This is a genomic window from Glutamicibacter sp. FBE19, assembly GCF_015524875.1.
Lineage (GTDB): Bacteria > Actinomycetota > Actinomycetes > Actinomycetales > Micrococcaceae > Glutamicibacter > Glutamicibacter halophytocola.
Genome location: NZ_JACKQN010000002.1, coordinates 1 through 57,096 on the forward strand (window position 1 = coordinate 1; position 57,096 = coordinate 57,096).

The 57,096-nt window shown below is 62.0% G+C and carries 53 protein-coding genes and 1 pseudogene (1 of these 54 only partly in view); 11 read left to right on the forward strand and 43 right to left on the reverse strand.

Translation table 11 applies throughout. The features are described 5' to 3' along the window. Positions 1 to 387 precede the first annotated feature (387 nt). The 5 genes from tyrS to argH form a co-directional block, all read right to left on the reverse strand. Positions 388 to 1,707, reverse strand: coding sequence for a tyrosine--tRNA ligase (tyrS, locus tag H6F58_RS03640; RefSeq protein ID WP_206693478.1), 1,320 nt, complete (start codon positions 1,705 to 1,707; stop codon positions 388 to 390). A gap of 178 nt (positions 1,708 to 1,885) precedes the next feature. Beyond that, complete coding sequence (locus H6F58_RS03645) at positions 1,886 to 4,168, reverse strand: AAA family ATPase (protein ID WP_195181128.1); 2,283 nt, start codon at positions 4,166 to 4,168, stop codon at positions 1,886 to 1,888. 189 nt (positions 4,169 to 4,357) lie between these two features. Beyond that, positions 4,358 to 4,906: an adenine phosphoribosyltransferase gene (locus H6F58_RS03650; RefSeq protein ID WP_060701176.1), complete on the reverse strand. Its 549-nt coding sequence runs from the start codon at positions 4,904 to 4,906 to the stop codon at positions 4,358 to 4,360. An 83-nt stretch (positions 4,907 to 4,989) separates the two neighbouring features. Continuing rightward, positions 4,990 to 5,730, reverse strand: a complete 741-nt coding sequence (locus H6F58_RS03655) for a maleylpyruvate isomerase family mycothiol-dependent enzyme (protein WP_146278095.1) — start codon at positions 5,728 to 5,730, stop codon at positions 4,990 to 4,992. 103 nt (positions 5,731 to 5,833) lie between these two features. Beyond that, entirely contained in the window at positions 5,834 to 7,249 is a 1,416-nt protein-coding gene (gene argH / locus H6F58_RS03660; RefSeq protein ID WP_146278094.1) for an argininosuccinate lyase, read from the reverse strand. A gap of 215 nt (positions 7,250 to 7,464) precedes the next feature. Here argH and H6F58_RS03665 point away from each other — a divergent pair, with 215 nt between their 5' ends. After that, on the forward strand, positions 7,465 to 8,016 hold the full coding sequence (locus tag H6F58_RS03665; RefSeq protein WP_146278093.1) for a macro domain-containing protein: 552 nt from the start codon (positions 7,465 to 7,467) through the stop codon (positions 8,014 to 8,016). A 92-nt stretch (positions 8,017 to 8,108) separates the two neighbouring features. Here the strand turns inward: H6F58_RS03665 and H6F58_RS03670 are convergent, their stop codons facing one another. From H6F58_RS03670 to argC, 7 genes are all read right to left on the reverse strand, one after another. After that, positions 8,109 to 9,977 (reverse strand): HNH endonuclease signature motif containing protein, encoded by a 1,869-nt coding sequence (locus tag H6F58_RS03670; protein ID WP_146278092.1) that lies wholly within the window; start codon positions 9,975 to 9,977, stop codon positions 8,109 to 8,111. A 94-nt stretch (positions 9,978 to 10,071) separates the two neighbouring features. Beyond that, a complete protein-coding gene (locus H6F58_RS03675) occupies positions 10,072 to 10,575 on the reverse strand; it encodes an arginine repressor (protein ID WP_060701171.1) in 504 nt (167 codons plus the stop codon). Position 10,576: 1 nt separating this feature from the next. Beyond that, positions 10,577 to 11,536: an ornithine carbamoyltransferase gene (argF, locus tag H6F58_RS03680; RefSeq protein WP_060701170.1), complete on the reverse strand. Its 960-nt coding sequence runs from the start codon at positions 11,534 to 11,536 to the stop codon at positions 10,577 to 10,579. A 48-nt stretch (positions 11,537 to 11,584) separates the two neighbouring features. Further along, positions 11,585 to 12,787, reverse strand: coding sequence for an acetylornithine transaminase (locus H6F58_RS03685; protein WP_261383034.1), 1,203 nt, complete (start codon positions 12,785 to 12,787; stop codon positions 11,585 to 11,587). A 50-nt stretch (positions 12,788 to 12,837) separates the two neighbouring features. Continuing rightward, positions 12,838 to 13,776 (reverse strand): acetylglutamate kinase, encoded by a 939-nt coding sequence (gene argB / locus H6F58_RS03690; RefSeq protein ID WP_146278091.1) that lies wholly within the window; start codon positions 13,774 to 13,776, stop codon positions 12,838 to 12,840. A gap of 21 nt (positions 13,777 to 13,797) precedes the next feature. Beyond that, a complete protein-coding gene (gene argJ / locus H6F58_RS03695; protein WP_195181129.1) occupies positions 13,798 to 15,012 on the reverse strand; it encodes a bifunctional glutamate N-acetyltransferase/amino-acid acetyltransferase ArgJ in 1,215 nt (404 codons plus the stop codon). Beyond that, entirely contained in the window at positions 15,009 to 16,040 is a 1,032-nt protein-coding gene (gene argC / locus H6F58_RS03700) for an N-acetyl-gamma-glutamyl-phosphate reductase (protein ID WP_146278089.1), read from the reverse strand. Before argC ends, argJ begins: the two co-directional genes overlap by 4 nt. A 176-nt stretch (positions 16,041 to 16,216) precedes the next feature. Between argC and H6F58_RS03705 the strand changes: the two genes are divergently transcribed. The 4 genes and pseudogenes from H6F58_RS03705 (at position 16,217) to ppk2 (ending at position 23,656) form a co-directional block, all read left to right on the forward strand. Further along, positions 16,217 to 17,185 carry a quinone oxidoreductase gene (locus H6F58_RS03705; protein WP_146278088.1) on the forward strand — a complete coding sequence of 323 codons (969 nt, stop codon included), beginning with the start codon at positions 16,217 to 16,219 and terminating at the stop codon, positions 17,183 to 17,185. Positions 17,186 to 17,436: 251 nt separating this feature from the next. Then, on the forward strand, positions 17,437 to 21,372 hold the full coding sequence (locus tag H6F58_RS03710; RefSeq protein ID WP_195181130.1) for a Pls/PosA family non-ribosomal peptide synthetase: 3,936 nt from the start codon (positions 17,437 to 17,439) through the stop codon (positions 21,370 to 21,372). Positions 21,373 to 21,384: 12 nt separating this feature from the next. Then, entirely contained in the window at positions 21,385 to 22,686 is a 1,302-nt protein-coding gene (locus H6F58_RS03715; RefSeq protein WP_195181131.1) for a M1 family metallopeptidase, read from the forward strand. Positions 22,687 to 22,760: 74 nt separating this feature from the next. Then, positions 22,761 to 23,656 (forward strand): annotated as a pseudogene (ppk2, locus tag H6F58_RS03720) (polyphosphate kinase 2). On the opposite strand, the gene H6F58_RS03725 reads toward ppk2, so the two are convergent. Together H6F58_RS03725 and H6F58_RS03730 are read right to left on the reverse strand one after the other, a co-directional pair. Continuing rightward, positions 23,653 to 24,342, reverse strand: a complete 690-nt coding sequence (locus H6F58_RS03725; RefSeq protein WP_195181132.1) for a 4'-phosphopantetheinyl transferase superfamily protein — start codon at positions 24,340 to 24,342, stop codon at positions 23,653 to 23,655. The pseudogene ppk2 and the gene H6F58_RS03725 sit on opposite strands and share 4 nt — an antisense overlap. Positions 24,343 to 24,351: 9 nt before the next feature. Then, entirely contained in the window at positions 24,352 to 25,866 is a 1,515-nt protein-coding gene (locus H6F58_RS03730) for a DUF5129 domain-containing protein (RefSeq protein ID WP_146278083.1), read from the reverse strand. A gap of 322 nt (positions 25,867 to 26,188) precedes the next feature. Here H6F58_RS03730 and H6F58_RS03735 point away from each other — a divergent pair, with 322 nt between their 5' ends. Further along, positions 26,189 to 26,710: a phosphoribosyltransferase gene (locus H6F58_RS03735; RefSeq protein WP_146278082.1), complete on the forward strand. Its 522-nt coding sequence runs from the start codon at positions 26,189 to 26,191 to the stop codon at positions 26,708 to 26,710. Positions 26,711 to 26,834: 124 nt separating this feature from the next. Continuing rightward, the gene (locus H6F58_RS03740) at positions 26,835 to 27,296 is read left to right on the forward strand and encodes a GNAT family N-acetyltransferase (protein WP_171918749.1); all 462 of its coding nucleotides are present in this window, start codon (positions 26,835 to 26,837) and stop codon (positions 27,294 to 27,296) included. Here H6F58_RS03740 and H6F58_RS03745 read toward each other — a convergent pair. From H6F58_RS03745 to infC, 9 genes are all read right to left on the reverse strand, one after another. Then, entirely contained in the window at positions 27,293 to 27,520 is a 228-nt protein-coding gene (locus H6F58_RS03745; protein ID WP_195181133.1) for a hypothetical protein, read from the reverse strand. The genes H6F58_RS03740 and H6F58_RS03745 overlap by 4 nt on opposite strands. A gap of 156 nt (positions 27,521 to 27,676) precedes the next feature. Further along, positions 27,677 to 30,217, reverse strand: coding sequence for a phenylalanine--tRNA ligase subunit beta (gene pheT / locus H6F58_RS03750; protein ID WP_195181134.1), 2,541 nt, complete (start codon positions 30,215 to 30,217; stop codon positions 27,677 to 27,679). 3 nt (positions 30,218 to 30,220) lie between these two features. Continuing rightward, positions 30,221 to 31,300 (reverse strand): phenylalanine--tRNA ligase subunit alpha, encoded by a 1,080-nt coding sequence (pheS, locus tag H6F58_RS03755; RefSeq protein ID WP_060701157.1) that lies wholly within the window; start codon positions 31,298 to 31,300, stop codon positions 30,221 to 30,223. Between the two features lie 142 nt (positions 31,301 to 31,442). Then, positions 31,443 to 32,084 carry a DUF3153 domain-containing protein gene (locus tag H6F58_RS03760; RefSeq protein WP_146278078.1) on the reverse strand — a complete coding sequence of 214 codons (642 nt, stop codon included), beginning with the start codon at positions 32,082 to 32,084 and terminating at the stop codon, positions 31,443 to 31,445. A 79-nt stretch (positions 32,085 to 32,163) separates the two neighbouring features. Further along, entirely contained in the window at positions 32,164 to 32,595 is a 432-nt protein-coding gene (locus H6F58_RS03765; protein WP_146278077.1) for an NUDIX domain-containing protein, read from the reverse strand. An 18-nt stretch (positions 32,596 to 32,613) separates the two neighbouring features. After that, positions 32,614 to 33,516, reverse strand: coding sequence for an RNA methyltransferase (locus H6F58_RS03770; protein ID WP_146278076.1), 903 nt, complete (start codon positions 33,514 to 33,516; stop codon positions 32,614 to 32,616). A 111-nt stretch (positions 33,517 to 33,627) separates the two neighbouring features. Then, positions 33,628 to 34,278, reverse strand: coding sequence for a 50S ribosomal protein L20 (rplT, locus tag H6F58_RS03775; protein WP_060701153.1), 651 nt, complete (start codon positions 34,276 to 34,278; stop codon positions 33,628 to 33,630). 104 nt (positions 34,279 to 34,382) lie between these two features. Beyond that, the gene (gene rpmI / locus H6F58_RS03780) at positions 34,383 to 34,577 is read right to left on the reverse strand and encodes a 50S ribosomal protein L35 (protein WP_060701152.1); all 195 of its coding nucleotides are present in this window, start codon (positions 34,575 to 34,577) and stop codon (positions 34,383 to 34,385) included. Positions 34,578 to 34,743: 166 nt separating this feature from the next. Continuing rightward, complete coding sequence (infC, locus tag H6F58_RS03785; protein WP_098945495.1) at positions 34,744 to 35,430, reverse strand: translation initiation factor IF-3; 687 nt, start codon at positions 35,428 to 35,430, stop codon at positions 34,744 to 34,746. A gap of 295 nt (positions 35,431 to 35,725) precedes the next feature. On the opposite strand from infC, the gene H6F58_RS03790 reads away from it, so the two are divergent. Together H6F58_RS03790 and H6F58_RS03795 are read left to right on the forward strand one after the other, a co-directional pair. Further along, positions 35,726 to 36,091 carry a DUF1844 domain-containing protein gene (locus tag H6F58_RS03790; RefSeq protein WP_060701150.1) on the forward strand — a complete coding sequence of 122 codons (366 nt, stop codon included), beginning with the start codon at positions 35,726 to 35,728 and terminating at the stop codon, positions 36,089 to 36,091. Between the two features lie 130 nt (positions 36,092 to 36,221). Further along, positions 36,222 to 36,773 carry a GNAT family protein gene (locus H6F58_RS03795; protein ID WP_195181135.1) on the forward strand — a complete coding sequence of 184 codons (552 nt, stop codon included), beginning with the start codon at positions 36,222 to 36,224 and terminating at the stop codon, positions 36,771 to 36,773. On the opposite strand, the gene H6F58_RS03800 is transcribed toward H6F58_RS03795, so the two are convergent. The 8 genes from H6F58_RS03800 to H6F58_RS03835 form a co-directional block, all read right to left on the reverse strand. After that, positions 36,770 to 38,107, reverse strand: a complete 1,338-nt coding sequence (locus H6F58_RS03800; protein WP_195181136.1) for an MFS transporter — start codon at positions 38,105 to 38,107, stop codon at positions 36,770 to 36,772. The genes H6F58_RS03795 and H6F58_RS03800 overlap by 4 nt on opposite strands. 37 nt (positions 38,108 to 38,144) lie before the next feature. After that, positions 38,145 to 39,026 carry an SseB family protein gene (locus tag H6F58_RS03805; RefSeq protein ID WP_060701147.1) on the reverse strand — a complete coding sequence of 294 codons (882 nt, stop codon included), beginning with the start codon at positions 39,024 to 39,026 and terminating at the stop codon, positions 38,145 to 38,147. 218 nt (positions 39,027 to 39,244) lie between these two features. Continuing rightward, a complete protein-coding gene (gene priA / locus H6F58_RS03810; protein WP_060701146.1) occupies positions 39,245 to 39,982 on the reverse strand; it encodes a bifunctional 1-(5-phosphoribosyl)-5-((5-phosphoribosylamino)methylideneamino)imidazole-4-carboxamide isomerase/phosphoribosylanthranilate isomerase PriA in 738 nt (245 codons plus the stop codon). A 27-nt stretch (positions 39,983 to 40,009) separates the two neighbouring features. Beyond that, the gene (locus H6F58_RS03815) at positions 40,010 to 40,159 is read right to left on the reverse strand and encodes a hypothetical protein (RefSeq protein ID WP_171918751.1); all 150 of its coding nucleotides are present in this window, start codon (positions 40,157 to 40,159) and stop codon (positions 40,010 to 40,012) included. A 2-nt stretch (positions 40,160 to 40,161) separates the two neighbouring features. After that, complete coding sequence (gene hisH / locus H6F58_RS03820; RefSeq protein WP_060701145.1) at positions 40,162 to 40,797, reverse strand: imidazole glycerol phosphate synthase subunit HisH; 636 nt, start codon at positions 40,795 to 40,797, stop codon at positions 40,162 to 40,164. Next, positions 40,798 to 41,418: an imidazoleglycerol-phosphate dehydratase HisB gene (hisB, locus tag H6F58_RS03825; protein WP_146278073.1), complete on the reverse strand. Its 621-nt coding sequence runs from the start codon at positions 41,416 to 41,418 to the stop codon at positions 40,798 to 40,800. It abuts the gene before it with no gap. Between the two features lie 22 nt (positions 41,419 to 41,440). After that, a complete protein-coding gene (locus H6F58_RS03830) occupies positions 41,441 to 42,547 on the reverse strand; it encodes a histidinol-phosphate transaminase (protein ID WP_146278072.1) in 1,107 nt (368 codons plus the stop codon). An 81-nt stretch (positions 42,548 to 42,628) separates the two neighbouring features. Continuing rightward, positions 42,629 to 42,982 carry a LysM peptidoglycan-binding domain-containing protein gene (locus tag H6F58_RS03835; protein ID WP_060701142.1) on the reverse strand — a complete coding sequence of 118 codons (354 nt, stop codon included), beginning with the start codon at positions 42,980 to 42,982 and terminating at the stop codon, positions 42,629 to 42,631. A gap of 258 nt (positions 42,983 to 43,240) precedes the next feature. Between H6F58_RS03835 and lexA the strand changes: the two genes are divergently transcribed. Next, positions 43,241 to 43,960, forward strand: coding sequence for a transcriptional repressor LexA (lexA, locus tag H6F58_RS03840; protein WP_060701141.1), 720 nt, complete (start codon positions 43,241 to 43,243; stop codon positions 43,958 to 43,960). A gap of 45 nt (positions 43,961 to 44,005) precedes the next feature. Here the strand turns inward: lexA and H6F58_RS03845 are convergent, their stop codons facing one another. The 3 genes from H6F58_RS03845 to hflX all read right to left on the reverse strand — a co-directional run bounded on the left by H6F58_RS03845 (position 44,006) and on the right by hflX (position 48,727). Further along, entirely contained in the window at positions 44,006 to 44,929 is a 924-nt protein-coding gene (locus H6F58_RS03845; RefSeq protein ID WP_195181137.1) for a glycoside hydrolase family 76 protein, read from the reverse strand. A 239-nt stretch (positions 44,930 to 45,168) separates the two neighbouring features. Next, positions 45,169 to 47,166 (reverse strand): ATP-dependent DNA helicase, encoded by a 1,998-nt coding sequence (locus H6F58_RS03850; RefSeq protein ID WP_060701139.1) that lies wholly within the window; start codon positions 47,164 to 47,166, stop codon positions 45,169 to 45,171. Next, the gene (hflX, locus tag H6F58_RS03855; protein ID WP_146278068.1) at positions 47,159 to 48,727 is read right to left on the reverse strand and encodes a GTPase HflX; all 1,569 of its coding nucleotides are present in this window, start codon (positions 48,725 to 48,727) and stop codon (positions 47,159 to 47,161) included. The genes H6F58_RS03850 and hflX overlap by 8 nt, the downstream gene beginning before the upstream one ends. Before the next feature lie 420 nt (positions 48,728 to 49,147). Here hflX and H6F58_RS03860 point away from each other — a divergent pair, with 420 nt between their 5' ends. Next, positions 49,148 to 49,753 (forward strand): methyltransferase, encoded by a 606-nt coding sequence (locus tag H6F58_RS03860; protein WP_060701137.1) that lies wholly within the window; start codon positions 49,148 to 49,150, stop codon positions 49,751 to 49,753. 67 nt (positions 49,754 to 49,820) lie between these two features. On the opposite strand, the gene dapF is transcribed toward H6F58_RS03860, so the two are convergent. From dapF to H6F58_RS03905, 9 genes are all read right to left on the reverse strand, one after another. Beyond that, on the reverse strand, positions 49,821 to 50,756 hold the full coding sequence (dapF, locus tag H6F58_RS03865; RefSeq protein WP_195181138.1) for a diaminopimelate epimerase: 936 nt from the start codon (positions 50,754 to 50,756) through the stop codon (positions 49,821 to 49,823). A gap of 8 nt (positions 50,757 to 50,764) precedes the next feature. Further along, on the reverse strand, positions 50,765 to 51,691 hold the full coding sequence (miaA, locus tag H6F58_RS03870) for a tRNA (adenosine(37)-N6)-dimethylallyltransferase MiaA (protein ID WP_195181139.1): 927 nt from the start codon (positions 51,689 to 51,691) through the stop codon (positions 50,765 to 50,767). Positions 51,692 to 51,695: 4 nt separating this feature from the next. Next, positions 51,696 to 53,225: a tRNA (N6-isopentenyl adenosine(37)-C2)-methylthiotransferase MiaB gene (gene miaB, locus H6F58_RS03875; protein WP_195181140.1), complete on the reverse strand. Its 1,530-nt coding sequence runs from the start codon at positions 53,223 to 53,225 to the stop codon at positions 51,696 to 51,698. An 88-nt stretch (positions 53,226 to 53,313) separates the two neighbouring features. Next, positions 53,314 to 53,499, reverse strand: coding sequence for a hypothetical protein (locus H6F58_RS17925; protein WP_206693453.1), 186 nt, complete (start codon positions 53,497 to 53,499; stop codon positions 53,314 to 53,316). 203 nt (positions 53,500 to 53,702) lie between these two features. After that, complete coding sequence (locus H6F58_RS03885; protein ID WP_195181142.1) at positions 53,703 to 54,467, reverse strand: regulatory protein RecX; 765 nt, start codon at positions 54,465 to 54,467, stop codon at positions 53,703 to 53,705. 98 nt (positions 54,468 to 54,565) lie between these two features. Continuing rightward, positions 54,566 to 55,618 carry a recombinase RecA gene (gene recA, locus H6F58_RS03890; RefSeq protein WP_022875856.1) on the reverse strand — a complete coding sequence of 351 codons (1,053 nt, stop codon included), beginning with the start codon at positions 55,616 to 55,618 and terminating at the stop codon, positions 54,566 to 54,568. A gap of 240 nt (positions 55,619 to 55,858) precedes the next feature. Further along, a complete protein-coding gene (locus H6F58_RS03895) occupies positions 55,859 to 56,083 on the reverse strand; it encodes a DUF3046 domain-containing protein (protein WP_060703328.1) in 225 nt (74 codons plus the stop codon). A 111-nt stretch (positions 56,084 to 56,194) separates the two neighbouring features. Next, positions 56,195 to 56,608 (reverse strand): helix-turn-helix transcriptional regulator, encoded by a 414-nt coding sequence (locus H6F58_RS03900; RefSeq protein ID WP_060701133.1) that lies wholly within the window; start codon positions 56,606 to 56,608, stop codon positions 56,195 to 56,197. A gap of 195 nt (positions 56,609 to 56,803) precedes the next feature. Then, positions 56,804 to 57,096: the 3' portion of a CinA family protein gene (locus tag H6F58_RS03905; RefSeq protein ID WP_309245032.1), read on the reverse strand. The gene runs 193 nt beyond the window's last position; the window shows 293 of its 486 coding nt (coding positions 194-486); its start codon lies off the right edge, out of view; its stop codon occupies positions 56,804 to 56,806.

Consider the following 57,096-nt stretch of genomic DNA (forward strand, 5'->3'; position numbering starts at 1 on the left):
AATATTCGGTATCAACAAACTTGGCACACTATTGAGTTCTCAAACAACAAACACTCTCGACACCACAACCACCACAAACTCGGTGACTGCTTCGCTCCGGAGCAACTTTTCTAGCCTACCATCATGTCAACCAAAGTCAACTCGATGTTTCCAGCTTGTTCACCCCGCTGTTTCCTGCAGGCCTTTTCGGCCCGTCCGGATCAGCGGCGCGAGATAAAACTCTACACGGATTCCCACCAGACGCAAAATCGGAAAGCGTGTCGGATTTTGGTCTAAAATCTCATGCTGACTTGGGTGTATCAGTTCCGGGTACAACAAAACCACCAAAAAAGTGTGCTGCTTCACATCATTTTTGGTGGTTTCGTGTAGTTCGCCGGTATTGCAGCTCTACTGCGCCAGCTCGATCACGGCCATGTTCTTCTTGCCGCGTCGAACGATGGCATAGCGCCCGTGCAGGAAGTCGGCCACGCTGAGTACGGTGTCGATGCCTTCAACCTTTTCGTTGTTCACATAGGCTCCGCCCTCGCTCACTGTGCGACGAGCCTCCGACTGCGACTTGCTCAAGCCCGATGAATGCAGCACATTCAGGATGCCCAGATCGCCGGCCTCAACCTTGGCGGTTGGAAGCTCGGCGATGACCGATTCCAAGGTAGGCAAGTCGATCGCGCCCAGATCGCCATTGCCGAATACCGCGGCCGAAGCCGCGATCACCTGCTCGGTGGCCTGCTCCCCATGGACCAGGGACGTCACTTCCCAGGCCAAGGTGCGCTGGGCAACGCGCTTGAATGGCCGCTCGGCAACTTCGGCCTCAAGCTCGGCGATCTGCTCGCGGGTCAAGAAGGTGAAGACCTTCAAGCGGTCGATCACATCGGCGTCAGCGGTGTTCAACCAGAACTGGTAGAAGGTGTATGGGCTGCACATTTCTGCATCCAGCCAGATGGCGTTGCCTTCGGACTTGCCGAATTTGGTGCCGTCCGAGTTGGTGATCAGCGGGGTGCCGTAGGCGTGCACCGAATTGCCCTGAACCTTGCGGATCAAATCGGTGCCGCTGGTCAGGTTGCCCCACTGGTCCGAGCCGCCGGTCTGCAGAGTGCAGCCGTACTGGCGGTTCAGCTCCAGGAAGTCGTAGCCCTGCAGGACCTGGTAGGAGAATTCGGTGTAGCTGATGCCCTCGTCGGAGTTCAGGCGCGCGGCAACGATCTCCTTCTTGACCATGGTGCCCACACGGAAGTACTTGCCCACGTCGCGCAGGAAGTCCAGCGCGGAAAGCTGCTGGGTCCAGTCCAGGTTGTTCACCAGCTGTACCGCGTTCTCCCCCTCGGCGGAGAGGAAGCGGGAAACCTGGGCCTGGAGCTTGGCGACCCATTCGGTCACGGTCTCCTTGGTGTTCAAGGTGCGCTCCGCGGTTTGGCGCGGATCGCCGATCAGGCCGGTGGAACCGCCGACCAAGGCCAGCGGCTTGTGGCCGGCCAGCTGCAGGCGGCGCATGTTCAGCAGCTGCACCAGGTTGCCCAGGTGCAGGGAAGGCGCAGTGGGGTCGAACCCGCAATAGTAGGTCACAGTCTCTTCGGACAGGGCGCGTTCCAGCTCGGTCTCATCGGTGGATACGTGCACCAGGCCGCGCCACTTCAGTTCCTGCCAGACGTTCTGAAAAGATGCGTCGTTGCTCTGACCCGCAATCACGGGATTCTGCTTGGTATCAGACATGCTCACTGTGACCATTTTCTGTCTTCGTTCTGCCCCTGTTGCGCGTGAAGATCTCACGCGGTTCTGCTTCTGCGCCGCGAGTTGGGGTTGCCGTCTCGGCGCGCAGTTCCCAGATTATCGCTTGGCCATGGACAAGTGCCAGTTGCCGGTCCCCGCCCTTGGTCACATCTGCTCGCGCCTAGTCCAATCCCTCGGGAAGCGGCTGGCTATGCACCAGATGCAGGCGCTGGGTGGTGCGGGTCATCGCCACATACAAATCCCCCACGCCGCCATCGACTTCGGCAACCAGCTGCGCGGGTTCCAGGATCAGCACGCCATCGAATTCCAGGCCCTTGGACTCCCGCGCGGTAATCACCACAATGTCCTGGCTCAATCCGCCCGATCCGGTGCCCACCCGATCGCCATGGACTTCCCTCACCGCAGAACGGATCCTGCCAAGGTCCTGCTGCGGAACGATGACCGCCTGCAGGCCGCCAGCGGAATAGGCCAGCTCCTGGGCGAGCGCCTCGAGAACCGCTGCGTCCAGGTGCTCCTGCGTGGTTTTGGTGATCACCGGTGGCCAGTCGCCCTCGCGCACAGCCTGCGGAGTGGTGATGCGCAAGCCCGCGGCCTGGGCCACGCGCACAGCGGCATCGGCAATCTGTGCCGGGGTGCGGTAGTTGACCGTCAGTTCCTCAAGGTCGAACCGCTCCCCGAAGAATGGCTTGAGCGCCTGGGACCAGCTGTTGGCGCCCGAAGCCGCCGAGGTCTGCGCGATATCGCCCACGATGGTGAAGGACTTCATCGGGCAGCGGCGCACCAGCAGGCGCCACTGCATCGGCGAAAGCTCCTGTGCCTCGTCAACGACGATATGCCCATAGGCCCAGGTGCGATCGGCCACCGCGCGCTCGGCTGCGGAGAGCTTCGCTGCGGTTTCCTGGTTCACCCCGGCCACCTGTTCGGCAGTGATCACGCCATCGATGCCGGCGTTTTCCAGCATGGTGTGCATATTGGTCAACGCGGCCTTGGCGTTTTCGACATCCGCCTCATACTGCGCGGTGTGGGCGGCCGCGTTCGGGTCCGCAAAGTCGCCGAGCAGCTGCGCGGCCTCATCCAGCAGCGGCACATCGGCCTCGGTGAACGGTGAGTTGGCGCGGCGGTACAGGGCGTCGCGCTCGGCCTCCTTCAGGTGAGGCGCGGCGGCGGCGAGCAGGTGCGGGGTGGCAAGAAGCTCGGCCACCAGCTGCTGCGGGGTCATCGGCATCCAGCACAGGTTCAGCGCCACGCGCACATCGTGCGATTCGCGCACTTCCTGGGGCAGGTAGGAGCGGTCGGTGGTCGAGGACTGCCCGGCCGATTCCTCCAGCTTTCGGCGCAGCTGCTCGGCCAGGTCGCCCACCAGCACCTTCACGAAGGTTTCGCGGGCCTCGTTGTAGGGCTTGTGGGTGTGGCGGGCGCGTTCGCGCGCGTTGCGGACCATCTTCGGGGTCAATGTCAGGCGGGTGCCTTCCACTACCACGGTGCGGTCAGCGGGAATCAGGCGCTGGCGGTTGCGCACGGCGTTGGCGATGACCTTGGCCATCGAAATCTGGCCCTTGAGCCGGGCGACGGTGCGGTTGGTTTCGGGCACCGCATGCAGGCCATGGTACAGATCGCCCACCGAGGACATCACCACGCCGGTCTCGCCCAGCGAGGGCAGAACGCGCTCGATGTAGCGCATGAAGGAATTCGACGGGCCGACGATCAGCACGCCGGCGTTCTTGAGCCGTTCGCGGTATTCGTAGAGCAGGAAGGCAGCACGGTGCAGGGCCACCGCGGTCTTGCCGGTGCCCGGACCGCCCTGGACCACCACCGCGCCGGGCAGCTGCGCGCGGATGATCGCGTCCTGCTCGGCCTGGATGGTGCCGACAATATCGCCCATGCGGCCGGTGCGCTTTTCGCGCAGGGCAGCCATCAGCGCGCCCTCGCCGTGATGGGTATGCCCCTCATCCAGCCAGGTCTCGTCGAGCACGTCGTCTTCGATCCCGGCCACGGTCCTGCCCTTGAGCATCAGGTGGCGGCGGCGGCGCACCCCGCGCGGGTTCAGCGCGGTGGCCTGGTAGAAGGGGGCGGCCTCGGAAGCGCGCCAGTCGATCATCAGCCGGTTCAGCTCTTCATCGGACAGGCCGATGCGCCCGATGTAGCGCGGGCCCTGTTCCTGCTCCTGGTCTTTCATGTCCAGCCGCCCGAAAACCAGCCGGTCCTGGACCGCGTCCAGCTGGGCGATCCGGTCCTCGTACAAGGTAGCGAAGGAGTCGCGCTCGGACATGTTCTGGAAGGTTCCAACGGCTCCCTGGGCCCGGGTGCGCTCAAGCTGCTCGACCTTTTCGGCGCGCAGTTCGTCGAGCCGCCCATACAAGCGGCCCACATACTCGGATTCAGCCAACAAGTCGCGTTCGATCGTCTCGGTCAACCTGGTTCCCCTCGCGCTCACAATCTGCATCCTGCGCAAAATCACAGGACAGATAATGATACGCGCCTTTAATCGCTGGCCGGTAATCCTCCGGACGGGCTGATGCGGCCCCTGGGCCATGTGGCGCCAGATGTCCGCCTGCTGCTCGCTGCCTTGGCCGGCCGGCTGTTCGCCAGCGGCGTGAAACACTGCGCAGTATTACCGCGATCGGCCGTGAAATCAGGAGTGGACGACCTGCAGGGAATGCACTGTGTGGCCTTCCAGCTTTCCGCGGCCGTTCAAGCCATCCAGTTCCAGCACCACGCCGACTCCGGCGACCACGGCACCGGTTTTTTCAATCAAGCGCACCGAGGAGCCGACCGTGCCGCCGGTGGCGAGCACATCGTCGAGGATCAGCACGCGGGTGCCCGGCGCGATCTCGTCCTTGTGCACTTCCAGGCAGCTGGTGCCGTATTCCAGCGTGTACTCGTCGCGGTAGACCTCGCGCGGCAGCTTGCCGGCCTTGCGGATCGTGAGCATGCCCTTGCCCGAGGCATAGGCGGCTGCCGCGGCCAGCACAAAACCGCGTGCCTCAAGGCCAGCGACAATGTCGAACTGCCCTTCAAAGGGGGCGATCAGCTCGTCAACCATGCGGCGCAAGCCCACCGGATCGGCGAAAACGGGAGTCAGGTCCTTGAAGGAGATCCCGGGCTGCGGATAGTCGGGGACAATCTTGCTCAGTCGGTCCAGCAGGTCGCTAATGCTCTCAGAAGTAGTCACGCCTAGCAATTTTAGTCCTTCTGCCCGCCCGATGATGCGCCAGGATGCATAATCATGAGCACATTGTGGCCGCTGCCCATGCAATGGCGCGGTTAACGTTCCATCAATCGGTCGCTGGGCCACGGCAGCAATTGCGGATCGGCAGCCCCGTCGGCGGCGGCCGTGACACGGATGGAACCAGGAATTTCGCGGCCGGCAAGCCACGCCGCCAGGTCGAAATCGGTGCCGGACAGCACCCACGACTTCTCGCCTTGCCCCAAGACCATGCGGGCCTTGCCATGCGGCTGGAGGACCAGTCGCGTTCCTTGCGGCACGCGGGCCACCAGCGCCCTGAATAAATGGGCGCAGAATTCTGCCGGCCAGGTGGCCGGGGGCCGGATTGCCCGATCAAGGTCCGTGGCGTGGATCAGCATCTCCCGCCACGTTGCGTACATCATGTCTGCGACCTGCGCCCCGGGACGATATCCGACGCCCGCTTCCCACTTCTGCTCGGCCTGCGGCAAGGACGCACGCAGTTGGGCCAGCGCTTCAAGGGCCAATGCCTGCAAGGATTCGGGGCGCATCAGCGCGGTCATGTTGATGGCCTCGATCCGCCCTTCGGCTCCCCCGTCGTACATTGGCGGCAAATCCTCGGTGCCGGCACGCTCAAACTGGCGCACCGCCGCTTTGGCCAGGGAAGCCAAATGGGCGATCAGCTGCGCGGTGCTCCAGCCCGGCAGCGAACTCGGTTTGGCGTAGTCGGCGGCCGGGACCCCGCGCAATTGATCGGCCAGTTCGTCCAATGCGGAGGTGACTTGTGCGATAAGGTCGGCGGGAGCCAAAAGTTGTGCCATAGCACACACTTTAGCGCGGGTTGCGGGTTAACGCGCAAGCGGCCACCGCGCGGAGCATTCCGCATGGTGGCCGCCGCAAGCGGGCAGGCCGCGTGGCTGGATCCTAGCTAGCCCACGCCTTGATTTCCGCCAGCTGGCGTTCGAATTCCACCAGCTGGGCCGCAACGGCGCTCGGCGCGGTGCCGCCCTGGCCGTTGCGCGCGTTCAGCGAGCCTTCGGTGGAGAGGACTTCGCGGACCTGCGGGGTCAGGTGCTCGGAAATGCCGGCGTATTCCTCGTCGGTCAGATCCCACAATTCCACGCCTCGCGATTCGGCCAGCTGCACCGCGGCGCCGGAGAGCTCGTGCGCATCACGGAAAGGCACGCCCTGGCGGACCAGCCATTCGGCAATATCGGTGGCCAGCGCGAAGCCCTGCGGCGCCAATTCGGCCATGCGCTCGGTGTTGAAGGTCAACGTGCCCATCATGCCGGCGACGGCCGGGAGCAGGATTTCCAAGGTATCCGCGGCGTCGAATACCGGTTCCTTGTCCTCCTGCAGGTCGCGGTTGTAGGCCAGCGGCAGCGCCTTGAGGGTGGCCAGCAGGCCGGTGAGATCGCCGATCAGGCGCCCGGCCTTGCCGCGGGCCAGCTCGGCGATATCCGGGTTCTTCTTCTGCGGCATGATCGAGGAGCCGGTGGAGAAGGAATCGTGCAGCTTCACGAAGCTGAATTCCTTGGTGGCCCAGAGGATCACTTCCTCCGAAACGCGGGAGAGATCGACGCCGATCATCGCGGCGATCCAGGAGAATTCGGCAAAAACGTCACGGGCGGCGGTGCCATCAATCGAGTTGTGCACCGCAGAGTCGAAGCCGAGCTCGGCCGCGACGAAGTTCGGATCCAAGCCCAGGGTCTGGCCGGCCAGCGCACCAGAGCCATAGGGGGAAACCGCAGCGCGCTTGTCCCAATCGGCCAGGCGCTGCACGTCGCGCAGCAGCGGCCAGGAGTAGGCCAGCAGCAGGTGCGAAAGCAGGATCGGCTGCGCGTGCTGCAAGTGGGTGCGCCCCGGCATCGGCGCATACGGGTGGGCCTTGGCCTGTTCGACCATGGCATCGAGGGTGTCGATCACGCCGCGGGCAATGATGCGTGCGTGATCCCGCAGGAACATCCGGCCCAGGGTCGCGATCTGGTCATTGCGCGAGCGCCCGGCGCGCAGCTTGCCGCCGAGCTGGGTGCCCGCGCGCTCGAGCAATCCGCGCTCGAGGGACCCGTGCACGTCTTCGTCGGATTCCGCGGCGACGTAGGCCTCGGATTTAACATCTGCTTCCAGCTGGTCCAGGGCGGCGATCATGTCGATCAGCTCGGCATCGGTGAGCAGGCCGGCGCGATTGAGCACCTTGGCGTGGGCACGCGAACCGGCAATGTCATAGCTGGCCAGGCGCCAGTCGAAATGGGTTGACTTGCTCAGCGCGGCCATTGCGTCCGCAGGGCCGCCGGAGAAGCGGCCGCCCCAGAGCGATCCTTCATTTGTTGACGAGGCCATGGCCCGTTCCTTTCTGCCGGTGAAAATTGCACTGCACACCACTCTAGCAAAGTTTTATGCAATGTTGCTCATAAATATTCATTGCGTCGGGGATTCATGCATTTTTCGCCGTCGCCCGACACGCAGAAAACTCGATGTTTAACCTCTTCCAGTCCACAGCGCCCGGGCGTAAGGTGTTGCCATAACCGAATCGGAACTATCTTCGGAGGTACGAAATGGAAATCCAGTTGTACCGTGGTGACATCACCACCCTGCACGTTGATGCCATTGTGAACGCAGCCAACCCTTCACTTCTAGGTGGTGGCGGAGTTGATGGAGCAATTCATGAAGCTGCCGGCCCCAGCCTGCTGGCTGCCTGCCGAGAAGTCCGCGCACAGCGCTACCCCGACGGAATCCCTTCAGGAATCGCCGTGGCCACGAAGGCCGGAGATCTTGATGCGAAGTGGGTCATCCACACGGCCGCGCCGAATTTGGCGCTGATCAAGCCCAACCCAAAAATTTTGAACGATTGCTTCGTGAACTCGCTCTATGTGGCAGCACGCCACGATGCCCACTCAATCGCCTTCCCTGCCATCGGCGCCGGGGCCTTCGGCTGGGAGCCACAGCAGGTGGCAGACATCGCCCATGAAGCCATCGATCGCTGGATCGATACCAACAAGCACATCTCGCCGATCCACAAGATTGTGCTGGTGGCGCATACCGATGAAGTCCAGGCCGCTTTCGAGCGGGCCTTCGACCTCGACGCCGTCCAGGAACTGGCAGCCTGATCCCCGCAACGATCCTGGCAGAGCACTGCCGCGTCCTTCCTTAGCGAAGGGCGCGGCAGTGCTCATGTCCGGGGTGGTGGAAGCGCGCCTGGTCAGGTGCGCGCAAAATAGCTATTGCGCCGCGGCTGCTGTTCGGGATCCTGATGCCTGGGCAGGATGACGTAGGGCAAGCCCTTGATCTTCACCAGCCGCAAATACCCGCTGTGGACCATGACGTGATGGGTTGAGCAAAGTGGACAGCAATCTTGCAGCCGGGTATGCCCGCCTTTGGACCACGGCTTGAAATGGTGGAATTCCAGCAATGCCGGTTCGACCGTGCACCCAGGCACCAGGCATCCGCCATCGCGGTCACGAGCGGCAAGCTTCATCCACCGCGGGAAGAGCCGGGCATCGCGGCCGATGTCCATGATCACCCCGTCGGCGTTGTAGATCGGGCTCAGCACCTTCGCTTCGCACAGCATGGTGCGCAATTCGGGCGCGGAAAGCTTCACGCCGTGGGCGGTGATTCCGTGCAGCGAGGCCAGATCGTTGAGATCCTCATAGCTGGCGTGCACGACGATTTCCGGGGTGATGCGCTTGGTGCTGTTTTCAGGGTCGATATTGCGCAGCACAGCATTCAGGGCGTTGAGCCTTCGCTCCGGGATGGTGCAGGAACCGGGCATTGCCGGCGCGGCGGCACCGGGTGCTGTGCGATCGGGCGGATCGGCGTCGCTGGGCAGGGAATCTTCGCCGCGAGCCCATTCAGGCAGCGGATCATCGCTGTGCCAGAGCTCGTCGGGTCCTTCACTGGGCGGTTCGCCGGGCGGTTCGCCGGGTAGTTCGCCGGGCAGTTCGCCGGCGGGCTGTTCATCGATCGGGGTTCCTTGTTCCGGGGATTCTTCGTGCGAGGTTGCTTCTTCCAGCGGCCCAGAATTCCCGGATCGCTCGGACTGCTCGGGCTGATCGGACTGCTCGGATCGCTCGGACTGCTCTGGCTGCTCGGGCCGGGGTTGTTCGGACGCCTGGCGGGCGGCGGCTCCAGCCTGGGTGCGCTTATTGTCGGCCTGCGCGATCAGCGAGATCCACAGCTCGGCATCCAAGGCGCACACTCGGACAATGAATTCATGCACGCCATTGACGACCCTGCCGCGGAAGAGGCCCAGCGGCGGAGTGCGGGTCTGCGCATGGGCGTCCTTGTACTCCTTGATGAGCGTCGCCAAGTGCTTCTGCCGGGTGCGCATCGGAAATTCGGCCAGCAGCGCGCTGGCATGCTCCTCTAAGAGCGCGCCGTCGGGCGCGGTGGCGGTGGCCGAGGTGGGGATGCCGTCGAAGGTGGTGTCCTCGGGTTCGAACTTATCCAGCGCCCGGGCGGTCTTGAGCACTTCGCGCGGATCGCGCAGGTGATGCAGATCAGGCGGCGACCAGGGCGAAGACGCGTTGGAGGACGCGGCAAGCGGATCCGAAGCGGTGGCGAAATGCTCGGCCAGAAGGGTGAAGCGCGGTGCGCAGGCGGCTCCGGTCAACTCGCGCCGGGCATGCACCAGATGCGCGTCGTCCACCCGGCGGGAAGCCTCGAAGTAGTTCAGGTCGAGCAGGTTGGCCAGCAGGTTTGCGGCGTCCTGGTAGACCGTGCGTCCGGCGGCAAAGCGCGGTTCGGCGCTGAAGTCGGTGCGGCCGGCGCACAGATCGTCGAATTCCTGGAGATTTAGGGCATGGGCGGCGGTGGTTTCCACGAGGCTGGCCGCGATGATATTCGAGCGGGTGGCCTGGCGGCTGAAGCCTTCGGCAAACTGGGCATAGGCCACGGCGGCGCGCGGGTCAGCCAGCTGTTCGGCCTGGCGGGAAAGGCGGGCCATCAGCTTCAGGCACAGGGATTGGGCCTGTAGCAATTGCGGCGCGCCCAGCAGCTGCTCATCGTCCCCCTGATCGGCCATCTGGTCGGCCAGCGCGGTGAGCGTGCGCGAGAGCTGTTGCATTTCCATGCATCGATGCTCCGGCGGCGGGCACGGATTAAGCAGCACGCCGCCGCGCACTGTGGATAAGTGCGCGGCGGCGTGGCGTGCTCAAGGGGCGCGGCTAGCGCGGTTCGGCCAGCTGCAGGAAGCGGGCGGCCACCTCGGCTCCCCCGTCGATATCCCGGGTGGTGACCATGATGGTGTCATCCCCGGCGATGCAGCCCAGGATCGAGGGCATCTGCGAGTGGTCGATGGCCAAGGCCAAAAGGTTCGCGGCCCCCGGCGGGGTGCGCAGCACCACGATGTTCCCGGAGGCTTCGGCGGTTACCAGCTGCTCGGCGCAGATCTTGGCCAGGCGCGCGTCGAGCACTTCCTGGGTGATGGCGGTCTGCGGGGAACGGTCCCCGCCTTCCTGGCGCACGGCGTAGATCAGCTGGCCGGAGTGGTCGCGGATGCGCACCGCGCCGATCTCCACCAGGTCGCGCGAGAGCGTGGCCTGGGTGACCTCCAGCCCGTCGTCCTTGAGCAGCCCGAGCAGCTCGGCCTGGGATTTGACCGAATTGTTGCCCAGAAAGGCGCGGATGCGGGCCTGCCGGGCGGTTTTGGTGCTTGGCTGGGCGGACATCCTAGAGCTCCACTCGCGAGTCTTCGGCCAGGCCCGAGGCAACCATCAGCCAGGCCATCACGGCCTTCTGGGCGTGCACCCGGTTTTCCGCCTCGTCGAAGACCACCGACTGCGGGCCGTCGATCACCTCGGCGTCGATTTCGTAGCCGCGGTAGGCCGGCAGGCAGTGCAGCACGATGGCGTCGTCCTTGGCCAGCTTCATCGCCGCGGTGCTCACCGAATAGTCGGTGAACAGCTTCAGCCGCGCTTCCTTCTCATCCTCCTGGCCCATGGATACCCAGGTGTCGGTGACCACCACGTCGGCGTCTTCCAGCGCGGCGGCGGCATCGGTGGTGATCGTGACCGATCCCCCGGTCAGCGCGGCGCGCTCCTGTGCGGCGGCGATGATCGACGCGGAAGGCAGGTAGCCCTCGGGGCCGGCGATGCGCACGTGCATGCCGGCGGTGACCCCGGCCAGAAGGTAGGAGTTGGCCATGTTGTTCGCCGCATCGCCCAGGTAGCTCATGATCAGGCCCGCGGTTTTTCCCTTGTGCTCGCGCACGGTGAGCAGGTCGGCAATCAGCTGGCAGGGGTGGTAGTCGTCGGACAGCGCGTTGATCACCGGCACCGAGGAATTCGCTGCCATTTCCTCCAGCCCGGACTGGGCATAGGTGCGCCAGACGATGGTGGAGACCATGCGCTCGAGCACCTTGGCGGAGTCGGCGATGGATTCCTTGTGGCCCAGCTGGGATTCGCCGGAGTTGATAATCAGCGGGGATCCGCCCAGCTCGGCGATGCCGGCGTGGAAGGAGACCCGGGTGCGCGTGGAGGTCTTGTCGAAGAAGACCGCGACGGTCTGCGGGCCGGCGTAGGGCTGGTAGCCGTACTTGTCGGCCTTCATTGCCGCGGCCAGATCGAGCACCTTGGACTGCTCGTCGGGGGTGAAATCCAGGTCGGTCAGGAAGTGGCGGGTGGCGCTCATGGGTGGTGCTCCTTTGATGCTGGGGGCCGCAATGGGCGGGGCGAAGTTCTAGGCGGAGGCGATCAGCTGCGGCAGGGCGGCCAGGAAGCTGCCCAATTGCTCTTGGGTGATCACCAGTGGCGGGGCCAGGCGGATGGTGGAATCATCGGTGGCGTTGATGATGAATCCGGCCTCCAGCGCCACGGCGACCAGCTTCGGGGCATTGGCCTGGGCCAGCTCGAAGGCGGTGAGCATGCCTGCCCCGCGCACCGCGCTGATCCCGGGCACCGCCGCGAGCTGTTCGCGCAGCCAGTGGCCGTTGGACCGGACCTGGACCAGCAGGTTCTGGGATTCGATGGTGTGGATGACCGCCAGGCCGGCGGCGCAGGCCACCGGGTTCCCGCCGAAGGTGGTTCCGTGGTCCCCCGGGGTCAGCCAGGCGGTGTTCTCCTGGCCGAAGACGATCATCGCGCCGATCGGGAAGCCTCCGCCCAGCCCCTTGGCCAGGGTCATGACATCCGGGATCACCGGCGCCGAGGCGAAGAAGGAGCCGGTGCGGCCCATGCCGGTCTGCACCTCGTCGAAAACCAGCAGGGCGCCGGCTTCGCGGGTGATGTCGCGGGCGGCCTGCAGGTACTGCGCGGAGAGCATCTTCACCCCTGCTTCGCCCTGGATCGGCTCGATGAACACCGCGGATACGGTCTCGTCCACCGCGGCGCGCAGCGCATCGATGTCCCCGGCGGGGATCCAGGTGACATTCCCGGGCAGCGGGGCGAAGGGCGCGCGGTACTTTTCCTTGTAGGTCAGCGACAGCGCGCCCAGGGTGCGGCCGTGGAAGGCCTGTTCCAGGGCGATCACGCGGGTGCGCGGGGCCTCTTCGGTGCCGGCGTTGCGCCGGGTCAGCTTCAGCGCTGCCTCGTTGGCCTCGGTGCCGGAGTTGGCGAAGAAGACCTTGGAGCCGGCCGGAGCGGCAGAAATTTCCAGCAGCTTTTCGGCCAGGGCGATCTGGCTCGGGGAGGTGAAGAAGTTCGACACGTGCCCCAAGGTGGCCAGCTGGCTGGCGATCACACTGGTGAGCAGCGGATTGGCGTGGCCCAGGGTGTTGACCGCGATGCCGCCGAGCAGATCCAGGTACTGGTTGCCGTCGGCATCCCAGACATGGCAGCCGGCCCCGCGCACGAGCACGCGCTGCGGGGCGCCGAAGACCCCCAGCAGGGATTGCTGGTAGCGCTCGGCGAGCACCGAGGAGGAGAGCTGGGCCAGCTCCTGCACCTGGTCGGTGGCCAGTTCGATGGTCTTGGGAGTGTGCGCTGTCTGCTCGCTCACTTGCCCTCCTTCAGGTTGGTGTGGGAGGCCGGGAGCACCTGGGTGCCCACGCCGGCGGTGGTGAAGATTTCCAGCAGCATCGAGTGCGGGGCCCGGCCATCGACGATGTGGGCCTGGCCCACGCCTTCGTCGACCGCCTTGAGGCAGGCGCCCATCTTGGGGATCATGCCCGATTCGAGGCTGGGCAGCATGCCGCGCAGCTCGTCGTTGGTGATCGAGCTGATCAGCGAGGACTTGTCCGGCCAGGCCGCGTACAAGCCCTCCACGTCGGTGAGGATCACCAGCTTGGTGGCGCCCAGCGCGCTGGCCAGGGCGGCCGCGGCGGTGTCCGCGTTGACGTTGAGCACCGCGCCGGTCGGATCGCCCTGCGCGTCGAATTCCGGGGCGACGGTGGAGATGACCGGGATCATCCCGGCGTCCACCAGCGAGTCCACCTGGTCGGTGCGCACCCGGGTGACCTCGCCGACCAGTCCCAGGTCCACCGGCAGCCCGTCGACCACGGTGCCGGTGCGGATCGCCTGCAAGGTGGCCCCGTCCTCCCCGGACATGCCCACCGAGTAGGGGCCGTGCGAGTTGATCAGGCCGACCAGGTCGCGCTGCACCTGCCCGGTGAGCACCATCCGCACCACATCCATGGCTTCGGGGGTGGTCACGCGCAGCCCGCCGCGGAACTCGGATTCGATGCCCAAGGTGTCGAGCATCTTGTTGATCTGCGGGCCGCCGCCGTGCACCACCACCGGGTTGACCCCGGCATGGCGCAGGAACACGATGTCCTCGGCGAAGGCGCGGCGCAGCTCGTCATTAACCATGGCATTGCCGCCGTACTTGATGACCATGGTGGTTCCGGCAAAGCGCTGGATCCAGGGCAGCGCCTCGATCAGGGCTTCGGCTTTGGACTGGGCGATATCCAGGTTGGTGCGGGCGGTGTGGGCCATGGGTGATTCCTCGGGTGCAGCCTAGCTGGAGTAGGCGGAATTTTCGTGGACGTAGTCGTGGGTCAGGTCGTTGGTCAGCACGGTGGCTTCCTCGGTGCCGGCGTTCAGGTCGATCTCGATCGAGACATTGCGCTCCTCGAGCGAGACCAGGTTGCGGTCTTCGCCGACCCCGCCGTTCTTGCAGACCATGACGCCGTTGATCGCGACGTTGAGCTCATCGGGCTCGAAGGCGGCCTTGGTGGTGCCGACCTCGGAGAGCACCCGGCCCCAGTTCGGGTCCTTGCCGAAGACCGCAGTCTTGACCAGGTTGGAGCGCGAGACGGCCTTGGACACTTCCAGGGCGTCGGCCTCGGTAGCGGCGTTGTAGGTGCGGATCGCGATGGTGTGGTCCGCTCCCTCGGCATCCTCGATCAGCTTCGCGGCCAGCTCGCAGCAGGCGTCGGTCAGCGCGCCGGTGAACTCGGCGATGTCCGGGGTGGTGCCCGAAGCGCCGGAGGCCAGCAGGAGCACGGTGTCATTGGTGGACATGCAGCCATCGGAGTCCGCGCGGTCGAAGCTCATCGCGGTGGCGACGCGCAGCGCGGTGTCGGCCTGGGCGCTGGTGAGCACCGCGTCGGTGGTGAGCACCACGAGCATCGTGGCCAGCGCCGGGGCGAGCATGCCCGCGCCCTTGGCCATGCCGCCGATGGTGATCTGGGCCGAGCCGGCCGCGCCCACCACGCGGGAAACCAGCTTGGGCACGGTATCGGTGGTCATGATGCCGGCGGCGGCCTCGTCAGCGGCGGCCTGGCCGCTGGCCAGCGCCTTCGCGGCGGCTTCGATGCCGGGCAGCAGCTTGTCCATGGGCAGCTGCACGCCGATCAGCCCGGTGGAGGCCACGGCCACGTCCCCGGCGGAGACATCGAGCAGCCCGGCCGCGTATTCGGCGCTCTGGTGGGTGTTGCCGAAGCCTTCGGCACCGGTGCAGGCGTTGGCACCGCCCGAGTTCAGCAGGACCGCGTCGATGCGGCCATCGGCCAGCACCTGCTTGGACCAGTGCACCGGGGCGGCGGCCACGCGGTTGGAGGTGAAGACTCCGGCGGCGGTGAACTGGGGCCCGAGGTTCTTGACCAGAACCACGTCGTTCTTGCCGGTGGACTTCAGCCCGGCTGGCACGCCGGCGGCGCTGAAACCGGCTGGCGCGGTGACACCCGTGGTGGCTGCCGATGGGTGGGTGCTGGTGTAGGCGAGACTCACGGTGCGACTCCTTGCATGAGCAATCCGGTATTTTCTTCCAGGCCGAGCGCGATGTTCATCGACTGGACCGCGGCACCTGCGGTGCCCTTGGTGAGGTTATCCAGGGCGGCGGTGACGATGACGCGGTTGGCGTGCTCGTCGAAGGCCAGCTGCAGCTGGACGTGGTTGGAGCCCTGGACCGCACCGGTGGTCGGCCATTGGCCCTCGGGCAGCAGGTGCACGAACTGCTCGTTCGCGTAGGCCTGTTCCCAGGCGGCGCGCAGGGCCCCGGCGCTCACCCCGGGCTTGGCCTTGGCGGTGGCGGTGGTCAGGATGCCGCGCGGCATGGGGGCCAGGGTGGGGGTGAAGGACACGGTGACCGGCTGGCCGGCGAGCTTGGAGAAGCCCTGCTCCATTTCCGGGATGTGCCGGTGGATGCCGCCCACGCCGTAGGTGCTCATCGAGCCCATGACTTCGCTGCCCAGCAGGTTCGGCTTCAGCGACTTGCCGGCCCCCGAGGTGCCCGAGGCGGAAACGATGACCACGTCGTCTGCTTCCAGCAGCCCGGCGGCAAAGCCCGGGGCCAGAGCCAGCTGAGCGCCGGTGGGATAGCAGCCGGGCACGGCTACGCGGCGGGTGCCCACGAGCTTTTCGCGCTGGCCCGGGAGCTCTGGAAGGCCGTAGGGCCAGAAGCCGGCATGTTCTGAACCGTAGAATTTTTCCCAGGCGGCTGCGGATTCGAGCCGGTGGTCCGCACCGGCGTCGATGACCAGGGTGTTTTCCGGCAGGGCGGCGGCGACGGCTGCCGAGGCACCGTGCGGCAGGGCCAGGAACACGACGTCGTGCCCGGCAAGGTTCTCCACCGTGGTGTCCACCAGGACGCGGTCGGCGAGCGCATGCAGGTGCGGCGCGATGGAACCGAGCCGCTGCCCGGCTTGGGAGTGCGCGGTGATCGCGCCAATCTCTACTTCTGGATGGGCTGCAAGGATGCGAAGGACCTCACCGCCGGCGTATCCGCTGGCGCCGGAGACAGCTACTGAAATCGTCATGACCAGATTCTATCGCGAAATATTCATGTGCGCTAATAAATATTCATAAAATACTTCGTCACGTAACCCGACATCCACCAAGTCCTGTCCCCACCATGGCGGGCAAAGTCCTAAACTGGCCGTAGAGGCCCGCCGGAACACCCCGCAGACACCGCGTATTTCAGGAGCACCGCATAATGCAGCAACAAGCCATCGTGGTCAACGAACCCACCGACGCCACCGGATTGCAGCTAACCCGAATCCCCGTCCCCGACCCAGGCCCCGGACAGCTGCTGGTCAAGGTCGCAGCCACCGGCGTCAACTTCATCGAAACCTACCAGCGCAGCGGCGTCTACAGCGTCGACTACCCGTTTGTGCCGGGGTCCGAGTTCTCCGGAGTGGTGGAGCAGATCGGCCAGGGCGTCCAGAACTTCAAGCCGGGCGATCGCGTAGCCACCGCCTCAGGGGTGGCCGGATACTCGAACTATGCCGTGGTCGATGCCGAGCTGACCGCCAAGGTCCCGGACTCGGTGGACCTGCATATCGCTGCCGCCCTGCCCCTGCAGGGCATGACCGCCCATTACCTGGTCCACTCCAGCTACATGGTGCACAACGGCGATGTCATCCTCACCTATGCCGGCGCCGGTGGTGTGGGGCTGATCCTCACCCAGTTGCTCAAGCTCAAGGGCGCCACCGTGATCACCACCGCCTCCAGCCAGGAGAAGAAGGATCTGGCCAAGGCCGCCGGAGCCGACTACGTGGTCGACTACAACCAGGTCGCCGAAACGGTCGAGAAGGTCACCGGGGGCAAAGGCGTGAACGCGGTCTATGACGGCATCGGCAAGGACACCTTCGACACCTCCTTGGCAGCACTGCGCCGGCGCGGCACTTTGGTGCTTTTTGGCGGCGCCAGCGGGCAGGTCCCTGATTTCAACCTGCAGCGCCTGAACGCTGGAGGATCGCTGACCGTGACCCGCCCCAAGCTCGCCGATTTCCTGACCTCGGAGCAGGAAATGCACTGGCGCTTCGGCGATATGGTCGGCTGGGTGGCCACCGGCAAGATCGATGTGCGCATCGGAGCCCAGTACCCGCTGGCCGAGGCGGGCGCAGCACATGCGGCGCTGGAATCGCGGGCCACCACCGGCAAGGTCATCCTGCTGCCGTAGCTACCAGTTTTGGGCCCGGGGAACAACATTGTGGCCAGCGCCCCGGGCCCACGGCGTAGCAGTCGCGAAATCAGTGAGACTTAGCCGACAGTTCAGCCGAACCAGCCGCACCCGTTCATCCACTGCCCCTTAAGATGGGCACTGGATCTCCCGATCCGCCCCTCCAGCATCCATATCCTTTGTGGGACGCTCTCCCCCAGCGCCCCGATTCCATTTACGCAGTTAAATGAGAAGGGATGGATCCGTTCATCATGGACAACGATCAAGCTACGGCGCCGGATCAAGAAATCTATGCTCCGCAGTTTCCTTCCGGTGCCCTGGCCCCGGCTCCTCGAACCCTTTTGGACATCCTGCAGGCCACCGCCCGGGCATACCCCGACGCCCCCGCCATTGATGACGGGGAGCGCACCGAAAGCTACGCCGAGCTCATCGAGGAGGTCAAGGCCAAGGCCCGCCGCTTGCATGAGCAGGGGCTGGGCGCCGGCGACCGCATTGGCGTGCGCGTCGAATCCGGCACCCGCCACCTCTACGAATGGATCCTGGCGATCCTCTGGGTGGGCGCCGCCTACGTTCCGGTGGATGCCGATGACCCCGACGAGCGGGCCAAAACCGTCTTCACCGAAGCCCAGGTGGCCGGAATCATCAAGGGCACCGGCACCATCGTGGCCGAGGCCGGGCGGCCCAAGCCATACGTCGCGCCACGGATGCCGGGGCTGGAGGATGACGCCTGGATCATTTTCACCTCGGGATCCACCGGAAAGCCCAAGGGCGTCGCTGTATCCCATCGTTCTGCGGCAGCCTTCGTTGATGCCGAAGCGCAGATGTTCCTGGCCGCCGACCCGCTGAACACCACCGACCGCGTGCTCGCCGGGCTGTCGGTCGCCTTCGACGCCTCCTGCGAGGAAATGTGGATCGCCTGGCGCAACGGCGCCTGCCTGGTGCCCGCCCCGCGCGCCCTGGTGCGCAGCGGCATGGACCTTGGGCCTTGGCTGATTTCCCGCTCCATCACCGCGGTCTCCACCGTCCCCACCTTGGCGGCGCTGTGGCCAGCCCAGGCCCTGGACTCGGTGCGCCTGCTGATTTTTGGCGGCGAAGCCTGCCCGCCCGAACTCGCCGGCCGCCTGGCGACCGAGGGCCGCGAGGTCTGGAATACCTACGGCCCCACCGAAGCGACCGTGGTGGCCTGCGGTGCCACCATGGACGGCAGCCTGCCGGTGCGCATCGGCCTGCCGCTGGCCGGCTGGGACCTGGCAGTGGTCGACCCCCAGGGCATTCCGGTGGCCGAGGGCGATTCGGGCGAGCTGATCATTGGCGGCGTGGGCCTGGCCCGCTACCTGGATCCCGAAAAGGACGCGGAAAAGTACGCCCCCATGCCCACCCTGGGCTGGGAGCGCGCCTATCGCTCCGGCGATATGGTCGTCAACGACCCGCTGGGGCTGATTTTCATCGGGCGCGTTGACGACCAGGTGAAAATCGGCGGCCGGCGCATCGAGCTGGGCGAAATCGATGCGGCCCTGAACTCCTTGGCAGGAGTATCCTCGGCGGCGGTGGCGGTGCGGGAAACCGCCACCGGCAACAAGGTCCTTGTCGGATACCTGCAAGCTCCCGAGGGCTATGACCTGCAGGCGGCCCGCAGCGCGCTTTTGGATGACCTGCCTGCGCCCATGGTGCCGATCCTGGCCGTCATGGACAGCCTGCCGATGAAGACCAGCGGCAAGGTCGACCGCAACGCCCTGCCGTGGCCATTGCCCGGAGAAGAAAACACCGGGGCTGCCGGCGAAGCTCCTCAGCTGGATGAAGCCGGCAGCTTCATTGCCGAGGCCTGGCAGGGCGCCTTGGGCACCCCGGTTTCCGGCCTTGACTCGGACTTCTTTGCCGCCGGCGGCGGATCGCTCTCGGCGGCCCAATTGGTCTCCGCCCTGCGCTTTCGCTACCCCGATCTAACGGTCGCAGAACTCTACAACTACCCGCGGTTCGGCGCCCTGGCGGAGTATCTCGGCGGGCAGCAGGCCGCCAGCGAGCCGGTGGAGCCCCGCACCGTGGCCCGCACCAGGCGCAGCACCCAGCTGGCGCAAACCCTCGCGGCCTTCCCGCTGTTCATCCTCTCCGGCCTGCGCTGGTTCACCTATGTGGCGATCGGGCACCTGGCGCTGGCGGCCCTGGGCGTATTCGACGCCCCGCTGCCCGTGCCCTGGTACGCGGTCGCTGCGCTATGGCTGGTCTTCGTCACCCCGGCCGGGCGGATGTCGCTGTCCATCCTGGCCAATAAGCTGCTGCTGCGCGGGCTGGAGCCGGGCATCTACCCGCGTTCGGGATCCGTGCACCTGCGGCTGTGGCTGGCCCAGCAAGTGGCCGATGTGGTCGATCCGATCTCGCTGTCCAGCGCCCCCCTGCTGCCGTGGTACGCCCGGATGCTCGGCGCAAAAATCGACCGCACCGCAACCTTGCACACCCTGCCCCCGGTGACCGGAATGCTCGCCGTGGGCCCCGGGGCCACCATCGAACCGGAAGTGGATGTCAGCGGCTACTGGATCGATGGCGACAAGCTGCATGTCGGGGCCATCGAGATCGGCGCCCATGCCTCCATCGGCGCGCGCAGCACCCTGATGCCTGGTGCCGCCATCGGCGATCATTGCATCGTCGACGCCGGTTCGGCCGTCTATGGGCACACCCGCGCGAACTCGCGCTACGCCGGCTCCCCGGCCACCCGCCAGTCCAAGGCCAAGCCCAAATGGCCCGAGGCCCAGCCGGTGTACCGCGCAGCGCCGCGCCTGCTCGCCGGCATCGCATCCCTGCTGCTCAACCTGTGGCAGTGGATCCCGGTGGCCATTGCCCTGCTGGCCATCACCCCGATCCTGCGGCCGGCCGATTCGCTGGCCGGGATCGGGTGGAGCTTCATCCCGGCCGTCCTCGTGGCGGCGCTGGCCTGGTTCCTGTCGAGCATGGCCTTGACCATCGCCGTGGTTCGCCTGCTGTCCATCGGCCTGGTTGAAGGCTGGCATCCGGTCACCTCGCGCGTGGGATGGCAGGCCTGGGCGACCGAACGGGTCCTGGATACCGCCCGCGACCAGCTCTTCCCGCTCTATGCTTCGCTGTTCACCCCGATCTGGCTGCGCCTGCTGGGGGCCAAGGTGGGACGTGATGTGGAAATTTCCACCGTGCTGCTGATCCCGAAGATGACCACCATCTCCTCCGGCGCCTTCCTGGCCGACGACACCATGGTGGCCTCCTATGAACTCGGTGGCGGATGGATGCATATCGCCCCTGTGCGCGTGGGCAAGAAGGCCTTCCTGGGCAACTCCGGCATCCTGCATGCCGGGCGCCGGGTGCCCAAGCGTTCGCTGATTGCGGTGCTCTCGGCCACGCCGAAGAAGATGAAGGCCGGTACATCGTGGATCGGTTCCCCGCCGAACAAGCTGCGCCGCACCACGGTGGAAGCCGAGTCGGAGCGCACCTACCGGCCAGCCCTGAAATTGAAGATCATGCGTTCCTTCTGGGAGCTGGCCCGGTCACTGGCGGTCTTCACTACCGTGGCCATCGCCGGTGGCGTGCTGTGGGCGCTGGCGGCTTTGGCCACCCATGCCGGAGTCTGGGCGGGCATCTTGCTCTCCGGCGCGGTGCTGGTGCTCGCCGGCGCAGTGGCCGCGGCGATCGCGGTCGCCGCCAAGTGGCTGGTGGTTGGCGCGATCCGCCCCGGCGAGCACACCCTGTGGAGCTCCTTCATCTGGCGCACCGAAATGGTCGATTCCTTCACCGAGCTGGTGTGCGCCCAATGGTTCGCCCGCCTCGCTTCGGGGACCCCGGCCCTGGTGTGGTTCCTGCGTGCCCAGGGCGCGAAGATCGGCCACGGCGTGTGGTGCGAAAGCTACTGGCTGCCCGAAGCCGATCTGGTGACCCTTCAGGACCATTCCACGGTCAACCGCGGCTCGGTGCTGCAGACCCACCTCTTCCACGACCGCATCATGTCCATTGACGCGGTCACCCTGGGTGCCGGAGCAACTCTCGGGCCGCACAGCGTGATCTTGCCGGCCGCGCAGATCTCCGAGGGCACCACCACCGGTCCAGCCAGCCTGGTCCTGCGCGGCGAGGTTCTGCCCGCCAATACCTACTGGCGGGGCAATCCGGCAGTACGCTGGAACATCAACCCGGATACGCACCTTCCACAGCCCGCCACACAGGAAGCCTGAGGCAACACACCGATGCACCATCGCATATTGGATGAGTACACCAAGCACCACGGCTCCCCGGACTACACCGTGGAGCACTACGACGTGAACCTCGTGGTGAAGCTGGCCAGCAACCACCTCGATGGCCGGGCGATGCTGCGCATCCGCGCCCTTGAGGACCTCAACGAGATCGCGCTGAACCTCAATGGGCTCAAGATCATCAAGGCCACCTGCCAGGGGCGCAAAGTCTCCGTGGCCAAGAAGCACCACCGCGTCGTGGTCTCGACCCCGAATCGGGTCAAGGCCGGCGAGCATATCGAGCTGAACCTGCGCTATGGCGGCAACCCCGCGGTGGATAACGGGCCTTGGGGCGAAGTCGGCTGGGAAGAGCTGACCGATGGCATTCTCGTTTCCGGCCAGCCGGTCGGGGCTTCCACCTGGTTCCCCTGCAATGACCACCCCAGCCACAAGTCCTCGTACCGCTTCGAGGTGTCCACCGACGCCGGATACCGGGTCGTTGCCAATGGCGATTTGCTCTCCCAGCGCCGTTCGGCCAGCCGCTCCACCTGGATCTATGAACAGCGTGAACCGATGGCGACCTATCTGGCCACCTTGCAGATCGGGCGCTATGCCGAAATCGCTTTTGACCGCGGGCACCATCTGCTGGCCTACTCGGTACCGGGCAACGACTTGGCGGTGCGTGGCGCCTTTGCCAAGCAGGGGCAGATGGCCGAGATCTTTGAACGCAAATTCGGCCCGTACCCCTTTGAGAATTACAAGATCGTGGTGGTCGACGACGAACTGGAAATTCCGCTGGAAGCCCAGGGCATGAGCATCTTCGGGCGCAACCACCTGTCCCTGGACTGGGAGGCACAGCGGCTGATCGCCCACGAGTTCGCGCACCAATGGTTCGGCAACTCGCTGACACCTGCTGGGTGGAAGGACATCTGGCTGAACGAAGGGTTCGCGTGTTTCAGCGAGTGGGTCTACTCGGAACACTGTGGCGCCATGCCGATGGAACAGCGTGCCCGGGCCGCCTGGGAGAAGCTCAATGCCATCCCCCAGGATCTGCTGATCGGGGATCCCGGCCCGGAGGACATGTTTGACGATCGCGTCTACAAGCGCGGTGCGCTGGCCCTCTACGCGTTGCTCAAGGAGCTGGGCGATGAAGCGTTCTACGAGATGCTGCGCGATTGGACGGGCACCTATCAGCATGGAAGTGTCGATGCGAAAAAGTTCGGCAAGCACCTGAAAAAGCATGCGCCCGGCATTGAAACTGATCAAATTCTGCACAATTGGCTTTCCGAACTCCAGCTGCCGCCCTTCCCTAGCTGAACGCCGGGCCCGCCGGTGTCCTCGTTCAATTCCGATTCATTGGCTGTTCATCCACTGAATCTAGGCTTGCCACCATGAGCGTAGAAATCCCCCTGCTTGATGATGCTTTCCGCGGCTACTCGGTGCTCGACGATGATGATGACGATCCATTGTTGTTGCGCGCCGATGGCAGCGTGGTCGATACCTGGCGCGAGGACTACCCTTACGAAGAAAAACTCGACCGCGAAACCTACGAGCTCGAAAAGCGTGCCCTGCAGCTTGAGCTGCTCAAGCTTCAAAAATGGGCCAAGGCCCATGGCCGGCGCATCATGATTGTTTTTGAAGGCCGCGATGCCGCAGGCAAAGGCGGAACGATCAAGAGATTCACCGAGCACCTGAATCCTCGTGGCGCCCGCGTCGTGGCCCTGGAAAAACCCAGCGACCGCGAATCCACGCAGTGGTACTACCAGCGCTACGTGCAGCATTTCCCGTCCGCCGGGGAAATCGTGCTGTTTGACCGCTCCTGGTACAACCGGGCCGGTGTGGAACGCGTCATGGGATTTTGCACGCCAGCCCAAGCGGGCCATTTCCTCGATCAGGCGCCCCTGTTTGAACAACTCGTGGTGGACGAAGGCATTGATCTGGTGAAGTTCTGGTTTTCCGTCTCCGCCAGCGAGCAGCTCACCCGATTCACCATTCGCCGCCTTGATCCCGTGCGCCAGTGGAAGCTCTCCCCATGGATCTTGAATCCCTGGACAAATGGGACAAGTACACGGAAGCAAAGAAGGAAATGTTCCTCAAGACGGACACCGACCACGCTCCGTGGACGGTAGTGAAGTCCAATGACAAGAAGCGCGCACGGCTTGCGGCCATGCGCCATGTGCTGAACCGCTTTGATTACGCGGGCAAGGACCATGAGCTGGTCGGATCACCCAACCCGCAGATCGTGGGCCGTGCAGCCAACGTCATCACCCACGGCGAAGAATTCTAGGTCCTTGCAAAATGCTGCCGAACGGCAATCGCGGTAGCCAGCAATCCGTGCCCCACCCGATCCTCGGCCGTCCATTGCCCGGAAACCGCGGACAGGTCTGTGCCCTGGTGCAAGGTCCCGGACTGCAGGAGTCGGGCGGTGAAGGCCCCGGGCCGCTGGCCCACAGTGATCTCGCATTCAAGGAAATCCAGCCATCGCCGTGCCATCGGAAACCAGGTCTTGAAGACGCTTTCCTTGGCGCTGAAAATCAGCCTGTCCCAGGCGATGCCAGGTTCCACGGTGGACAGCCGCTCTACAGCCTCTTGCTCAGCTGGCAGCAGGAGAATATCCACGGTGCCTGGCGGCAGGGCCAAATGCGGCTCGGCGTCAATGCCGATCCCGCTCCACTGATCCGAACTTGCCACGGCAGCGGCCCGCAGCCCTTCGCAGTGCGTCATGCTTCCCACCACACCCCGGGGCCAGACCGGCGCCCGGTGCTCATCAGGCACCAGAACATGTCCGCCGTGGCCCAGTTTTGCGAGCGCTTGCCGGGCACAAATGCGCACCGTGCGAAATTCTTGCTGGCGGGATTCGACCGCGTTGGCCACGTAGATCTCCTCGGCCCGGTATCGAGGTCCCTCGTCCAGCTCTGAACGGGTTTCTGCCACGTGTACTGACGCGGGCAGCAGCTTGTTGAAAATGCGCATCAATCCTCGCTAGAAGCGTGAAGATCCGCCGGAGCCAGAGAAGCTGCCGCCTCCGGAATATCCGGTAGACACCGACCCGGATGAGCTGGCGGATTCCCGCGACTGGTCTACCGAGTTCGCGCCAGAGGTGTAGCCGGCGTGGTAGCTGCTGACGCTCCAGTACATCGCGCCGGGGTTCAATACGTCCAGGATGGTCCCGCCACGCGGGCTATGGCTTCCGGTGGAGTTGCGCGAGCGTTCCATCGCCTCGCGCATCTGTTCCTTCTCCTCGTCATTTTCTGCATAGGCGTCGATTTGCGCCTTGGCAAACTCGTCCAGGCGCTCGGTCAGTCCTTGGCGAAGATCGGAGAGCTGGTCCAATGCCTGATCTACATCGATTTCCTCGGTCTTCAATTGGGTGCCGAGTGCTTCCAGCGATTCTGCGGCTGTCACCCGGTATGAAGCCAGCGCCGCGGCACTGCCCGCCAATTCGGGTTCGGCATCATCAACGAGCGTGGAAATCTGCGCTAGGTCATCGGCGAGCGGCTTGGTTTGCGCACGCCATGCGTCTTCCCATGAAGCCGAGCGAGTATAGAGAGCCGCGGCGGCAATGATGGCGTCGTCGGTGCGGTCGAGGTTTTGCGCGTCGTCCTTGAATTTCTTGGCGGCTTCCACGCCATCGGTTGATGACCGGTACTTCTTCTCAGCTGTGTCCAGGTTGGCTTGCGCATCGAAGGTTTCGCGATAGTTGGCCATGAAGTCGGCAAAGCGGCGTTCCAGCTGCGCGGCGTGCGCCGATCCTGTGGGCAGAGTTTTTGCGGCGAGCTCGGTTTCTTCCAAGTCCATCGTGACATTGGTCAGATGCTCTCGTCCTGCGTGAAAATCCTGGGCAAAGTTCTTGCGTCGCGAGGAACGCACTGCGGCAGTGGCTCCCAGGACAATTCCGGTGCCGCCGCCTCCGGCTGCTACGGTCCACCAGAGCGCAGGGCTCTTGTACCAGGGCCGATTCATGATGCCCGAGGCCTTGGTGGCTACGGCTATTACGCCATCGGTCCACCTCGACAGGTTGAAATCTTCGTAGCCTTTTTCTTGGATGCTTTCCATCTGGCCGGTGCTGACCTTGCGGTCTTCGCCGAAGTACGTGCCGATTTGCCCGTCTCCGGGTCCTTCGACGGACAGGGTGATGATCAGCAGCCCATCGGCCCAGTAGTCGCCGTAGTCCTCAGGCTTATCCGAAATCCATTCCGGATGGGATTCACGGGCGAATTCGAGGGTTTTCGCATTGATGTCATCCGAGTACTCGCCATTGCGCGTATACACCGCGACGTTGGTCGGTTCGTTGAAATCCAGATCATCGAGGGCATCTGAAAGCCGTTCACGATTGATCACGCCAGCGGTATCGTCGATGGTCACTGTCCCCAGGTTTTCACCGGCGTGGATTTGCACTGCCGGCACGGCGTGGGCCGGTGCCGCCGCGGTGAAGAATCCCCATGCCAGGATTGCCAAGGCACTGACAGCGGGCCCCTTTCGAATGCTACGTGTCATGCTCGCTTCTCCTTAGACCGATGCCAGATGGTGAGTCGACGACTGCTTCCACCAGTTTATCGATCAAAAGGGATTTTTGCCGCGGGACCAGCCGAGACGTGGATCTGCTCGTCACGATCCGCTGCTTCGCCGCTTTCTGGGGCACGCAGCAGTTTCTCCCCGGGCGCCATTCGCAACGACGTGATGCATTGCTCAGAGATGGGGCTCCCTTTCGGATTATTGCCTAATCAATAAGCAAAAACCGCTCCGGACTAGTGCTGAAAACCGGATCAGGCCTTTGATACCAGAACCGTGGAAAGGAAAACGGCGGTAAAATTGCAGAATGACTAGCATTGACGATTCAGGGGCATCCGTCCTTTCAGAACCAGAGCGCGAAATCCTCACCTGGGACACCTTTGGCGAGGCATCCCGCGAACTGGCACAGACCATTGTTGATAGCGGCTTCGAGCCGGACATCGTCTTGGCTGTGGCACGCGGCGGCCTGCTGCTGGCCGGCTCGATTTCCTACGCCCTGGGCGTCAAGGCCTGCGGCGCCCTGAACGTGGAGTTCTACACGGGCATCGGCACCGTGCTTCCCGAGCCAGTGGTGCTTCCGCCAATGCTGGATGATGGCCACCTGCGCGACAAGAAGATCCTGATAGTCGACGATGTCTCCGACTCCGGCCGCACCTTGGAGAAGGTCGTCGATCTGGTCTCCGCTTGGGGCGCAGATGTCAAGACCGTCTGCCTCTACACCAAGCCGCGAACCATCATGGTGCCGGACTACGAATGGCGCCGCACCGACAAGTGGATCACTTTCCCATGGTCGGACCTGCCACCGGTTACCGCTGGTGCAGCAAAGTAATTTTTTGATCTTCAGCAGGGAACGATGCCCATCGTTCCCTGCTTTTGCTTAGTCATGCAGGTCGGTGTTCAGCATCTCGCGTATGTAGCTAGAGGTGCACAAGTCCGTGCAATACGCTGAAGACATGACTTCCCCACTGCTGCTGACGGCAATCTCCGAAGCCGACACGGATTTCGTTGCGGAGCTGGCCGCGGATGAGCGGGTCACCGCGTACATCGGTGATGGCCAGCCATGGAGCCGGGCATACTGCGAACAGCGGGTAGCCCACGTCCTGGAAAGCCCTGGAATTTCGTGGTTCATTGCCTGGCGCGGCAAGGCTCGCATCGGCCTATTCACCGCAACACAGCGCGCCGGGGCCACCGAGATCGGGTATTGGCTGGCGCCAGAGTTCTGGGGCCAGGGGCTGGCCAAGGCCCTGGTCGCCCTTGGCATAAGGCAGCTTGAAAAAGCTGGAATCACCGACCTCATTGCCAGGGTGGCACCCGATAATGCGGCGTCGCTTAAAGTCCTCGAACGGCAAGGATTTCTCCTTCAAAGCCAGGACGCGTCGCTTCTCACCCTCACCAAAGCCGCAAGGCCGCTCTAATAGGTGCTCGCCTCATGCGGCAGCCCGAAGCTGGTAGGCCGCAAGGGATCCGGGGCTTCCTCTTCTGGCTGGTAGGTCTCAGTCGGCTCATCTTGCAGGTGCGCTCCCGCACCGCGCTCGATGAACACCACGACTGCCCAACCCGCTGCGATGAGCGCTGCGATTGCCAGCAGGCCGAGGAACAATACCAGCAGCACGGCGCCGCATGAACGCAGTCCCTTCACGAGCCGTCACTTCCTTAGCATCAAATAAATATCAGCGGTTTCCCAGAATCAAGTGTAGACGCCTTCGGTGCAAAACCCGGACACGGAAAATCACAAATGCCCCGCCCATCGCCTTGAAATTAATCAAGGCAGCCGGCGGGGCATCTGCAGTTCCAGCTAGCGCTGGGTGGCACCAAACTTCTCGGCAGCCACAGCCACAGCGGCTGCGCGCGCCTCGGATGCCTCATCGGCGGTCAGGGTGCGATCGGTAGCGCGGAAGCGCAAGCCGAAGGCCAACGACTTCTTGCCATCTTCGATCCCCTTGCCCTGGTACACGTCGAACAAGGCGATATCTTCGAGCAGCTCGCCTGCGCCTTCGCGCAATGCGGCCAGCACTTCCCCGGCGACAACGTCCTGGTCCACGACCAGTGCCACGTCCTGGGTAGCCAGCGGCTGGCTGGACAGGTGCTGGGCAACAACTACAGCAGGAGCCGCATCCATCAGCGCAGCAGCGTTCAGTTCCATGGCCACGGTGCGCGCTGGCAGGTCCCAATCCTTGAGCAGCTGCGGGTGCAGTTCACCGGCGTAGCCGACAACTTCACCGGCAACCATCAGCTGGGCGGCACGGCCCGGGTGGAAGCCCTGGTGGCTGCCCTGGGCAACCTCGAGCTGCACACCGAGGATCCCGGCAACTCCTTGGGCGGTGTCCAAGGCGTCAGCCCAGTCCCAGGCGCGTGGCTCGAAGCCAGCGGCGGCCGAGGCTTCATGCCCGGTGAGGACAGCAGCCAGATGCCATGGCTGGCGGGGCACGCCGTTGAACAGCTCGGCCAGCACTTCATCACTCGGCTTGGCGCCCAGTGGCGGAAGCACGCTGGAGCCCAGTTGCTCGCCTGGCAGGAATACCAGGCCGCCCTCATAGAGGGCCAGATCGCGGAAGCCGCGGCCGATATTGCGGCGCGCGGTGTCCAGCAGCCCTGGCAGCAGGCTGGTGCGCAGGAAGCGGAATTCCTTGGAGATCGGGTTGGCCAGCGAAATGGCCTTCACCGCGGTGCCCGCCGTTGCTGCGCCGAAGGTGTTGTTCTGCAGTTCGGAGACGAACGGGTAGGACAGGATCTCGGTCAGTCCTGCATCCGCCAAGCCCTGGAGCAAGCGGCGACGCTGGGACTGCGCGCGGGTCAAGCCACGGCCCGGAGGGGCCACTGGCAAGGTTGCCGGGATCTTGTCGTAGCCCACAACGCGGGCCACTTCCTCGACCAGGTCTTCCTTGATGGCCAGGTCCGGGCGCCAGCTCGGGGCGGTGACCAGGAAGCCGCCGGCGTTCTGCGCCACGGTGGCGCCGATGCCTTCGAGCGAGTCCACGGTCTGCTCATCGGTATAGTCCACGCCGATCAGTGCGCTGGCGAAACCTGCTGGCAGCTGGATCTGCGTATCGGCTGGCTGCGCGCCGGCATCGGTGATCCTGGTGGTTTCGGTGCCACCGGCCAGCTGCACGAGCAGATTCACGGCGCGCTGGGCCGCGACCTGCATGATGCTCGGGTCCACACCGCGTTCAAAGCGCTTGGAGGCTTCGGAAGGCAGCTTGTGGCGGCGGCGCGATCGGCCGATGGACACGGCGTCGAAGTGCGCGGCCTCGATCAGCACCCGGGTGGTCGAATCCGAGACCTCGGTGGCCGCCCCGCCCATGACCCCGGCGATGCCCAGGGCACCGGACTCGTCGGTGATCAACAGGTCCTCGGCCGAGAGCTCGCGCTCCTTGTCGTCCAAGGTGGTCAGCTTCTCCCCGGCATTGGCGCGGCGCACGGTGATCGCACCGGTGAGCTTGTCGGCATCGTAGAAGTGCAGCGGCGCGCCGAGTTCCAGCATCACGTAGTTCGAGATGTCCACCGGCAGCGAGATCGAGCGCATGCCCGCCAGCTGCAGGCGCGAAGCCATCCAGCGCGGGGTGGGCAGGGCCGGGTTGATGCCGGTGACCTCGCGGGTCACGAAGCGGGTGCAGCCAGGGACACCGTAGATTGGCGCCTGGTCGGCAAGCACGACCTCATGGCCGGCCTCGGTGGCTTCAGCGACCGCAACGGTGCTTGCCGGGTCGGTGAAGGAGGTTCCGGTAGCCAGCGCGTACTCGCGGGCCACGCCGCGGATCGAGAAGCAGTAGCCGCGGTCCGGGGTCACGTTGATCTCGGCGGCCTGGTCGTCCAGTCCGAAGAGCTCGAAGACGTCGGTGCCCAGTTCCGGATCCAGACCGTAGTTGGAGAGCACGATGATGCCATCGTGGTCATCGCCGATGCCCAGTTCGCGGGAGGAGGCGATCATGCCGGCCGAGGTGTGGCCGTAGGTCTTGCGCGGGGAGATCTTGAAGTCTCCTGGCAGCACCGCTCCGGGCAGGGTGACAACAACCTTGTCGCCTTCCACGAAGTTGTGCGCGCCGCAAACGATCCCCTGCACACCCGTCGGGTCGATGCCCTTGCCGGCCAGGGTCTGCTCGGTGCCTTCCGGGACCACGCGGACCTGGCACCAGTTGATGGTCTTGCCGTTGGAGGCGACTTCCTTCTCCAAGGAGAGCACCTGGCCGACCACGATCGGGCCGGAGAGCTCGTCGGAGGGGCGGTGCACGTCTTCTTCTTCGAGGCCGACCTTGACCAGGTCCGCCATGACGTCTTCAGCCGAGGCGTCGGCCGGTACCTGCGCATACTCGCGCAGCCATGAAAGTGGAATACGCATTGCTTAGATCTCCATCCCGAAGTGCTGGCTGAAACGGATGTCGCCCTCGATCATGTCGTGCATGTCGGGGACATCGTTGCGGAACATGAGCGTGCGCTCAATGCCCATGCCGAAGGCAAAGCCGGAGTACTCTTCCGGGTCGATGCCGGCAGCGCGCAGCACGTTCGGGTTGATCATGCCGCAGCCGCCCCACTCGATCCAGCGCGGGCCGCCCTTGGCACCCGGGTGCCAGATATCCAGCTCGGCCGATGGCTCGGTGAAGGGGAAGTAGGCTGGGCGCAAGCGGATCTGGGCTTCTTCGCCGAACATCTGGCGGGCGAAGTGCTCCAGGGTGCCGCGCAGGTCGGCCATGGTCAGGCCCTTGTCCACGGCCAGGCCTTCGAACTGGTGGAAGACCGGGGTGTGGGTGGCATCGAGCTCATCGGTGCGGAAGGTGCGTCCCGGGCACAGCACGTAGACCGGCAGATCGCGCTCGAGCATGGAGCGGACCTGCACCGGGGAGGTGTGGGTGCGCAATACCAGGTGCGCGTCGGCAGGCTCGATGAAGAAGGTGTCCTGCATTTCGCGGGCCGGATGGTCCGGCTTGAAGTTCAGCGCGTCGAAGTTGAACCATTCGGATTCAACTTCTGGGCCCTCGGCAATTTCCCAGCCCATGCCGACGAAGATGTCGGACACCCGGTCCTGCAGGACCGAGAGCGGATGGCGGGCGCCAAGGGGGCGGCGGCGCGCGGCAGCGGTGACGTCAACGGTCTCTTCGATGAGGATGCGGGCGGCTTCTGCTTCTTCCAGCACCGTGGTGCGGGCAGCCAGCGCCTTGTTGACCCGTCCGCGGGCCGAGCCAACCAGCTTGCCAGCGACGGCTTTCTCGGACTTGTCGAGCTGGCCGATCTGGCGGTTGGCCAGGGACAGCGCCGACTTTTCACCGGTATGCGCCAGGCGGGCTTCCTTCAGCTCGTTCAGGTCGCCGGCAGCCTCGATGGCGGCCAGGGCAGCTTCAACGGCTGCCTGGATTCCTGCTTCATCGGTTGGGTGCGGAACGTTGGGCTCCCCGTCGGGAGCTTGTCCAGTTGTCTGATCAGACATGGGATCGATCGATCCTTACTCTTATCTTGTACTTACGCGTAGAACACTTTGGTTCCATTCTATTGCCAAGGGCCCGTGATCGTTTCACCGATGACGGGCCCTTGACGTGAAGCTTCTTACCAGGAAGCAGCTATCCGGATGCTTAGTGCGCTTCCTTGGCGCCCTTTGGCGCGAAAGCCAATACGAAGACCAGAGTCAGGACGAGTATTGCTCCCCCGAAGATCGCCGAGTAGAACAGCGAGTGGTCGAATTTGCCGGTCGCCTGGTACACCGGAGCGCCCTGAATCATGTCAAAGGTCACAGTGTGGTGCTCGACTTCGCCCGGGGCGTGGGAGGTGACTTCACCGGGGAAGTTCACGTGCAAGTTGGCCTCGGTGAAGGAGGAGTCAACGGCAGCCTTGTCGCCTGGCATGGAGAAGGTCACTTCCTTGCCGTCATCTGCCAGGTTGATCTCAAATCCGAAGACCTTGAACGCGTCTTTGAGCTGAGTGTAGGTTTTCACGCCATCGGTCTCAAAGCGCAGGCCAACGTTCTCGCCCTCCTCGATCTTCGAGTAGGTCCACTTGCCGCCAATCTGCTGTTCCATGGCAGCAGTGTCAACCTGTGAAGCCAGAAGTTCATCGAGGCTCATGCCCTGAAGGTTTTCCTTGTTCATGGTGACTTCAACGGCACCGGTCGTCTTGTCTTGACCCTGAACGTTGACTTCTGCATTCATGTTGACGCAGCCGGACAAAGCTAGGACGGCGGTAAAGACCAGCGCAATCACGCTCAAAAGTCTCTTCACGGAAAAGGGCTCCTCAAAAATGTTGGGGTTCAGAAAACGTGCATTGCCTCAACGGGCGCTAGTTCAAGCTTACGCGTCTTTATTTGGTCGCACTTGCACGTGCTTGCTCCAGGCATGCCGCGACTATCGGGGCATCCGCTGGGATCCATTCAACGGCCTTGGGCAATGAGCCATCGAGCGCGAGCCAGGCCAGCTGGTCATGTCCATCCAAGGTGTCGGGCACCCCAGCGGTGATCTGTGCAAACCACATCCGCATGGCTGCCTTCTCGTTCAGCGGCCACCCTTGGGGGTGGGGACCTGGAATGGGCGCGCCTAGCTGGATGGCGACTCCGAGCTCTTCGCGCAGTTCCCGGTGCACCGCGTCGATTTCGCTCTCCCCCGGTTCGACTTTCCCTCCGGGGAACTCCCACAATCCGGCCAGGGATTCAGGCCGGTTGCGGCGGGCCGCTAGCAGTTTGCCCGGAGCTTCAAGGTCATCAACGATGGCTACCGCGACAATTTGTTTCAGCATTCTTGTTTCCGGCATGGGCTAGCTCGACTTGGTGGCGTGCTGGGCCCGCGCTGATGCGTACAGGCATACGGTCGCGGCGGTTCCCACATTCAGCGATTCGGCCACGCCGTAGAGCGGAACGGCCACGGCATGGTCTGCGGCCTGCTTTTCGTGCTCGTCAAGGCCCTGCCCCTCGTTGCCGAAAAGCCATAGCGTTGGCGCTTCCAGGACTGGCTGGCCCTCAAGCCACTGGTCTTCTTCGGCACCGCCGTGGTGCGCCCGGAGGACTGCGGCGTCCTGGAGCGAATCAAGGTTGAGCGCACCGTATCCATCGGCGGCCAGCACTTGGCTTCCGGTGGTTTTAGCGGCTTCGATGAGGTGGTCGAATTCGATGTTGTTCAGCACCGGCAGGTGGAACAGCGAGCCGACGGTGGAACGCACGGCCTTCGGGTTGTAAATATCAACGCTGCCCTTGGTCAGGATTACCGCGTCTGCCCCGGCGGCGTCGGCAGCGCGCAGCACGGTGCCTGCGTTTCCCGGGTCCTGGACTCGGCAGAGGACCGCAATGAGTTTCGGCTTGGAGGAGAGCACTTCGCTCAGTTGCGGCTGGGCGATTGCAGCGACGGCGAGAATGCCCTGAGGGGTCTGGGTATCGGCCATGGCATGCAGTACTTCGCCGGTGACGATGCGCGTTGGAACCTGCGCTTGCTCGAGCAGTTCTGCGAACTCGTCATGGCTTTCGAGGAAACCACCCACCACGTAGACGGCCTGGAGAAGGTTGTCATCCAGCAGGTGGGCCTTGAGTGCTTCCCGCACGGCCTGTGGTCCTTCGACCAGGAATTCCCCTGTGGCTTCACGCCCCTTGCGGTTGGCAAGCCGGGCAACGGCTTTGACTCGTTCGGCGCGTGGATTGGACATCACTTCAGGGGAAAAACTGCTCATACTTCGAGAATACCGGTAGAAACACCAATGGGCAGGTTCCGCGTCATGCGCGGAACCCACCCATCGGTGTGATCTGTCCTACCTGAGCATTAGCTCAAAGGGAGAAAAGATTTACTTCATCTGCTGGCGGGATTCTCCACCAGCTGGTTCGAAGCCTGCAGCCTTGGCAGCTTCAACCGAGTTGAACCAGAATTCAGCTTCGGTCTGCTCGTACCAGGTCGAGCCTGGAACGTGGTACTTGTTCGAGCCGGCGTTGCCCTTGATAACGAAGCCCTCAGGAGCGTCTTCGCCTTCAACAGCCTTGATTACACCTTCGCCCTCGACGGACTTGGCAGCGGCAGCCTTAGGAGCCTTGGCAGCCTTTGGAGCAGCAACCTCTGCGGCAGCGCGTGGAGCGTTGACGTCAGCTGGAAGAGCTTCCTTTGCAACCTTAACCAGGGTTGCGAATGCGTTGGAGTCCGATACGGCCAGTTCGGCCAGCATGCGGCGGTCAACCTCGATCTCAGCAGCCTTCAGGCCCTGGATCAAGCGGTTGTAGGTCATGCCGTTGGCGCGGGATGCAGCGTTGATGCGCTGGATCCACAGGCGGCGGAAGTCGCCCTTGCGCTTACGGCGGTCGTTGAAGCTGTAAACGAACGAGTGGAGCAGCTGCTCCTTGGCCTTGCGGTACAGGCGCGAACGCTGACCGCGGTAACCCTTTGCGCGTTCCAGAACGACGCGACGCTTCTTGTGGGCGTTTACAGCCCGCTTCACACGTGCCACGTGTGTACTCCTTCAAGTCAGTTCCCCAGTGCCCGCGATTTTGCGGGGTGGGAGAAATCTATGGGTGGTGGGGTATTGCTTCCCCGAATTGCGAAAGGGAGAGCTTAGAGGCCCAGCATCCGCTTGATGGTCTTTACATCGGCCTTAGCGACGATCTGGTCAGAAGCCAGGCGACGGGTAATGCGCGAGGACTTGTGCTCCAGGTAGTGGCGACGGTTGGCCTGCTGACGAACGAGCTTACCGCTACCGGTCAGCTTGAAGCGCTTCTTGGCGCCACTGTGAGTCTTGAACTTCGGCATAGCTGCCGTTCTCCTAACGTGCTCCACACGGCAAAATTACCGCGTGGGGATCATCCGAAGCGGGCCCCGTATAAGGTGACCGCTGTTGTTCTCTTGTAGTTGGATCTTCCCGGGGGAAGATCCTTCACCGTAAACGGTGACGGGCTCGAAAGCCCAACAGGCTTGGCTAGGCGTCGCCTTCAGCTGCTTGGCGGGCCTGCTCCAACTTGGCGCGGGCTTCGTCATCCATAGCTGCTGCAACGTTCTGGCCCTCGGTTTCAGCTGGAGCGTCGGTGCGGATCTTGCGCTTGGCCGAATTACGGCCACCGGACTTCTGCTGCTGCTGTTCGCGGCGAGCCTCTGCCTTGTTCTTCAGCGGACCAACAACCATGACCATGTTTCGGCCATCGATGCGCGGGCTGGACTCAATGATTCCAACCTCGGCGACGTCTGCTGCAAACTTTTCCAGCAAGCGGATGCCCATCTCTGGACGCTGCTGTTCACGACCGCGGAACTGGATCATGGCTTTCACCTTGTCGCCAGCGCCCAGGAAGCGCAACGCGTGCCCAACCTTGGTCTCGTAGTCGTGAGTATCAATCTTCAGGCGGAAGCGAACTTCCTTCAAGACCGTGTTGGTCTGGTTCTTACGAGCTTCACGAGCCTTAACAGCGGCTTCGTACTTGTACTTGCCGAAGTCCATCAGTTTGCACACTGGAGGCTTGGCGTTGGGTGCCACCTCGACCAAGTCCAGATCGGACTCATGAGCCAAACGAAGCGCGTCCTCGATGCGGACGATGCCTACCTGCTCACCATTGGGGCCGACGAGACGTACCTCTGGCACGCGAATGCGCTCATTAATGCGTGGATCGCTGATGTGTCACTCCTGAAATTCGTAATCCATAACCACAAACGAAGAAGGCCCCCGTCTGCGATTGCAGGCGAAGGCCAAAAGAGAACGACATGATGAGTGGCGCATATCATTGCGCCTGCATCTGGGGATTGCACGAATGCGATCCTGCCGAAATACCCGGAAGCCTGGAAACGGCGACAGCGGGTGGGAGATGGCCTCCACTTGCATGGCTCAATACTAGTACGAATCTGGCATCCAGGGCTAACTGGAGAACATGAGAAGTACCGGCATCGAGTCGGTCTGTGACAAGCTTAGCAGTATGAGTACCGAAGACACCAACTCGCATCAGCACCTCGTCGATCAGCAGGTGCGCGATATCGCCGAAGTTCCGGCTGTAGAAATCATCACCACCGCGGCGGTTCACCTCATGAGCGCGGCCGCCGTTAAATGCGGCCTGGCCGAGGGCGAAGACGCCGTTGAGCTGAAGGATCTGGATGAAGCTCGAAAGCTGATCACCGCTCTTGCAGGCCTAGTCACCGCGGGCGCACCTGAGATCGGTTCGCAGCACGCAGCTCCATTGCGCGATGGCCTGCGCAGCTTGCAGCTGGCGTTCCGCGAAGCTTCGCTGATCCCGGATGCTCCAGGCAAGGGCCCCGGCGAAAAGTTCACCGGCGCTGTCAACTAAGCAACCATCCTAGTTTTTTAAGAGATTAACATCATGGGCTCGGCTTCTTCGGAAGCCGAGCCCATCGTTGTATGCATCACAAGATTCCTTTTGCGCAGCGAGCCGTCCGCTTCGGGCTAGTGTTGTTCCAATGGAACTGATCGAACAGCCCGTCTTGGACGCAACGCCCTATTATCTGCGCCCGTTTTCGCTTGAGGACATCCCGCTCATCAAGCAGGCTTCGTCGGACCCCTACATCACAAGGATCACCACTGTGCCGCTACAGGGCGATCATCAACAATGCCTGGAATTCATCTATCGCCAATGGAGCAGAACCACGGATGGAACCGGATACTCATTCGCCATCGCGGATTCGACAACCCATCGGGCTGTCGGGCAGATTGGCCTGTGGTTCCGCGACGCCCGCCACGGACGGGCAAGCATCGGCTACTGGGTGGGACCGGAACATCGCCGTCAAGGCATTGCCGCCTGCGCGCTGAACACCCTCGCTGATTGGGGCCTGGGTTATCCTGGCATCCATCGTGTCGAGCTGTACGTCGAGCCGTGGAACGAAGGCTCCTGGCGTGTGGCCGAACGGTGTGGATTCCAGCGCGAAGGGTTGTTGCGCGGCTGGGAGCTGATCGGCAATGAGCCCAAGGATCTGTATATGTACTCGCGCATCGCCGAGAGGGCGCAGGACTAGGCCGTAGTTTCCCAGCGCTGCCGGCGAGCCCGGCGCACCCGACGGCGAATCTGCTGGGCAACCAGGGCGGCCAGGACCACGATGGTGGCCATGATGCCAATGCCGACAAAGGCGTAGGCCGGGCCAGCACTGTCCACGAAGAGCCCGGTGACCGGTGAACCCAATGCGGTGCCAGCGGTCATCGCGGAACCGTACCAGCCCATGGCTTCGCCACGGCGTTTTTCGGCCACCAAATCCGTGAGCCATTCCGAGGCGGCCGAGAGGGTCGGCGCACAGAGGAACCCGGGCAAGGCGGAGAAGAGGGCCAAGGACCAGGTGTCCCACGCGAAGTACATCGGGATCGTCAAAATCGCCATGAACAACAGCAGCAGCAGGGGCGAAACCACACGCTTCATGGAGCCGTAGACCAGGCCCCCAATCAGCGAAGCACCGCACCAGAATAAGAACACCAATCCGAGACGGTGGCTTTGCATGGCGGCATCGAGCTCGGCCACGATGGCCACTTCGGTGCCGGTGAGCAGCATCCCGGCTCCGGCTGAGGCGATGAAAACCGCCAGCACCGATGCGCTGATCCAGCTGAAGCGGCTCTTGAAGGCCCGTCCGCGCTTCTTGATCCTGGCCCGCGCCGACTTCCAGCCAGCAACGATCAGTTCGCCTTCAACCTCTTGCACGCCCATTGGGGCTGCGGCAATGAAGCTGGCTTCGGCACCCAGCCGCTCTTCATGGGCATTGGGCTGCATGGCGATGGCCTTGGGGTCATCGCTGCGAGTTGGCGGGTTGAGGATCATCAGCACCAATCCGGCCAGGGAGGCGGTCAGTCCAATCACGCTTAGCCCGATCACGCTGCTGATCTGGGTGGCAACAATGCCGGCAGTTGCCGGCCCGACGATGAACACCAATTCGGTGGCTGTCGCGTCCAATGCAAATGCGGTTCGCCGCTGCTCGCCGGTGGTCATGATGCCCAAGGCCGTACGCACCACGGAGAATACTGGCAGGGCGAATAAACCGCCGACGAAGGCCAAGGGGTAAACCCAGACCAGCGGCACGTGCGGGACGGTGCACCAAACCAGGGTTTCGACGATGATCGAAGGCAGCATGGCCCGGCGCAATCCCCACGAGTCTACGCGTGATCCGCGCCAGGGTGCGCCGATGGCGATACCCAGGGTCATCAACGCCGTGACCAAGCCGGCCGAGACCCAGCTCTGTTCAAGGTTGTTGACCAGATGCAGGAGCAAGAGCATGCTCAGTGCAGAGTGAGGAAGTCGGGCAATCATGCCAATCAGCAGGAGCATCGAGATCTGCGGCTGGCGCAGAATCTGCCAATAGCTTTTCATGCCCGAGGTGTTCCTTACTTCTAGGAGCCCGCCGAGTCTAGCTTGGCGCGCTATGCAAACTGAGTTCTAGGGAATCCACCGCTTCAGTGAATTCAGTGTTCTGGGCCAAGCGCCCCTGGATGGCGCCGGTGATTTCCTGCGCCTTCTCCCGGCTTGTTCCCGGTGCGAAAACGAACTGCAAATTGAGTTCTGGTCCGGATCCGCCGCCAGGAACCATCTGGCCGTCCCTGGTTCTTGAGCCTACTCCCCTGCCCGGAGCCAGCTTCACGGCCTGCAATTGGCTGAAGCCTTCGGTGGCATCCTGCACGAGGTTGGCGATCTGCTGATTCTGATAGCTTGGAGTCCAGTCGATCTGCTTGGCGAGGTTCCAGACCCCCGGTCGGCGCAGGACGAAAGTGAAGTCGCTGCCCGGATCAAGGACCAGCAGCTGGCATTCCTCGCTGACCGCCGAGAGTGCCGCGCGCGGGGCAAACACTGCCACCGGCCGGGCCTCCTTGTGCCAGGCTTGCAGTCGTTCGACGGTGCTGAAGACAGGCAGGGCCATTCGGCCGTCCGGAGCATTGATCTTCACCAGTGCCATGTCGGCTTCCTTGTCCGAAGCGAAACCGTGCTCGGTCATGGCTTCTTCGCCGAGCTGGGCGACAACCGCCACGAACACCCGTGCAGTGGCCAAGGCCTTGTGGACTTCGGCCTCGGAGCCTTTGCCGTCGCGCAGCTGCGCCAGCGCCTCCATGGTTTGGGAGTCGGCGCTGCCGTCGTCCTTGTCGAAATTATGCAGGGGGTTGCCCTCGCCGCTGAGGTCGCGCCCTTCCCAATCCTGCCCCGCAGAGTCGGCGGGTGAACCGGCCTGGGCCAAGGCCGCGACGATATGTCCAGGCAGGTGGCGTTGAGGCGCTGATTCAGAATGCTCCGTGCTCATAGCTCCATGCTATCGGTGGATTTGCTTCAGTTGAAAGGACGGACGGAATCTTCTCCCATGAGCTTGAACACCACGGATGGGTAATTCAAGATTTTTTGCGGAAATCAGCAGCCGGCGAATGCCCTCTGGTTTCATCGTGCGCTGTCCGCGCCAGAAAACAAATGACGGCTTGAATGCCCAGTGGCATTCAAACCGTCATTGTGGTGGAGCGAGCGGACTTAGCGGCGTCCTGCTACGTCCAGGGCCTCCTGCAAGGTGAACTGTCCTGAGTACAGGGCCTTGCCCATGATGGCGCCCTCGATGCCTTCTGGAACTAGCTCGCGAAGCACACGCAGGTCTTCGAGCGACGAGATGCCGCCCGACGCTACGACAGGCTTATTGGTTTTTGCGGCGATTTCACGCAACAGCTCGACGTTCGGTCCGCGAAGGGTGCCGTCCTTGGTCACGTCGGTGACGACGTAACGGGCGCATCCCGCATCTTCCAGGCGCGCCAGGACCTCCCACAAGTCGCCTCCATCTTTGGTCCAGCCGTGGCCCGACAAGGTGGTGCCTCGAACGTCCATGCCCACTGCGATCTTGTCGCCATGACGGGCGATGGCCTGCTTGGTCCATTCAGGATTTTCTAGCGCAGCGGTTCCCAAGTTGACGCGGGTCGCGCCGAATTCCAAGGCGCGGTCCAGGGACGCATCGTCACGAATGCCACCAGAGAGCTCAACTTTGATGTTCAGTTCCTTGGCGATGCGCTGGACGATCTCCACGTTGCTGCCGCGGTCAAAAGCAGCATCCAAATCAACCAGGTGCAGCCATTCAGCGCCTGCGTTCTGCCAGGAAAGGGCAGCTTCCAGTGGATCGCCGTAGCCCGTCTCGGAACCGGCTTCGCCCTGGACCAGACGCACTGCCTGGCCTCCGGCGATGTCTACGGCAGGCAAGAGTTCGAGAATTGGTTGCTCGCTCATAATGTCCTTTGTGAAGAAATGAATTTTTTAGAGGGCCAATACCCACGCGGCAATGATGCTCATTGCTGCGAGAGCCCATAGCGCGATGACCCAAGAGATATGGGCCTTCTGGCTTTTGAGGGAGATCGCTCCGCCAGCCAGGAATGCGCCAACGAACCCAAGCACGATGGTCCACATGCCTACAGGGTGCCCAACCAGTTGCGCAACAGCTGTGCGCCGGCTTCGCCTGACTTTTCCGGGTGGAATTGCACTGCCGAGAGTGGACCGTTCTCCACTGCGGCCACAAATGGCGTTCCGTGCGTGCTCCAGGTAACTTGAGGCGGAGTCATTGCAGGTTGCGTAACGTCGAATTCCCACTTCTGTACTGCGTATGAGTGCACGAAGTAGAAACGCTCGTTCTCGACGCCGGCAAAGAGCTTGGTGCTAGCTGGTGGCTGCACGGTATTCCAGCCCATGTGCGGAATGACATCGGATTTGAGCCGTTCGACGGTGCCGGGCCATTCGCCGATACCGGCCGTTTGGACTCCGTGCTCAACGCCTTCCTCGAAGAAGACCTGGTGGCCGACGCAAATTCCCAATACGGGTTGTCCTCCGGCGATGCGGCGGCCGATCCAGCGCAGGGCACCAATATTCGTCAGCTGTTCCATCACGGACGCGTAGGCGCCAACGCCAGGAACAACCAGCCCGTCAGCGCTCATGACCTTTTCGGGATCTGCGGTCAGCTCCACGTGAGCACCCGCGGCTTCCAGCGCCCGGACAGCCGAACGGACGTTGCCCGAACCGTAGTCGAGAACAACTACATTCTTCTTTTCCACTTACAGTGCACCCTTCGTGGATGGAATCTTGTCACCCATGCGTTCGTCGAATTCAACGGCTTCGCGCAGAGCTCGTGCAAAGGACTTGAACTGGGCTTCGACAATATGGTGTGGATCGCGGCCCGAGAGCACCTCGATATGTGCACAAATCTGGGCGTGGAAGGTGATCGCTTCAAAAACGTGGCGGGTCATGGAACCGGTGAAGTGCCCACCGATGAGGTGGTATTCCTGCCCCGCCGGCTCGCCGGAGTGGACGAGGTAAGGGCGTCCGGATACATCCACCACTGAACGCGAAAGCGCTTCATCCAATGGAGCATATGCGGTGCCGAAGCGCCGGATGCCGGCCTTGTTGCCCAGGGCAACGCGCAGCACTTCGCCGATGGTGATGGCGGTGTCCTCCACGGTATGGTGCACGTCGATGTGGGTATCGCCCGTTGCCCGAACGGTCAAGTCAATGAGCGAGTGCTTGGACAGCGCGGTGAGCATGTGGTCGTAGAACGGCACGGACGTGCTGATCTCCGACACACCAGTTCCATCGAGATCCAGTTCTACGAATACGGACGATTCGCTGGTGACGCGTTCCATGCGGGCGCGACGTGCGCCAATCAATTCGGCAGCCATGTCTTCCTTCGCTTGTTCTTGATTACTTTTCCGCGCCGAGCAGCTCGGATAGACGATCCAAGAACGCAGTAGTTTCTGATTCGGTTCCGGCGGTTACTCGCAGAGTGCCCGGGATCCCATTGTCGCGGACGATAATGCCTGCTTCCAACAATCCTTCCCACACCGCGTGGGGGTTCTCCAGCCCGCCGAAAAAGACGAAGTTGGAGTCGGAGACGGAAGGCTTAAGCCCAAGCTCTTTCAAGCGGGCAACAATTCGATCTCGTTGCGTTTTGATGTCTTCCACCTGGGCTAACAACAAATCGATATTCTTCAGCGCCGCTACGGCAGTTGCCTGCGTGACGGCCGAGAGGTGGTATGGCAGCCGCACCAAGCGAATGGCATCGGTGACTTCAGGCGCCGCTGCGAGGTACCCGACGCGGGCACCGGCAAGGCCAAAGGCCTTTGACATGGTGCGCGTGACGATGAGCCGCTGGCGGCCTTCAAGCAAGGTGAGCGCCGATTTGGTGCTGGACAAGGAAAACTCGGCGTAGGCTTCGTCAACAATGACCATGCCATTGTGCTCGCTCATTGCGTCATATACGGCTGTGATCACGTCCAGGCCAAGCGCCGTGCCCGTGGGGTTGTTAGGAGAGCACAGGAAGACAATGTTCGGTTGGTGCTTGAGAACTTGTTCTGCCGCGGATTCTGCGGAGAGAGTGAAATCCTCGGCGCGCGTACCGGCGATATATGTTGTATCGGTCCCGCTAGCTAGGAGGGGGTACATCGAGTATGTTGGTCCGAAACTCATGACGCTTCGTCCTGGCCCGCCAAATGCCTGCAGGATTTGCTGGAGGATTTCGTTCGAGCCGTTTGCCGCCCAGATGTTACCTGCGGTCAGGGAGTGGCCGAGATAGTCAGCCAGCAGTTCACGGAGTTCGGTGAATTCACGATCCGGGTATCTGTTGAGGCTGGTTGCTGCTTTTGCGACCTCTTGCGCAATGGCATCCACGACAGTTGGCGGAAGCGGATGAGTGTTCTCGTTGACATTCAGCTGAATGGGCACGTCGATTTGTGGTGCGCCATATGGGGATAGCCCGCGGAGATTCTCACGCAAGGGCAGCTGACTCAAAAGTTCACTGCGGTCATTCACGCAATAAGTCTACGTGCGTACCGGCTTGGCGGGTGAATCCGCTACGAGTCAAGGTAACAATCCCCTGCCTCGATCGATGCTCTAACCAGCGAGCACAGGGATCGACAGCGAGTCGCCAACGTGGATCTCGCTTCCCTGGAGGGAGTTGAGTTCCGAAATGTGGCTGACAGCAGAAGTGACGTCGTAGCCCTGGGCGTACTCCTTGGCCAAGCTCCACACGGTGTCGCCCGGGATAACGGTGACGTCCACAGTTTCGACGCCCGTTGGGAGTTCAGATGATGCCCTTGCATCTGAAGCGAACATCGAGAAGAAGAACGCTGCAGCTACGGTTAGCGCAAAAACTGGAATGCCCACCAAAACAGCCCAGCCGCGGCGGTTGATCCGGATCTTCAATGGGCTCTGGGTTTGATTTGAGTCAAGTGCGAGGGTTGCCATGACCTTATCTCCTCAAGATTGTGTAGCGATGCGAAGTTATATTCGATATGTAGATTTCGAAGACTTGTTCGAAACTAGTACATCTGTTCTAACAGAGCTTCGTCCGACTTGTCCAGAAGTTTTCGAACAAATCTTTGAAAGAAGCTCGCTTATCCACTAAGATTTCGAAGTAGACGAGCAATGAAAACATCACACCATCTGGCTCCGACAGTTTGGACTGCCGAACTTTCGACAGATAGCTAGGGAAGGCAAAATCTCATGTCAGCTTCACAACGCACTCCCCGATCGAATGCACGCTCGTTGACGATTCGCCAAAAGAAGATCCTGGAAACGATCCAGCGTGCCATCGGCAAGAACGGCTATCCACCATCCATGCGTGAGATTGGCGACTCGGTAGGACTCAAGAGCCTTTCGAGCGTCACCCACCAATTGAGCCAGCTGGAAAAGCTCGGGTACATTCGTCGAGATCCACGCCGTCCGCGCGCCATGGAGATTTTGTTGCCGCTGCAGTTGGCGGACGATGCTGAGAACTCAACGGCGTCGGAGGCCGCAGAGAGCAAGGCTGCCGAAGACGCGATGGTCATCGAGCTCAGCACGTCAGCCGATACGACCATGGTTCCATTGGTCGGCCGGATCGCTGCTGGTGGGCCGATCCTTGCTGATCAGTCTGTCGAAGATGTTTTCTCGTTGCCTCGCCAGCTGGTCGGACACGGCGAATTATTCATGCTCAAAGTCTCTGGCGATTCCATGGTTGATGCCGCTATCTGTGATGGTGACTGGGTAGTCGTCCGCCGTCAGCAGAATGCTGAAAACGGCGATATCGTCGCTGCATTGCTGGACGAAGAAGCCACTGTCAAAACCTTCCGGCAGCGCGATGGGCATACATGGCTGCTGCCCCAGAACTCACGCTACGAACCGATCTTGGGCGACGCGGCCAAGATCATGGGCCGTGTTGTTTCTGTGATGCGTTCGCTCTAATCGCATCTGGCATGAGGGGTGTTGGTGCGCAAGCATCAACACCCCTCAGTCGTTTGCTCCCTGCGATTTCGGTTTCGATTCGCACCGTTGTGCTGCGCTGAAGATCATCCAACGCTGAACTGCCGCTGAGAGCCGTCGTGGTTCTTCGTTGACCAATCGGCTAGCTGTCGACGTCACCAAATCGCGTGCGATGCCCCGAACGTCCAGATCCATGCGCTCATCGTTTGCGCAGAGGGCCAGGTATCGGCAGAGAATCCCGGCAAATAGGTTGCCATCGCCTCCTCCATCAAGCACCAGGGATCCGGCCTCGTCGGCCAGATGCCGGCGTGTGGCATGAACAAGTGCAGCAGCATGCTCCAAATCAGCTGCGGTACCTAATTCCAGCAGCGCGCCGAGCACCGGACCCTGGTTATAGGTATAGAGGTGATCTTCCAGTTTTTGGCCTGTTGAAGTGAGTCTGAGCCCATCAAGATATAAACCGTGCTGGTCGCTGAAGATGTTGGAATGCATCCAGTCAAGCAGCTTCCTGGCTTGTTCGCGATCACCGATGCGTGCGAAAAAGAGTGCGGCAGGAGCGTTGGCAGGGGCATTCTTGAAATCGCGTTTCCTCGACCAGTACAAGCCGCCATCGAGGACTTCGTCGATGCCGCTTTCCAATTGCTTGCGCAAAGTCGTTATTGCTCGTTTTGCACCGAGATGGCTGTGCCCTTCCAGCTTCCGGGAAAAAGCCAGCAACCTCTGGCTCGCCAGCGCCAGCCATGCCATATCGTCAAAGAAGTAGTTCGGGAAGACTCCGAAATTGCGAATGCGGATTCCTGCCAGCAGGTCTTTGGCACGGTGAAGTTCGCGCCGGGCTGCATCACGATCGCCAGCTTCCCAATAGCCCAGCCCGTCGTCAAGGATCGCATCCAGGTAGTGGGCCTGCCACCAGTAGTTCCACTCAGCAAACGGATGAGAAAATCCATTCATATCGCTGAGCATGCTTCCGTCATGCATCCGGTGCTGAAGGCTATAGGGCCGGCCAATCCACGTGCCTGGCAGGCGAAGGAGCCGATGGCCAAAACGCGCATGCGTATCTTCGGCTGCTTCACACGCCAGTTCCCTCATGGATTTCATCTTGCCTTCCGGAATTTGCCTTCCCTGTGGCGCAGACATTAGTGCATTCAACGAGCCCGAGTCACCGGGTCATTGCTTTCGAGCACCGGAAGTTACTTTTCAGCAGGCTTGAGGCGTTCCAGAACTCCAGAAATGACCTTCTTGTCTACTGTGGGCCACATCGGTGGCAGGGTAGCCTTCAGGAAGCTTCCGTAGCGCGCCGTGGCCATGCGCGAGTCCAATATGGCTACAACGCCCCGGTCGTTGACCGATCGGATCAGGCGTCCTGCGCCCTGCGCCAAGCGGATGGCGGCATGCGTAGCCGAAACCTGCATAAAGCCATTGCCACCATGCTTGGCGACGTCTTCGGTCCGGGCCTTCGAAATCGGGTCGTCGGGGCGTGGGAATGGAATCTTGTCGATGATGACCAGACGGCAGGAATCCCCCGGGACGTCAACTCCCTGCCACAGCGTCATCGTGCCAAAGAGGCAAGTGTCGCGTTCGTCTGCGAACTGTTCAACCAGGGATTTCATGCTGGCCTCGCCCTGGCACAAGATGTCCACGTCCAGCCGCTCGCGCAAGATGCTGGCGGCCTCTTCCGCCGAACGCTTCGAAGTGAACAGCGCCAGTGCGCCACCGCCGGATGCCTTGATGAGATCTTCAATCTCGTCCAGGGTCTCAGCTGCAAGTTGACGGCCAGGTTTTGGCAAATGCCTGGCTACGTACAGGATGCCTTGTTTTGGATAATCAAAAGGGCTTCCCACATCGACGCCAGTCCATGTTGGCGCTCCGTTCCCCATCAAGCCCAGCGAACCGGCCACGGCATCAAATTGCGAACCGATAGCCAACGTTGCACTGGTGAGCACGACCGTGCGGCCATCAAATAGGCCTTCGCGCAGTTTTCCTGCCACCGACAGCGGTGCGACATTCAGCGTTGCCGGTTGGGATTCTTCGGCCTCCACGTAGCCTCGGCCTTCTACGAACTCCCGTGGGCGCGTTGTGTAGAGAACTTCGCGGCGCTCTTCAGATTCGAGCATGCGCAGAGAGTCATCCATAACAGCCTGCAGCTGGGAGCGTGCAGTCTGTCGTCCGCCATCGGCGGGCGCGTTCGCCTCTGGCTTGGACAGCGCCAATGCCAGGCGAGCCTGCTCAACAATGTCATTGAGTGCAATGCCCATGTCTTCGCGCAAGCCTTGCTCCAGCAGACCGGTGGGGATCCCCGTCAGGGACTTCTCCAGTCGGTTGGCCGCTTTGACCATTTCATCGACGTTGACGCCGCAGTGGCGCTTGGCGCCACCAGCAGCAGTCATCACCATTCGAGCCGACAGGGCGCCAGACACCGAGCTGGTCACGCGGTCCTGCAGTTCGTGGGCCTCATCGATGATGGCCACGTCGAAATCCGGCAAGACCGACAGGCCTTCAAACGCAGACACCGCCAGCAAGGCATGATTGGTGATCACCACGTCAGATTCGGCCGCGCGGGCGCGTGCCATTTCCGAGAAGCATTCATCGGCCATCGGGCACTTTTGAGAACCCAGGCATTCCATCGCCGAAACCGAAACCTGCTTCCAGGCCTTGTCGCTGACTCCGGGCACCAATTCATCTCGGTCGCCGGTGTCGGTGCGCTCGGCCCAATCGCGAAGTTTCATCACTTCACTGGCAAGCGGTGAATAGGTGGTTCCGGCGGGTACTGCCGGTTCATCCATCGAGAACAGCGTGCCTTCGTCATCGGGGTATCCGCCACCGAGCTTGTATTGGCACAAGTAATTGGAGCGGCCTTTGAGCAGAGCCACATCCATGGGACGGGAGAGCTTGCCCTTGAGTGACTCAAGTAATCTCGGCACGTCGCGACCGACAATTTGCGACTGCAACGCGAGTGTAGCGGTTGAAACAATCACTGGCTTGGCACTAGTTTGCGCATGGGCCAGCGCCGGAATGAGATAGCCCATGGACTTTCCCGTTCCGGTGCCAGCTTGAACCAGCAAATGTTCTTCGTCTTCCAAGGCAGCCACCACGTGCTTGACCATTTCCTGCTGGCCTGTACGCATGGCGCCACCCATGGAAGTTACCGCGGCCTCAAGAAGCTCAAGGGCCTGCTCTTGCTTATCCATGAATGTTGAAAGTCTCCAACTCTGCCGCCAGGGAATCGCGCACCTTGACGATCAATCGCGTGCCGTTGTCCAGGTGTTCGCTTTCCAGGATTTCAGATTCGCTCTGATGCAGCTTTGCGATCAAATCCCCGCGGTTGTACGGGATGAGAACTTCAAGCTGAATGCCTGGACGCGGAATCGACGAGCTGATCTTTTCCAGCAGCTCTTCGATGCCCTCACCGGTGTGAGCCGAAACCACGGAGGTATTGGATTCACGGTTGCGGATTCGTTCAATGACAAATGGATCCGCGACGTCAGCCTTATTCAGGACGATGATTTCCGGGATATTCAACGCGTCAACTTCGCCAAGCACGGTACGAACGGCCTGAATCTGCCCCTCCGGGTCAGGGTGCGAAGCATCCACTACGTGCAGGATTAGATCAGAATCGGCAATTTCTTCCAGAGTTGAGCGGAAGGCTTCCACCAACTGGGTTGGAAGGTTCGACACGAATCCAACGGTATCGGCCAACGTATAGGTCAGCCCGTCTTCAGTCGACGACTGGCGCACGGTTGGATCCAAGGTGGCGAACAGCGCGTTCTCCACCAGGACACCGGCATTGGTCAGACGGTTGAGCAAAGATGACTTTCCGGCGTTGGTGTATCCGGCGATAGCCACTGCGGGCACTTCATTGCGCTTGCGATTGGCGCGCTTGGCCTCACGAGCAGGCTTCATGGCCTTGATCTCGCGACGCAGCTTGGCCATGCGGTCGCGAATGCGGCGACGGTCCATCTCGATCTTGGTTTCACCCGGACCACGCGAGCCAATGCCGCCACCAGCGGCACCTACACGACCACCAGCCTGGCGGGACATCGATTCGCCCCAGCCACGAAGACGTGGCAGCAGGTACTCGAGCTGAGCCAGTTCAACCTGTGCCTTGCCTTCTCGGGACTTCGCATGCTGCGCAAAGATATCAAGGATCAGGCTAGTGCGGTCAATAACCTTGACCTTCACAATGTCCTCGAGTGCGCGGCGCTGGGACGGAGCCAGCTCAGCATCAACCACCACGGTATCCGCGCCGGTAGAGGCAACGATGCCGCGCAGTTCCTCGGCCTTGCCCGACCCCAGGAATGTCGACGGGTCCGGCTTGCTGCGGCGCTGCACCACGCCGTCGAGAACTTCAGAACCTGCGGTCTCAGCCAAGGCGGCCAGTTCGCGCAGGGAGTTTTCGGCGTCGGTGACGGTGCCTTCGCTCCAAATACCAGCCAGCACAACGCGCTCCAGGCGCAGCTGGCGGTACTCGACCTCGGTAACGTCTTCGAGTTCGGTGGACAGGCCCGCGACGCGACGCAAGGCGCGACGCTCCGCGAGGTCATCCTGGTCCCCGTCGTATTGGGTAAAGCCGGTCGAGAAGCGGTTGAGCGCAGTGGCCTGCCCGGAGAAGATTGAGGTATCTTCTTCTCCGAAGTGCTGGACCTGTGGGCTTTGGGCTTCATCGGCTTCGAGGATACGGTCGATAGCGGCCTGGATCTGGGCATCATCCATTGATGCCGAATCGTGCTCGTGTGACTCGGAGTTAGTCATGGTCTCCTTAGAAGTACTTCGCATTCCAGAATAGTGCGGTTGACCCCCAGTTCGCGACGTGACGCGTTGGGGTTCTGTCGGTTCATCAAACATTCGTGGTCCTTTTGACAGCGCTCAAAAAATATAGGCAAGCAGGTGAATGCGGGGTTACCGAGGTGCGAAGGCGAATGGCAAGGCGTGTGATGCACAACTTGCGGAAAACAAAAAAGACTTCGCCGTCTGCCAATCCTTCAATGCCGGCACGCCAAATAGGCGCGTCGCCGGGGAGGATCGCGAGGTAACCGCTGCGGTTACGTATTAGACGAAAACGAAAGTCATAGGGAAAACTCTATCAGTCAATGCTCGAGCTGCCTATATCGCTTTGCTCACGTTGAATGCGCTGGTCTTTGGCCTCGGGAAGCACAACGATAAACTTTGCCTATGACCTCGGATCACTACTTCACCGCCAGCCCCGCCTCGGCCGATGAACGACGCACCATTGAAGTCGAACTCAACGGCACAGTGCGCAAGGTTCAGACAGCCGCAGGAATCTTCTCGCCTTCAGGCTTGGATAAAGGCACCGCGGTGTTGTTGCAGCATGTCCCCGCCCCACGCGGGCGCGTGCTTGACATCGGATGCGGCTGGGGACCGATTGCCCTGACCGCTGCCGAGAGGTCCCCCGAATCCACCGTTCACGGCGTGGATGTCAATGAACGCTCGATCGAATTGACCCGGCTGAATGCCCAGCACCTGGGGTTGGGCAACGTGGTAGTCGGAACCCCAGATTCCGTTGAACCCGGTCTCCAGTTCGATACCATCTGGTCCAATCCGCCCATCCGCATCGGCAAGGAAGCGCTGCACGAACTTCTGATGCTGTGGCTGCCGCGCCTGGCAGCAGGCGGGGAAGCCTGGCTGGTAGTGCAGAAGAATCTGGGGAGCGATTCCTTGCAGAAATGGCTGGCCGAGCAGCTGCCCCAGGACTGGTCGATCACTCGCGAGGCCACGGCCAAGGCCTTCCGCGTCCTGAAGGTTTCGCGACCGGCCTAGAACCTCATTCCAGCAATTGCAGGCATCTGTCCATAGGACGAGATGCCTGCAATTTTTGCTTCACCGGCTACTTCGCGCCGATCACTCCGCGGGCAACTAGTTCTGCAGGGCCGGAAAGGATCGTGTCTTCGCCGCCGGCATCGTTGGCACGGAATTCAACGCCTACGACCCCGCCTGGCACCGACACTGCCCACTGGTTGATCAGCGCGGTGCCTCGGGCCCAGTATCGAACCGCGGCGGCGGCAGCGCATGCGCCGGTGCCACAGGAAAGGGTCTCCCCTACTCCGCGTTCATGAACGCGCATCGTCACCTGGGCAACTCCGTCCTCTTCGATCAGCGGCTCGTTGGGAACCACGAATTCGACGTTGGTGCCGTTTTCAGGCTTTGGTGCGACTTCTGGTTCTGCGAACAGCTCAAGGCTGTCGAGCATGTCGATATCGGGAAGGGCCACCACTGTGTGCGGGTTGCCCATGGTGATGCTCAAAGCTGGCAGCGCCTGTTCCCAACCGCGTGGCTTGACCATGGAATCTATGGAGTCGGCCTCCGCCTGGTCCTCGAAGATCAGTCCCCACGGGCCCAGATTCACTGCATAGCCTTCAACAAGCCGGGTGATCATCTTGATGCCGGCGCGGCTGCCGATGTGGATGCTCTGGCCTACGGGAAGATCCACCAGGCCTTCAGCAATCAGGAAGTGGGCGAAGGCGCGCACCCCGTTGCCGCACATTTCGGCGATGGAGCCATCGCCATTCCGGTAGTCCATGAACCAGTAGGCCCCTGGATTCTGGGCGACCTGCTGTTCGTACCCGGGCACCTTGGATGTGGGAACCGCGCGAATCAAGCCGTCGCCGCCGATGCCGAAGCGCCGATGGCACAGTGCCGCCACCTGTTCGGCGGTCAGATCCACGTCAGCTTCTGGATCCGCAATCAAGACGAAGTCGTTTCCTGTGGCATGGCCCTTGGCGAAAGGCTGCCCCGCCAGTTGGCCTAGTTCGGTGCTGTACATCGATACTCCTAGCGTGTTGGTTCCTCGGTTGGCTTGCCGATGAGGGCCAGTGCTTTGCCAATGAGGTCCGGTTCGGTGGGGTCCAGCCACTTGACCCGCGGGTCAGCGTTGAACCATGTGATTTGGCGTCGGGCAAATTTTCTGGTGGCAACCACCGTCTGGGTTATGGCCTCGGCCCGGGTGATTTTTCCGTCAAGATAATCCGTGTATTGCTGGTACCCGATCGCGCGAGAAGCTGTTTTGCCTTCGCGCAGTCCCAGTTCCAGCAAACCGGCAACTTCTTCAGCCAATCCCATCGCATCCATGGTGTGCACACGTGCTTCCAATGCTTCATGCAACGCTGAACGATCGTAATTTAGTCCGATCTGAAGAGCCGGAGCAGTGTACTCGCGCTGCGGCATGTAGGAGCTGAACGGGCGTGCGGAGATTTCATGGACTTCCAGGGCACGGATAGCCCGTCGCAGATCAAGGTTGCGCTCGGCGGATACGGGGTCCACTTCAGCTAGCCGGCGGCGAAGATCCCCGTCACCCTTTTCCTGGACCTCTGCTTCCAGCTTCTTTCTGATGCCTGGATCGGTGGGCGGAAAATCAATGACATCCAGTGCCGCCCTGACATAAAGTCCTGATCCGCCGACCATGATCGGCACCTTGCCACGCGCGCGGATCTGCGCGAACTGCTCGCGTGCTTCTTCTTGGAACGTGGCAACCGATGCTTCTTCGGCGATCGACAGCGTGTCCATCAGATGGTGTTCAATGCCCCCGCGTTCAGACACCGGCAACTTTGCGGTCCCAATATCCATGCCCCTGTAGAACTGCAGGGCATCAGAATTAACGATTTCCCCGCCCAGTTGTTGGGCCAGCGCAATCGCCAAGTCCGATTTGCCGGTACCGGTAGGACCGACGATAGCGATGACCGGCAGATGAGTATCCGTCATCGGGCTAGCTGCGCACTTTGAGTGTTGGCATGCCCAAATTTTTGCGGCCTGCCGCAGTAGTTTCACCCGGAGCGGGAACGCCACAGCTTTCTGCCTGCGCGCGATCCCAGGCGTCTCCGGCGCGGGAACGGCGCAATGAGTACTGGCCGGAATCAGGGTCCGAAATGAGGTGGAATGCTGCCACTTCGGTAATGGGCAGGGTCACCAGATCGCCTGGACGCGGAGTTTGCGCTCCCTCGGGCACGGAGAAGTGCACCAGCCGCTGGTCCTGCGCACGGCCAGCAAGCCGATGCGTTTCCTCGGCCTTGCGCCCCGACTGCTCGGTCACCATGACTTCCACGGTTCGTCCCAGCTGCTTGGCGTTTTCTTCCTTGGCGATACGGTCCTGCAGCGCGGTCAGGCGCTCGTAGCGTTCCTGGACCACTGCTTTGGGCAGCTGGCCTTCCAGGGTTGCCGCGGGCGTGCCAGGCCGCTTGGAGTATTGGAAGGTGAAGGCCGAGGAGAAACGCGAAGCCTCGACAACATCCAAGGTTGCCTGGAAGTCCTCTTCGGATTCACCGGGGAAGCCGACAATGATGTCCGTTGTGATCGCGGCGTGCGGGATTCGCTCGCGCACCTTGTCCAAAATTCCGAGGAACTTCTTGGAACGGTAGGATCGGCGCATTTCCTTGAGCACCTTGTCGGATCCGGACTGCAATGGCATATGCAGCTGCGGCATCACATTAGGCATTTCGGCCATTGCGTCGATGACATCGTCGGTGAAGGCTGCAGGGTGCGGGCTGGTGAATCGTACACGTTCGAGCCCTTCGATTTCGCCGCAAGCGCGCAGGAGCTTGCCGAAGGCCAGGCGGTCCCCGAACTCAACGCCGTAGGAGTTGACGTTCTGGCCCAGCAGGGTCACTTCGATGGCTCCGTCGTCAACGAGCGCTTGGATCTCGGCCAGGATTTCGCCGGGACGGCGGTCGCGTTCCTTGCCGCGCAGCGACGGAACGATGCAGAAGGTGCACGTATTGTTGCAGCCCACGGAGATCGATACCCAGCCGGCGTACACGGACTCGCGCCGCGTTGGCAAAGTCGAAGGGAAGACGTCAAGAGATTCGAGGATCTCAAGCTCTGCCTTCTTGTTGTGTTCTGAACGAGCCAGCAATGCAGGCAAAGACCCGATGTTGTGGGTTCCGAAGACCACGTCGACCCAGGGAGCCTTTTTCAGGATGGTGTCGCGATCCTTTTGGGCCAGGCAACCGCCAACTGCAATTTGCATGCCTGGGCGCTCTGCCTTGATGCCCTTGAGGATGCCGAGGTTCCCGTAGAGCTTGTTGTCCGCGTTTTCTCGCACTGCGCACGTATTGAAGACGACGACATCAGCAACGCCGTCCTTGAGCTCCTCGGGCTTTCGGCTCAATCCTGCGTCTTCCAAAAGGCCAGAAAGCCTCTCGGAATCGTGGACGTTCATTTGGCAACCGAAGGTGCGTACTTCATAGGTACGCGGCAATTCTTCGGTTTCCGGGATGCTCACGGTTTGTTGCTCAGTCACCCTTCAAGATTACCGAAATTTCCATCGAGCTGAAATGTAGGCGACCCTAGGGCGAACGGCCCACGAATCGGAGATGGGTACTCGTGAATCATCTGGAGCGCAGCGCAGCGGTTTCCGATACGACCGAGTTGTTCCAACTGTTGACGATTTCAAGGAATGCGAGCAGAACCGCGGGTCGCGACGCTGGCGAACCACCAGCCAAGACTCCAGCTCGGCGCGCCTTGCCGCTGTCGCGCTCCATGAAGGTTTTCCATTGGTGGATGGCCTCGCTCACCGCGCTGTTCCTTTTTGCCGTTCCGATGGCGATTGGCGTAATCCCGCCAATGGATTACAGCACTGACGACCTGCTTTTGATATTGGGGCAGGTTCAATATTGGTTGCCATCGCGGTCATCATTTTGCCGGTTTGCCAAAGCTTGGATGACTGGCTATTTCGCTTGGGCAAGAGACCATTCATGCGAAAGAAAAATCGCTAGCCTCAGGACCTGAACCGTTCGTCCCATTCTTCGCGGGCTACCTTGAATGCCATCGAACCGTTGTAGCCTTTGCGTCCAAGCATTCCAACTAATCGGCGCAACGCCTTGTCGCGATCTGCTCCCATTGATTCTGGCCGGAGTTTTGCGCGGACGAGTTCGCGGGCGCGCTGTTCTTCTGCTTCATCATCAATCTGTTCCAACGCTTCGGCGGCGAGTTCATCATCAACGCCTTTTGAGCGAAGCTCATGCTTAATCGCGCCGCGGGCCAGTCCCCTGGAGCGGGCACGAGTCACCACCCATGACTTCGCAAAACGCTGGTCATCGACGAGATTGATCTCGGCGTATCGCTCAATGACTTCGTCCGCGATTTCTTCCGGGCATTCCTTGTCCAGCAGCTTGTCTTTGAGCTGCTTTGCGGTCTTGTCGCTGGCAGTTAGCTGGCGAAGCAGGATGTTTCGCGCTTTCTCACGCCACTGTTCATCGGTGAGCTCTTCCGCTTCCCCCGCTTCGCGGGCCACCTTGCGGGCTTCCCGCGCTTCGCGGCGTTCCTTCTTCGACGGCTTCGGGGGTGCTGGTGCGGCGACGATGCGTTCCATCGCTGCACGCAGTTCATCGACGCTTTCGGGCTTCTTGTCCTCCTGCCAAGCTGGCACAATGATGCGGCGATGGCCATGCTCGGGAAGTTTCGACGTGGAGTCCGCTGCGCCCGCCGGTTCCGAGGCCGGCGCTTTCGCTGCCTGGGGGTCGGGCTTCGCCCAATCCGGCATGTCGTCGAGGCTTCCCTGAAACTCTTGCGAAACGGACGTAGCGTCCGCCCCGGATTTGTGTCCGGGGCGGACGCTACGTCGTTGGAAGTTTGAGGACACTACTTGTCGCCCTCGACGACTCGCAGTTCTGTCTCGTCTTCTTCAACCTCGTCCTTTGGCAGGACGCCGAGCTTCTGCAAGATCTGCCGCTCGAGTTCATCGGACAGGTCTGGATTATCGCGCAAGAATCGACGGGCGTTTTCCTTGCCCTGGCCCAGCTGGTCGCCATCATAGGTGAACCAGGCGCCGGACTTCTTGACCAGGTTGTGCTCGACACCCATGTCGATCAGCGAACCTTCACGAGAGATTCCGTGACCGTAGAGGATATCGAATTCAGCCTGCTTGAAGGGAGGAGCCATCTTGTTCTTGACGACCTTGCAGCGGGTGCGGTTACCCACCGGGTTGGTGCCCTCTTTCAAGGTCTCAATGCGGCGGATATCGATACGGACCGAAGCGTAGAACTTCAGCGCCTTACCACCGGTGGTGGTTTCAGGGCTGCCGAAGAAGACACCGATCTTCTCACGCAGCTGGTTGATGAAGATGGCCGTGGTCTTGGATGCCGAGAGGCGACCGGTGATCTTACGCAGAGCCTGCGACATCAATCGAGCCTGAAGGCCAACGTGGCTATCGCCCATTTCGCCTTCGATTTCGGCGCGTGGCACCAGTGCAGCCACGGAGTCGATAACGATGATATCCAAGGCACCGGAACCCACGAGCATATCCATGATTTCCAGCGCCTGCTCGCCGGTGTCCGGCTGCGAGACCAGAAGCGCATCGGTATCTACACCAAGCTTCTTGGCGTATTCCGGATCAAGGGCGTGCTCGGCGTCAATGAAGGCGGCGACGCCGCCAGCCTTCTGCGCGCTGGCAACAGCATGGAGCGCCACCGTCGTCTTACCGGAAGATTCCGGGCCGTAGATCTCCACGACGCGACCGCGTGGCAGGCCGCCAATTCCCAGGGCGACGTCCAATGCGACCGAACCCGTTGGGATAACTTCAATAGGGGCACGGGTTTCATCGCCCAGGCGCATGACCGAGCCCTTGCCATAGGCCTTGTCAATTTGGCCGAGGACAGCCTCTAGTGCCTTTTCTCGATCATTATTTGCTGCCATGGTTCACCTTTGCTCATGCAAGCCGGAAGCGACCTGCTCATGATTTATGTCCTGTTGTAGACAGTATGCTCATCCACCGACACTTTGGACTCTGATAGCCCGCCAGTGTGGACAATCTCAGTGCTTTAGTTTTTGGTGCAGTTTCCTGCGCTGCTTCTAGGATAAGCATATCCGAACAGATGTTCGAAATCCAACACGGCGTTTTCGAAGTATCGAAAACACCATTTTCGAATTCGGCGGTCAGGAATCCTTGGGTTCGATATCCACGCCGAGCCAACGTTCAACCGGAACGTCCTGGGCTCGGCACAGCGCCTCCCAGATTTGCTTGGGCTTGACGCCCTTGTTCAATGCTTCGGCAGGGGTGAGGCTGTCAAGTTCGGTCAAAGCCATGGAGTCGGCCAGGACGTGGGAGTACCGCGGCCCGAACTCGGCTTCCATATTGCGCCAGAAATCGCTGATTTTCACCTGATTATTCTCCCATGACATAGGCAAGGAGCCCACGCGATGAGCGTGGGCTCCTTATTCGGCCCCGGCAAACTCGATTACTGAGCCGCGGAAACCATAAGATTTTTTGACTTAGACGGAAGCCAGCGGCTTTCCGGCGCTCTTCTCAGCGAACTCGTTGGCCATATCCGTTGGCACGGTATCAGGGATGGCGATACCTTCAGCCAGCGCTACTCGTTCGGAGACTTCACGCAACATGAGGGACAGTGGAATTTCCAGCGCCACGCAGATCGAGGAAAGCAGCTCCGAGGAGGCTTCCTTCTGACCGCGTTCAACTTCGGAAAGATAACCGAGGGAAACTCGGGCGCTATGTGAAACCTCGCGAAGGGTGCGTCCCTGGCGCTGGCGGACGTCACGCAGAACATCGCCGATTTCATGACGGAGTACTACCATTTTGTGCTCCTCCTTCTCGGGCTGGACCGTATGGGCTTCTCCCATATCGCGCCAACGGACGACACCATTGACAGTAACGGGTTGCTTGACCATAAATTTAGCCTTTGCTCCTAGGTCCATCTCGAAGATCTGTTTAATACGGGGGCCAACCTTGCGGCCCTGTAATTCGTACAACGACGGGTCATACGATTTTGTTCCCCGATCCTCAGCCTAATCTGAAAAATGCGACACTCGCCACATGAAGCAGGATTTTTGCGTAATATCTCGGGAGAACCAGTCTTGCGCGTCTTACTGTGAAGAAGCTTTATCCAGGATGGCAGCCAACTGTTGAAGTGCCGCATGGGTGCTTTGTTCACGGATCTGGGCGCGATCGCCCACAAAGTGGTGCACCGTAGACCCCGACTCGGCACCGCGGGCCCAGCCAATGTACACCGTGCCGACCGGCTTGCCATCGTGGGCCTCCGGTCCCGCCACTCCCGTTGCCGACACGGCCAGGTCCGCACCGCAGGCTTGCAGCGCGCCCACCGCCATCTGCCGAGCCACCTCGGGGTCAACCGAGCCCCGGGCATCGAGCAATTGCG

Bases quoted from the DNA above. Each gene is read 5' to 3' on its own strand.
- H6F58_RS03735 (WP_146278082.1), top strand. From the start codon at position 26,189: ATGACTAGCATTGACGATTCAGGGGCATCCGTCCTTTCAGAACCAGAG.
- tyrS (WP_206693478.1), bottom strand. From the start codon at position 1,707: ATGTCTGATACCAAGCAGAATCCCGTGATTGCGGGTCAGAGCAACGAC.
- H6F58_RS03740 (WP_171918749.1), top strand. From the start codon at position 26,835: ATGACTTCCCCACTGCTGCTGACGGCAATCTCCGAAGCCGACACGGAT.
- lexA (WP_060701141.1), top strand. From the start codon at position 43,241: ATGTCAGCTTCACAACGCACTCCCCGATCGAATGCACGCTCGTTGACG.
- H6F58_RS03790 (WP_060701150.1), top strand. From the start codon at position 35,726: ATGAGTACCGAAGACACCAACTCGCATCAGCACCTCGTCGATCAGCAG.
- H6F58_RS03645 (WP_195181128.1), bottom strand. From the start codon at position 4,168: ATGCAGATTGTGAGCGCGAGGGGAACCAGGTTGACCGAGACGATCGAA.
- H6F58_RS03860 (WP_060701137.1), top strand. From the start codon at position 49,148: ATGACCTCGGATCACTACTTCACCGCCAGCCCCGCCTCGGCCGATGAA.
- recA (WP_022875856.1), bottom strand. From the start codon at position 55,618: ATGGCAGCAAATAATGATCGAGAAAAGGCACTAGAGGCTGTCCTCGGC.
- H6F58_RS03800 (WP_195181136.1), bottom strand. From the start codon at position 38,107: ATGAAAAGCTATTGGCAGATTCTGCGCCAGCCGCAGATCTCGATGCTC.
- argF (WP_060701170.1), bottom strand. From the start codon at position 11,536: ATGAGCGCCACCCGCCACTTCCTGACCGACCTGGATTTCACCCCCGAC.
- argH (WP_146278094.1), bottom strand. From the start codon at position 7,249: ATGGCCTCGTCAACAAATGAAGGATCGCTCTGGGGCGGCCGCTTCTCC.
- argB (WP_146278091.1), bottom strand. From the start codon at position 13,776: ATGGCCCACACCGCCCGCACCAACCTGGATATCGCCCAGTCCAAAGCC.
- H6F58_RS03770 (WP_146278076.1), bottom strand. From the start codon at position 33,516: ATGAGCAGTTTTTCCCCTGAAGTGATGTCCAATCCACGCGCCGAACGA.
- H6F58_RS03845 (WP_195181137.1), bottom strand. From the start codon at position 44,929: ATGAATGGATTTTCTCATCCGTTTGCTGAGTGGAACTACTGGTGGCAG.
- H6F58_RS03900 (WP_060701133.1), bottom strand. From the start codon at position 56,608: ATGGTCAAGCAACCCGTTACTGTCAATGGTGTCGTCCGTTGGCGCGAT.
- H6F58_RS03885 (WP_195181142.1), bottom strand. From the start codon at position 54,467: ATGCCGGATTGGGCGAAGCCCGACCCCCAGGCAGCGAAAGCGCCGGCC.
- pheS (WP_060701157.1), bottom strand. From the start codon at position 31,300: ATGTCTGATCAGACAACTGGACAAGCTCCCGACGGGGAGCCCAACGTT.
- pheT (WP_195181134.1), bottom strand. From the start codon at position 30,217: ATGCGTATTCCACTTTCATGGCTGCGCGAGTATGCGCAGGTACCGGCC.
- H6F58_RS03675 (WP_060701171.1), bottom strand. From the start codon at position 10,575: ATGTCCGCCCAGCCAAGCACCAAAACCGCCCGGCAGGCCCGCATCCGC.
- H6F58_RS03835 (WP_060701142.1), bottom strand. From the start codon at position 42,982: ATGGCAACCCTCGCACTTGACTCAAATCAAACCCAGAGCCCATTGAAG.
- H6F58_RS03670 (WP_146278092.1), bottom strand. From the start codon at position 9,977: ATGGAAATGCAACAGCTCTCGCGCACGCTCACCGCGCTGGCCGACCAG.
- H6F58_RS03665 (WP_146278093.1), top strand. From the start codon at position 7,465: ATGGAAATCCAGTTGTACCGTGGTGACATCACCACCCTGCACGTTGAT.
- hflX (WP_146278068.1), bottom strand. From the start codon at position 48,727: ATGACTAACTCCGAGTCACACGAGCACGATTCGGCATCAATGGATGAT.
- rpmI (WP_060701152.1), bottom strand. From the start codon at position 34,577: ATGCCGAAGTTCAAGACTCACAGTGGCGCCAAGAAGCGCTTCAAGCTG.
- H6F58_RS03815 (WP_171918751.1), bottom strand. From the start codon at position 40,159: ATGTGGACCATCGTGCTTGGGTTCGTTGGCGCATTCCTGGCTGGCGGA.
- H6F58_RS03795 (WP_195181135.1), top strand. From the start codon at position 36,222: ATGGAACTGATCGAACAGCCCGTCTTGGACGCAACGCCCTATTATCTG.
- H6F58_RS03850 (WP_060701139.1), bottom strand. From the start codon at position 47,166: ATGGATAAGCAAGAGCAGGCCCTTGAGCTTCTTGAGGCCGCGGTAACT.
- H6F58_RS03710 (WP_195181130.1), top strand. From the start codon at position 17,437: ATGGACAACGATCAAGCTACGGCGCCGGATCAAGAAATCTATGCTCCG.
- H6F58_RS03655 (WP_146278095.1), bottom strand. From the start codon at position 5,730: ATGGCACAACTTTTGGCTCCCGCCGACCTTATCGCACAAGTCACCTCC.
- H6F58_RS03730 (WP_146278083.1), bottom strand. From the start codon at position 25,866: ATGACACGTAGCATTCGAAAGGGGCCCGCTGTCAGTGCCTTGGCAATC.
- argC (WP_146278089.1), bottom strand. From the start codon at position 16,040: ATGACGATTTCAGTAGCTGTCTCCGGCGCCAGCGGATACGCCGGCGGT.
- H6F58_RS03805 (WP_060701147.1), bottom strand. From the start codon at position 39,026: ATGAGCACGGAGCATTCTGAATCAGCGCCTCAACGCCACCTGCCTGGA.
- H6F58_RS03765 (WP_146278077.1), bottom strand. From the start codon at position 32,595: ATGCTGAAACAAATTGTCGCGGTAGCCATCGTTGATGACCTTGAAGCT.
- priA (WP_060701146.1), bottom strand. From the start codon at position 39,982: ATGAGCGAGCAACCAATTCTCGAACTCTTGCCTGCCGTAGACATCGCC.
- miaA (WP_195181139.1), bottom strand. From the start codon at position 51,691: ATGACGGATACTCATCTGCCGGTCATCGCTATCGTCGGTCCTACCGGT.
- H6F58_RS03715 (WP_195181131.1), top strand. From the start codon at position 21,385: ATGCACCATCGCATATTGGATGAGTACACCAAGCACCACGGCTCCCCG.
- H6F58_RS03705 (WP_146278088.1), top strand. From the start codon at position 16,217: ATGCAGCAACAAGCCATCGTGGTCAACGAACCCACCGACGCCACCGGA.
- H6F58_RS03725 (WP_195181132.1), bottom strand. From the start codon at position 24,342: ATGCGCATTTTCAACAAGCTGCTGCCCGCGTCAGTACACGTGGCAGAA.
- dapF (WP_195181138.1), bottom strand. From the start codon at position 50,756: ATGTACAGCACCGAACTAGGCCAACTGGCGGGGCAGCCTTTCGCCAAG.
- hisB (WP_146278073.1), bottom strand. From the start codon at position 41,418: ATGGCTGCCGAATTGATTGGCGCACGTCGCGCCCGCATGGAACGCGTC.